This window comes from Cryobacterium luteum, from assembly GCF_900110125.1.
In the GTDB taxonomy this organism is placed as follows: Bacteria; Actinomycetota; Actinomycetes; order Actinomycetales; family Microbacteriaceae; genus Cryobacterium; species Cryobacterium luteum.
The window spans coordinates 1-57671 of the sequence record NZ_FOCN01000018.1 but is presented as its reverse complement, the minus strand read 5'-3'; the positions used below and the strand labels follow the sequence as shown (position 1 = coordinate 57671).

The 57671-nt window shown below is 66.4% G+C and carries 48 protein-coding genes (1 of these 48 running past the window's edge); 23 read left to right on the top strand and 25 right to left on the bottom strand.

The genetic code is table 11. The annotated features are described in order from the left end of the window. Positions 1–139, bottom strand: the 5' end (the start) of a protein-coding gene (locus BMW72_RS14770) for an OFA family MFS transporter (RefSeq protein ID WP_092111877.1). Its footprint begins 1256 nt before the window's first position; 139 of the gene's 1395 nt are visible here — the first part of the coding sequence; the start codon lies at positions 137–139; its stop codon lies off the left edge, out of view. A gap of 210 nt (positions 140–349) precedes the next feature. On the opposite strand from BMW72_RS14770, the gene BMW72_RS14765 reads away from it, so the two are divergent. Next, complete coding sequence (locus BMW72_RS14765; protein ID WP_092111875.1) at positions 350–2650, top strand: FdhF/YdeP family oxidoreductase; 2301 nt, start codon at positions 350–352, stop codon at positions 2648–2650. Between the two features lie 105 nt (positions 2651–2755). Here the strand turns inward: BMW72_RS14765 and fdhD are convergent, their stop codons facing one another. The 5 genes from fdhD to BMW72_RS14740 all read right to left on the bottom strand — a co-directional run bounded on the left by fdhD (position 2756) and on the right by BMW72_RS14740 (position 9930). Then, positions 2756–3613, bottom strand: coding sequence for a formate dehydrogenase accessory sulfurtransferase FdhD (gene fdhD / locus BMW72_RS14760; RefSeq protein WP_092111873.1), 858 nt, complete (start codon positions 3611–3613; stop codon positions 2756–2758). 130 nt (positions 3614–3743) lie between these two features. Then, the gene (gene moaA, locus BMW72_RS14755; RefSeq protein WP_092111871.1) at positions 3744–4862 is read right to left on the bottom strand and encodes a GTP 3',8-cyclase MoaA; all 1119 of its coding nucleotides are present in this window, start codon (positions 4860–4862) and stop codon (positions 3744–3746) included. 282 nt (positions 4863–5144) lie between these two features. Then, on the bottom strand, positions 5145–6362 hold the full coding sequence (gene fdhA / locus BMW72_RS14750) for a formaldehyde dehydrogenase, glutathione-independent (RefSeq protein ID WP_092111869.1): 1218 nt from the start codon (positions 6360–6362) through the stop codon (positions 5145–5147). A gap of 178 nt (positions 6363–6540) precedes the next feature. Next, positions 6541–8625 carry a PhoX family protein gene (locus BMW72_RS14745; protein WP_092111867.1) on the bottom strand — a complete coding sequence of 695 codons (2085 nt, stop codon included), beginning with the start codon at positions 8623–8625 and terminating at the stop codon, positions 6541–6543. A 123-nt stretch (positions 8626–8748) separates the two neighbouring features. Further along, positions 8749–9930 carry a glycerate kinase gene (locus BMW72_RS14740; RefSeq protein ID WP_092111865.1) on the bottom strand — a complete coding sequence of 394 codons (1182 nt, stop codon included), beginning with the start codon at positions 9928–9930 and terminating at the stop codon, positions 8749–8751. A 201-nt stretch (positions 9931–10131) separates the two neighbouring features. Here BMW72_RS14740 and BMW72_RS14735 point away from each other — a divergent pair, with 201 nt between their 5' ends. Next, a complete protein-coding gene (locus tag BMW72_RS14735; RefSeq protein ID WP_092111863.1) occupies positions 10132–10404 on the top strand; it encodes a hypothetical protein in 273 nt (90 codons plus the stop codon). Next, a complete protein-coding gene (locus BMW72_RS14730) occupies positions 10401–13856 on the top strand; it encodes a DNA polymerase III subunit alpha (RefSeq protein WP_092111861.1) in 3456 nt (1151 codons plus the stop codon). The genes BMW72_RS14735 and BMW72_RS14730 overlap by 4 nt, the downstream gene beginning before the upstream one ends. Positions 13857–13879: 23 nt before the next feature. On the opposite strand, the gene BMW72_RS14725 is transcribed toward BMW72_RS14730, so the two are convergent. Further along, positions 13880–16144: a transglycosylase domain-containing protein gene (locus tag BMW72_RS14725; protein WP_166787689.1), complete on the bottom strand. Its 2265-nt coding sequence runs from the start codon at positions 16142–16144 to the stop codon at positions 13880–13882. A gap of 183 nt (positions 16145–16327) precedes the next feature. Between BMW72_RS14725 and BMW72_RS14720 the strand changes: the two genes are divergently transcribed. Continuing rightward, entirely contained in the window at positions 16328–17422 is a 1095-nt protein-coding gene (locus tag BMW72_RS14720) for a carboxylate-amine ligase (RefSeq protein ID WP_092111857.1), read from the top strand. A 19-nt stretch (positions 17423–17441) separates the two neighbouring features. Here BMW72_RS14720 and BMW72_RS14715 read toward each other — a convergent pair whose 3' ends face one another. Further along, positions 17442–19619 carry a YhgE/Pip domain-containing protein gene (locus tag BMW72_RS14715; protein WP_092111855.1) on the bottom strand — a complete coding sequence of 726 codons (2178 nt, stop codon included), beginning with the start codon at positions 19617–19619 and terminating at the stop codon, positions 17442–17444. Positions 19620–19622: 3 nt separating this feature from the next. Further along, complete coding sequence (locus BMW72_RS14710) at positions 19623–20438, bottom strand: P-loop NTPase family protein (RefSeq protein WP_092111852.1); 816 nt, start codon at positions 20436–20438, stop codon at positions 19623–19625. A gap of 89 nt (positions 20439–20527) precedes the next feature. Between BMW72_RS14710 and BMW72_RS14705 the strand changes: the two genes are divergently transcribed. Beyond that, positions 20528–21196, top strand: coding sequence for a TetR/AcrR family transcriptional regulator (locus BMW72_RS14705; RefSeq protein ID WP_134450333.1), 669 nt, complete (start codon positions 20528–20530; stop codon positions 21194–21196). Positions 21197–21349: 153 nt separating this feature from the next. Here the strand turns inward: BMW72_RS14705 and BMW72_RS14700 are convergent, their stop codons facing one another. Both BMW72_RS14700 and BMW72_RS14695 read right to left on the bottom strand, forming a co-directional pair. Beyond that, positions 21350–23026, bottom strand: a complete 1677-nt coding sequence (locus BMW72_RS14700) for a flotillin family protein (protein WP_092111849.1) — start codon at positions 23024–23026, stop codon at positions 21350–21352. A 164-nt stretch (positions 23027–23190) separates the two neighbouring features. Further along, the gene (locus BMW72_RS14695) at positions 23191–25467 is read right to left on the bottom strand and encodes a caspase family protein (protein ID WP_092111847.1); all 2277 of its coding nucleotides are present in this window, start codon (positions 25465–25467) and stop codon (positions 23191–23193) included. A gap of 205 nt (positions 25468–25672) precedes the next feature. Here BMW72_RS14695 and BMW72_RS14690 point away from each other — a divergent pair, with 205 nt between their 5' ends. After that, positions 25673–27454 (top strand): gluzincin family metallopeptidase, encoded by a 1782-nt coding sequence (locus BMW72_RS14690; RefSeq protein ID WP_092111845.1) that lies wholly within the window; start codon positions 25673–25675, stop codon positions 27452–27454. Positions 27455–27470: 16 nt separating this feature from the next. Here BMW72_RS14690 and BMW72_RS14685 read toward each other — a convergent pair whose 3' ends face one another. After that, on the bottom strand, positions 27471–28328 hold the full coding sequence (locus tag BMW72_RS14685) for a caspase family protein (RefSeq protein WP_092111843.1): 858 nt from the start codon (positions 28326–28328) through the stop codon (positions 27471–27473). Positions 28329–28350: 22 nt separating this feature from the next. On the opposite strand from BMW72_RS14685, the gene BMW72_RS14680 reads away from it, so the two are divergent. Together BMW72_RS14680 and BMW72_RS14675 are read left to right on the top strand one after the other, a co-directional pair. Next, positions 28351–29283 (top strand): AfsR/SARP family transcriptional regulator, encoded by a 933-nt coding sequence (locus BMW72_RS14680; RefSeq protein WP_167361068.1) that lies wholly within the window; start codon positions 28351–28353, stop codon positions 29281–29283. 51 nt (positions 29284–29334) lie between these two features. Continuing rightward, positions 29335–30177, top strand: a complete 843-nt coding sequence (locus tag BMW72_RS14675; protein WP_134450332.1) for a TIGR00645 family protein — start codon at positions 29335–29337, stop codon at positions 30175–30177. A 138-nt stretch (positions 30178–30315) separates the two neighbouring features. On the opposite strand, the gene pflA is transcribed toward BMW72_RS14675, so the two are convergent. The 3 genes from pflA to BMW72_RS14660 form a co-directional block, all read right to left on the bottom strand. Next, a complete protein-coding gene (gene pflA, locus BMW72_RS14670; RefSeq protein WP_092111837.1) occupies positions 30316–31107 on the bottom strand; it encodes a pyruvate formate-lyase-activating protein in 792 nt (263 codons plus the stop codon). Between the two features lie 4 nt (positions 31108–31111). Continuing rightward, the gene (gene pflB, locus BMW72_RS14665; RefSeq protein WP_092111835.1) at positions 31112–33376 is read right to left on the bottom strand and encodes a formate C-acetyltransferase; all 2265 of its coding nucleotides are present in this window, start codon (positions 33374–33376) and stop codon (positions 31112–31114) included. A 79-nt stretch (positions 33377–33455) separates the two neighbouring features. Next, entirely contained in the window at positions 33456–35195 is a 1740-nt protein-coding gene (locus BMW72_RS14660; protein ID WP_092111833.1) for an AMP-binding protein, read from the bottom strand. A gap of 115 nt (positions 35196–35310) precedes the next feature. Here BMW72_RS14660 and BMW72_RS14655 point away from each other — a divergent pair, with 115 nt between their 5' ends. The 3 genes from BMW72_RS14655 (at position 35311) to BMW72_RS18830 (ending at position 36529) form a co-directional block, all read left to right on the top strand. Further along, positions 35311–35667 (top strand): hypothetical protein, encoded by a 357-nt coding sequence (locus tag BMW72_RS14655; protein WP_241983834.1) that lies wholly within the window; start codon positions 35311–35313, stop codon positions 35665–35667. A gap of 21 nt (positions 35668–35688) precedes the next feature. Next, the gene (locus tag BMW72_RS14650; protein WP_092111829.1) at positions 35689–36189 is read left to right on the top strand and encodes a GNAT family N-acetyltransferase; all 501 of its coding nucleotides are present in this window, start codon (positions 35689–35691) and stop codon (positions 36187–36189) included. A 199-nt stretch (positions 36190–36388) separates the two neighbouring features. After that, entirely contained in the window at positions 36389–36529 is a 141-nt protein-coding gene (locus BMW72_RS18830) for a hypothetical protein (RefSeq protein WP_167361067.1), read from the top strand. A 100-nt stretch (positions 36530–36629) separates the two neighbouring features. Here BMW72_RS18830 and BMW72_RS14645 read toward each other — a convergent pair whose 3' ends face one another. After that, on the bottom strand, positions 36630–37301 hold the full coding sequence (locus BMW72_RS14645) for a GntR family transcriptional regulator (protein WP_241983833.1): 672 nt from the start codon (positions 37299–37301) through the stop codon (positions 36630–36632). Between the two features lie 284 nt (positions 37302–37585). Here BMW72_RS14645 and BMW72_RS14640 point away from each other — a divergent pair, with 284 nt between their 5' ends. Then, the gene (locus tag BMW72_RS14640) at positions 37586–39151 is read left to right on the top strand and encodes a maltokinase N-terminal cap-like domain-containing protein (RefSeq protein ID WP_092111825.1); all 1566 of its coding nucleotides are present in this window, start codon (positions 37586–37588) and stop codon (positions 39149–39151) included. Between the two features lie 15 nt (positions 39152–39166). Here the strand turns inward: BMW72_RS14640 and BMW72_RS14635 are convergent, their stop codons facing one another. Then, complete coding sequence (locus tag BMW72_RS14635; protein ID WP_092111823.1) at positions 39167–39643, bottom strand: VOC family protein; 477 nt, start codon at positions 39641–39643, stop codon at positions 39167–39169. 236 nt (positions 39644–39879) lie between these two features. Here BMW72_RS14635 and legP point away from each other — a divergent pair, with 236 nt between their 5' ends. Further along, complete coding sequence (legP, locus tag BMW72_RS14630) at positions 39880–41361, top strand: Dot/Icm T4SS effector Zinc-dependent metalloprotease LegP (RefSeq protein ID WP_092111821.1); 1482 nt, start codon at positions 39880–39882, stop codon at positions 41359–41361. On the opposite strand, the gene BMW72_RS14625 is transcribed toward legP, so the two are convergent. From BMW72_RS14625 to BMW72_RS14600, 6 genes are all read right to left on the bottom strand, one after another. Further along, positions 41332–41838, bottom strand: coding sequence for a YbaY family lipoprotein (locus BMW72_RS14625; protein WP_092111819.1), 507 nt, complete (start codon positions 41836–41838; stop codon positions 41332–41334). The two genes, legP and BMW72_RS14625, sit on opposite strands and share 30 nt — an antisense overlap. 40 nt (positions 41839–41878) lie before the next feature. Further along, positions 41879–42217 (bottom strand): P-II family nitrogen regulator, encoded by a 339-nt coding sequence (locus BMW72_RS14620; protein ID WP_092111883.1) that lies wholly within the window; start codon positions 42215–42217, stop codon positions 41879–41881. A 34-nt stretch (positions 42218–42251) separates the two neighbouring features. Further along, positions 42252–43502: an ammonium transporter gene (locus BMW72_RS14615; RefSeq protein ID WP_092111817.1), complete on the bottom strand. Its 1251-nt coding sequence runs from the start codon at positions 43500–43502 to the stop codon at positions 42252–42254. A 67-nt stretch (positions 43503–43569) separates the two neighbouring features. After that, on the bottom strand, positions 43570–44559 hold the full coding sequence (locus BMW72_RS14610) for a heme-dependent oxidative N-demethylase family protein (protein ID WP_092111815.1): 990 nt from the start codon (positions 44557–44559) through the stop codon (positions 43570–43572). After that, positions 44556–45596, bottom strand: a complete 1041-nt coding sequence (locus BMW72_RS14605; protein ID WP_092111813.1) for a PDR/VanB family oxidoreductase — start codon at positions 45594–45596, stop codon at positions 44556–44558. Before BMW72_RS14605 ends, BMW72_RS14610 begins: the two co-directional genes overlap by 4 nt. Beyond that, positions 45593–46138 carry a dimethylamine monooxygenase subunit DmmA family protein gene (locus BMW72_RS14600; RefSeq protein ID WP_092111811.1) on the bottom strand — a complete coding sequence of 182 codons (546 nt, stop codon included), beginning with the start codon at positions 46136–46138 and terminating at the stop codon, positions 45593–45595. The genes BMW72_RS14605 and BMW72_RS14600 overlap by 4 nt, the downstream gene beginning before the upstream one ends. 235 nt (positions 46139–46373) lie before the next feature. Between BMW72_RS14600 and BMW72_RS14595 the strand changes: the two genes are divergently transcribed. Genes BMW72_RS14595 through BMW72_RS14580 form a run of 4 tightly spaced genes read left to right on the top strand, consistent with a single transcriptional unit; the run spans position 46374 to position 49270 of the window. Then, positions 46374–46754, top strand: a complete 381-nt coding sequence (locus tag BMW72_RS14595; RefSeq protein ID WP_092111807.1) for a cupin domain-containing protein — start codon at positions 46374–46376, stop codon at positions 46752–46754. A 16-nt stretch (positions 46755–46770) separates the two neighbouring features. Continuing rightward, positions 46771–47316: a dimethylamine monooxygenase subunit DmmA family protein gene (locus BMW72_RS14590; RefSeq protein WP_092111805.1), complete on the top strand. Its 546-nt coding sequence runs from the start codon at positions 46771–46773 to the stop codon at positions 47314–47316. Then, positions 47313–48254: a PDR/VanB family oxidoreductase gene (locus BMW72_RS14585; protein ID WP_092111804.1), complete on the top strand. Its 942-nt coding sequence runs from the start codon at positions 47313–47315 to the stop codon at positions 48252–48254. Before BMW72_RS14590 ends, BMW72_RS14585 begins: the two co-directional genes overlap by 4 nt. Continuing rightward, entirely contained in the window at positions 48251–49270 is a 1020-nt protein-coding gene (locus BMW72_RS14580; RefSeq protein WP_092111802.1) for a heme-dependent oxidative N-demethylase family protein, read from the top strand. The genes BMW72_RS14585 and BMW72_RS14580 overlap by 4 nt, the downstream gene beginning before the upstream one ends. A gap of 1 nt (position 49271) precedes the next feature. Here BMW72_RS14580 and BMW72_RS14575 read toward each other — a convergent pair whose 3' ends face one another. Then, entirely contained in the window at positions 49272–49862 is a 591-nt protein-coding gene (locus BMW72_RS14575) for a helix-turn-helix domain-containing protein (protein ID WP_092111800.1), read from the bottom strand. Between the two features lie 119 nt (positions 49863–49981). Between BMW72_RS14575 and BMW72_RS14570 the strand changes: the two genes are divergently transcribed. Next, the gene (locus BMW72_RS14570; protein ID WP_092111798.1) at positions 49982–51442 is read left to right on the top strand and encodes an NAD(P)/FAD-dependent oxidoreductase; all 1461 of its coding nucleotides are present in this window, start codon (positions 49982–49984) and stop codon (positions 51440–51442) included. Between the two features lie 50 nt (positions 51443–51492). After that, on the top strand, positions 51493–51636 hold the full coding sequence (locus BMW72_RS18825) for a hypothetical protein (RefSeq protein ID WP_166787688.1): 144 nt from the start codon (positions 51493–51495) through the stop codon (positions 51634–51636). A 90-nt stretch (positions 51637–51726) separates the two neighbouring features. Here BMW72_RS18825 and BMW72_RS14565 read toward each other — a convergent pair whose 3' ends face one another. After that, entirely contained in the window at positions 51727–52482 is a 756-nt protein-coding gene (locus tag BMW72_RS14565) for a FadR/GntR family transcriptional regulator (RefSeq protein ID WP_092111796.1), read from the bottom strand. Positions 52483–52596: 114 nt separating this feature from the next. Here BMW72_RS14565 and BMW72_RS14560 point away from each other — a divergent pair, with 114 nt between their 5' ends. The 4 genes from BMW72_RS14560 to BMW72_RS14545 all read left to right on the top strand — a co-directional run. After that, positions 52597–53511 carry a carbon-nitrogen hydrolase family protein gene (locus tag BMW72_RS14560; protein WP_092111794.1) on the top strand — a complete coding sequence of 305 codons (915 nt, stop codon included), beginning with the start codon at positions 52597–52599 and terminating at the stop codon, positions 53509–53511. Then, positions 53508–54872: an APC family permease gene (locus tag BMW72_RS14555; protein ID WP_092111793.1), complete on the top strand. Its 1365-nt coding sequence runs from the start codon at positions 53508–53510 to the stop codon at positions 54870–54872. The genes BMW72_RS14560 and BMW72_RS14555 overlap by 4 nt, the downstream gene beginning before the upstream one ends. A 63-nt stretch (positions 54873–54935) precedes the next feature. Further along, a complete protein-coding gene (locus BMW72_RS14550) occupies positions 54936–55754 on the top strand; it encodes a carbon-nitrogen hydrolase family protein (RefSeq protein ID WP_241983832.1) in 819 nt (272 codons plus the stop codon). Positions 55755–56010: 256 nt separating this feature from the next. Then, on the top strand, positions 56011–57671 hold a 1661-nt coding region (locus BMW72_RS14545), incomplete at its 3' end, for an HNH endonuclease signature motif containing protein (RefSeq protein WP_139175919.1).

Genomic DNA, 57671 nt, shown 5'->3' with positions numbered 1-57671 from the left:
GCGCCACGAGCGCCGTTTTGTAGACGCTCGTGGCGTAAGCCTGGCCGATGCAGAGGTGCACGGCGAGGGCGGCCGGCGGAATGAGCCAGCGGTTGAATCCGGGTGGGGCGATGGTGCGGTCTCGATCGAGCCAGCTCATTGAGATGTCCTTGCTGCCGGGAAGGCGTATAGCGACGTTGCTGTGCGGTTCGGCGGTTCACGGTGACCGTGAACGTAGTGCGCAAACGGGGGGTCTGGTGATGCGCGAACTACAGACTATACGCACGACTGGAACGAGTTCTCTTTCGGATTCCTTACCCATTTCGCCATTGAGGGGCATTTTGATCGGGTGACAAGGCAGGATGGTTCTATGACACGCTCAGCTCCGATCGAAGACATCAACGAAAGTAATCTCGTTGTCACCGCGCCCAAAACCCATGCGGCGGGTGTTGAAGCCGTAGTTGTGGCTCTCGATCGGGGCATCGCCCAGGCCGGTATCGGGCGCACGGCCCGTTCGCTGCTGCGACTCAACCAGCGCGACGGCACCGACTGCCCCGGATGCGCGTGGCCGGAGTCCCGTGGACACCGCAAGACCGCAGAATTCTGCGAAAACGGCGCGAAGGCCGTCGCCGAGGAGAGCACACTGCGCACGGTGACGCCGGCATTCTGGGCCGAGCATTCCATCGCCGAGCTCGCCACCAAGACCGAATACTGGCTCGGCAACCAGGGCCGCATCACGCACCCCGTGGTGATTCGCCCGGGCGACACCCACTATTCGCAAATCTCCTGGGACGACGCCTTCGAACTCATCGGCGAGAAGATTCGAGCCACCGTTCCCGACCGCACCGTGTTCTACACCTCCGGTCGCACCGCCAACGAGTCGGCGTTCATGTACCAGCTGTTCGCCCGGTCCATCGGCACCAACAACCTGCCGGATTGCTCCAACATGTGCCACGAATCCTCGGGCTCTGCTCTGAACCCCACGATCGGCATCGGCAAGGGTACGGTCTCTCTCGAGGACATCCACCAGGCCGAACTCATCCTGGTGGTCGGCCAGAACCCGGGCACCAACCATCCGCGCATGCTGTCGGCCCTGGCCGAGTGCAAGGACAACGGTGGCCGGATCGTGGCGGTCAATCCGCTGCCGGAGGCCGGGCTGTTCAACTTCATGGATCCGCAGACCCCCAAGGGCGTCGTCGGCAAGGGCACCAACCTGGCCGATGAGTTTTTGCAGATCAAGGTCGGAGGCGACCTGGCCCTGTTCCAGGCGCTCGGTCACCTGCTGCTTGAAGAAGAGGCGCGCGTTCCCGGGTCGGTCATCGACCACGAGTTCGTCGCCGCGAACACCGACGGGATCGAGGCCTATCGCGCGGCCCGATCGGTAGTCGACTGGGACGAGACGAAGAAAGCCACCGGGCTCGAACGTGCCGCGATTGAGACGGTGGCGCAGCTGCTCGTGGCCAGCAAGGCCACCATCATCTGCTGGGCGCTCGGCCTGACCCAGCAGCCGCACTCGGTGAACACCCTCAAGGAGATCATCAACCTGCTGCTGTTGCAGGGAAACTTCGGCAAGCCCGGCGCCGGCGCGTGCCCGGTGCGCGGCCACTCCAACGTGCAGGGCGACCGCACCATGGGTGTCTGGGAGAAGCCGAAAGAAGACATGCTCGCCGCGCTCGACGCCGAGTTCGGCATCGTGTCGCCGCGGGAGCACGGCCTCGACTCCGTCGACACGGTCGATGCCTTCGTGCACGACCGGGTGGACGTGTTCGTGTCGATGGGCGGCAATTTTGCCCTCGCCTGTTCCGACACGGACATGCTCGAGAAGGCCATGCAGCGCGTCGGCCTCACCGTGCACGTCTCCACCAAACCCAACCGTTCGCACGTGATGCACGGCAAGACCTCGCTCATTCTGCCAACGCTCGGCCGCACGGATACCGATGACAAGCATCCGTCTGGCCGCCAGGTGCTGTCGGTGGAAGACTCGATGTCGGTCGTGCGCACGACCCAGGGTCGACTGGAGCCGGTGTCGGAGCATCTGCTGGCCGAACCGGTGATCATCGCCCGCATGGCGCACGCCACTCTCGGCGACGACCACCCGGTCGACTGGAAGGCGATGGCCGACAACTACGACGTTGTTCGCGACCATATCTCCCGCGTCGTGCCCGGCTTCGACGATTTCAACGCGCGGCTCAAGACCAAGAACGGGTTCGTGCTGCCCAACCCTCCGCGCGACACCCGCAGCTTCGCCACCGAAATCGGTCTCGCCCGGTTCACCGTGAGCCCGATCGAATATCTGTCACCGCCCGAGGGTCACCTGATTCTGCAGACCATTCGCAGCCACGACCAGTACAACACCACGTTCTACGGGCTCGACGACCGGTATCGCGGAATCAAGAACGCCCGCCGGGTTATCCTCATCCACGAAGATGATGTCACCGAACTCGGCTTTGCGGACCGCGACCTGGTCGACGTGATCAGCACCTTCCGGGGCGTGGAGCGACGAGCGGATGCCTTCCGTCTCGTGGTCTATCCCACGCCGCGGGGATGCGCGGCCGCCTACTTTCCCGAGGCGAACGCCCTCATGCACCGCGAACTCGTGGCCCGCGAGTCGAACACCCCCGGATACAAGGCTATGACGGTGCGCTTCGTGCGGGCCGGCACCGCTGCCTGACCCGGTACCACCCGTCGCGCGGGAGCTGCGCCAATGCGCGGGAGTTCTGGCCTGGCCAGAACACCCGCGCGACGAGTGTCGTTGGAGCTGCGCCAGTGCTGGCGGCTACGCCACTGCAGCGGACGCGGCATCCGCTCGGTCGACGATGCGGTCACCGCCGGCATAGATGACCATGGAGTCGCCGCGGAGAAAACCGACCAGGGTCATGCCCACCTCGGCGGCGAACTCCGCGGCGAGTGAGGACGGCGCCGAGACTGCTGCCAGCACCGGGATGCCGGCCATCAGGGCCTTCTGGGTCAGTTCGAAACTGGCCCGGCTCGACACCATGAGCACGGTGCCGGTCAGCGGTAGCCGGTTTTCCTTGACCGCCCAGCCGATCACCTTGTCGACGGCATTGTGCCGGCCCACATCTTCGCGCAGCACGAGCAGGTCTCCGGTGGCAGCGTCAAATAGACCGGCCGCGTGAATGCCGCCGGTCTTCTCAAACACGTTCTGGCCGGCGCGCAGCTGCTCCGGGAACGTGGTGAGCGATTCGGCATCCACTCGCACCGGGTCATCCGCTATAACGAAGGCCGATTTGGTGCGCACGGCGTCGATGCTCTCCTTGCCGCACAGGCCACAGGAGCTGGTGGTCAGCAGCGAGCGTTCGAGGCTCGGTGCGGGCGGCGCGACGCCCGGGCCAAGGGTGACGTCGAGCACATTGTAGGTGTTGACACCGTCGACCGCTCCCGCGCAATACCGGGCGGTGTTGAAGCCGTCGCCCGTGGTGATGACGCCCTCGGAGACCAGGAACCCGGCCGCGAGGTCGATGTCGTTGCCGGGGGTGCGCATCGTGACGGCGAGGCGGCGGCCGTTCACGCGAATCTCCAGGGGTTCTTCGACCGCGAGCAGGTCTTCGCCGGCCAGGGTTCGGGAGCCGACGGTGAGCCGGGTGATTTTGCGTCGCGCGGTGATTCTGCTCATGTTCAAAGTCTGCCACGGGTCGGCCCGGGCCGCAGGTCGGTACGCTATGCCGGTCGATTCACGACACGCCGTGATTTCGTTCGTCCGAGCCCGGCGTGTCGCAAATTTACCGGCGTTGGGTGCCGGCCGCTCACCCGCCGATGTAGCTCATTTCAATCTTCTTGGCACCGGATGCCCGCAGTTCGCTGGTCTTGGCGCTGCGCAGCTGCGAATACCGGTCGGTGCGCTCACGCCAGAGGTGCGCCATGACGGTGGAGAGCTCGGCGTCGGAGCAGCCGCCGCGCATGAGCGCCCGCAGGTCGTGACCCTCGGTGGCGAACAGGCAGGTGAACAGCTTGCCGTCGGTCGACACCCGGGCGCGGGAACAGGTCTGGCAGAAATTCTGGGTGACGCTCGAGATGACGCCGATCTCGCCGCCGCCGTCCTGGTAGCGCCAGCGGCGTGAGGTCTCGCCGCTGTAGTTCGGCGCGATCTCTTCAAGCGGCAGCTCGGCGTGGATGCGCGCGATCACGTCTTTCGACGGCACGACCGCGCCCATCTCCCAGCCGTTGCTCGTGCCGACGTCCATGAACTCGATGAACCGCAGAATATACGGGGTGTCCTTAAAATGACGGGCCATGGCCACGATGTCCTGGTCGTTCTTGCCACGCTGCACGACCATGTTGACCTTGATCGGACCGAGCCCGACCGCTTCGGCAACGTCGATACCGTGCAGCACCTTGGCGACCGGAAATTTCACGTCGTTCATGGTGCGAAACGTGGTGTCGTCGAGCGAGTCGAGCGAGACGGTGACGCGCTTGAGGCCGGCATCCTTGAGCGCCTGCGCCTTCATGGCGAGCGCCGACCCGTTGGTGGTGAGCGCAATGTCAATCTCCCGCCCGTCGGGCGTGCGCAGCTCGGCCAGCAGCGCGATGAGGTCTTCGAGGCCCTTGCGTAAGAGCGGTTCACCGCCGGTCAGGCGAATTTTCTCAACTCCGTGCGCGACGCTGATGCGCGCGAGCCGGGTTAGTTCCTCGAAGCTGAGCAGTTCGTCGTGTTCCATGAACGCGAAGTCCCGGCCGAATATCTCCTTGGGCATGCAATACACGCAGCGAAAGTTGCAGCGGTCGGTGACGCTCAGGCGCAGGTCGTGCAGCGGACGGTTCATGCGGTCGGTCACTAACCCGGTCGGGGTTTCGAGGGTTATCGGTATATCCGCCCGCTCTCGATAGAAGCGCGGAACTGGTACTTCAACGTCGGCGCCGGTCATGTTTCCACCCTAATCGCCGTGCCCCCGTTCGGGCGTGCTCAGAACACCGGTTCTAAGCACACCGACACCTGGCGGATGCCCGCACACCGCCGCACGCCGTGGCCAATTCAGGAAATTCGCCAGTTTGGAAGCGGCTCAGACCTGATTCACGCAGATTCGGGTCGGGTTTCCTGAATAAGCCACGCGACGAGCGGATGCCGATGGTCGCCGAGACAGGGACGGCCTGGCCGGGAGAATTCCCGGCCAGGCCATCCGCTTGATGAGTGCCGTGAGGCAGTGTTGCTAGCCCTTGACGTAGCCGTTGGGGTTCAGCACGTACTTCGTCGCCGCGCCGGCGTCGAATTCGGCGTAGCCACGCGGCGCATCTTCGAGGCTGATGGCCTGGGCGTTGACGGCCTTGGCAATCTGTACCTTGTCGTGCAGAATCGCCATCATCAACTGGCGGTTGTACTTCATCACCGGGCACTGTCCGGTGGTGAAGGACAACGACTTAGCCCAGCCGAGTCCCAAACGAATCGACAGCGAGCCCACCTGGGCGGCCTTTTCCTTGGCTCCCGGGTCACCCGTGACGTAGAGGCCCGGAATGCCGAGGGCACCGCCGGCGGCGGTAACCGTCATAAGCGAGTTGAGCACGGTGGCCGGAGCCTCGTGGTCGGCGTCCTTGCCGTGGCCGCGTGCCTCGAAGCCGACGGCGTCGACACCGGCGTCGACCTCCGGAACGCCGAGAATCTGCTCGATCTGCTCCCCCGGCTCGCCCTGGGTGAGGTCGATCGTTTCGCAGCCGAAGCTGCGAGCCTGCGCGAGACGTTCTGTGTTCATGTCGCCCACGATGACGACGGCCGCACCGAGCAGCTGGGCCGACACGGCGGCAGCGAGACCTACCGGGCCGGCTCCCGCCACGTAGACGGTCGATCCGACGCCGGCCCCGGCCGTGTAGGCCCCGTGGAATCCGGTCGGGAAGATGTCCGACAGCATGGTGAGGTCCATGATCTTCTCGAGAGCCTGGTCCCGGTCGGGAAACTTCAACAGGTTCCAGTCGGCGTAGGGAACGAGCACGTATTCGGCCTGGCCGCCCACCCAACCGCCCATGTCGACGTAGCCGTAGGCGCTGCCCGGACGGTCCGGGTTGACGTTGAGGCAGATACCGGTCTTGCGTTCCTTACAGTTGCGGCAGCGACCGCAGCTGATGTTGAACGGCACCGACACGATGTCGCCGACCTTGATGAATTCAACGTCGGGGCCGGCTTCGACCACTTCGCCGGTGATTTCGTGACCCAGCACCAGGTTGCTCGGTGCTGTGGTGCGGCCACGCACCATGTGCTGGTCCGAGCCGCAGATATTGGTGGTCACGGTCTTCAGAATGACGCCGTGCGGTACCTTGCGGCCGACGTTGGCCGGGTTGACGCCCGGTCCGTCTTTGAGTTCGAACGTGGGGTAGTCGATATCGATGACCTCGACGACTCCGGCGCTCTTGTAGGCAACTGCTCTGTTCCCCGTCATGAACTACCTTTCTCGTTTTCTTCGCGGAGCAGGCCGAATAACCTTCTCCGCAGTGGGTGAGCGCTGCTGATTCTGATAGCAGCCCTCTCACTCCACCACGGTTCCGAGAAATTACAATCAGCCAACTGCCAGTTCCTGGCCCCCGTTCTGGCCTAAGCAGAAACCAGCGGGAAGCGCCTCAGGCCTTCCAAACCTGCACAACGGATGGCCGCGGTCCGGCCCACGCGCCGGCCGGTGCGGTCGCCCCCAGCGCGACATAGTCCGGGAATCGACTGGCCTGCGCGGCCCAGCTTCCGTTCTCCCCCGGGTGCTGCACGGCGACATAGACCATCGACTGTTCGGAGCGGATGACCGGACCACAGGTCTCAGCCTGCCGCGGCACCGCGAGGAACTGCTGCACACGCCCCCGCTCGGGTCCAACGAGCGGAACCTTGAACAGGCCGTCGCAGAAGCCGATCGTGCTTGGCGCGCCGTCTGTGGAGATCCACAGGTTGCCCTGGGTGTCGAAGGCCACGTTGTCCGGGCAGGAGATGGGCGAGACCTTCTCGCTCGGAAAGCCGGCGAAGTAGGTGCTCGTGTTCGTCTTCGGGTCGCCGCAGACGAGCAGCAGGTTCCAGTCGAAGGTCACCGCGGTCGCGTCGGAGCCGGTCTCGGTGATTTCCACGATGTGGCCATCCCGGTTGACCGCCCGCGGGTTGGGCTCGGTCGCGCCCTCTTTGCCCGGCAGGCCACGATCGGTGTTGTTCGTGCAGGCGACGTAGATTTTGCCGGTCACCGGGCTTGGCTCGACGTCTTCGCAGCGGTCCATTTTGGTGGCGCCGACGGCATCCGCTACCAGGCGGGTGTTCACAAGGGCCTCGTCGGTGCTGAAGCCGGGCACCTGGCAGACGCCGTCGATGACGAGCGCCACCCACTGGCCGGTGCCGTCGAAGAGGCCGTCGGCGGGCAGCTGGCCGGTGCCGGTGATCTCAGCGACCGGCGAGTTGCCGGCGAAGCGGGCCACGTACAGGGAACCGCGGGTGAGCAGGGCCTTGTTATGCACGCGGGCCTTGGGGCTCTTCTTCTTGTCAAACCGGTCGTGGGAGACGAACTTGTAGAGGTAGTCGAAGCGTTCGTCATCGCCCATGTAGGCGGCGACATGGCCGGACTTTCCGACGATCACGTTGGCACCCTCGTGCTTGAATCGGCCGAGGGCCGTGTGCTTGACCGGGGGCTCGTTCGGTTCCTCCGGGTCGATCTCCACGATCCAGCCGAACCGGTTGGGCTCGTTCTCGTTGCCGGCGACGGTGGCGTCGAACCGGTCGTCGACGTTCTCCCAGAGCCGACCGGTGGGGCGGTCGGCCAGGCCGTAGCGGGCATCCGCCGAGCTGGTGCCCTTGGTGCGAAAGTACCCGTTGAAGTTCTCCTCGCCGGAAAGCACCGTGCCCCAGGGGGTCGTGCCGCCAGCACAATTGCCGAGAGTGCCGAGCACGGTGCGGCCCGTTGAGTCGGCCCTGGTCTTCAGCAGATCGCTGCCGGCGGCCGGACCGGTGACCGTGAACGGGGTGTTCGCGGTGATGCGTCGGTTGAGGCGGTGGCCAACACGGTAGGTCCAGGGTGAGCCGGCGCGCTTCCGTTCGAGGGCGACCACGGACATGCCGTGGGCCATCATGGCGATGCGACGCTGCTCATCCGCTTCGGCCGGGGTGGCGGCCGGGGCGAACATGATGTTTTCGTTGGTGTACTCGTGGTTGGTGACGAGAATGCCGTTTCGCCCCTTGTGGTCCTCGAGAATGTCGAGATAGTCGTTGTTGTAGCCGAACTGGAGCGCCTGCAACGCGGCGCTCTGGTGCACGGGATCGAACCGATCGGTGGCGGCGAACAGCGGGTCTCCCCAGCGGATGATGGGGTTCCAGGAGTAGCCGACGGGCACCGAGAATGCGTCGACGGCCGCCGGAACCGGCGCTATCGGTGTGAAGGCAAGGCCGCCGGAACCGCCGGCCGGACCGCCCGGTGCGGCCAGCGCGGGAGGGGTCTGGCCCGACCCGAGAACGATCGCCGCAGCACCGACACCAACGCCGACGAGCAGGGAGCGGCGGCTCAGCGCCGCGCCGACGATGTCACGAAAGTAGTCGTTGCCGCTCTCGTTGGGCACCGGGTGGAAGCAGGCATCCGCGCACTTGAGGTGGCAGGTGACTGCGCTGCGCTTGCCGAGGGTGTGCCCCTGCATCGGCAGCAACGGCAGCAACGGGCGACCAGCGGCGGTGGATTCACGGTGCGACATAGTGCTCCTCAGGCAGGTGAGCCCCGAACGGGGGTGGAACCACCCTCCCGCCGTCACCTCTCCGTCATGAAACCACCCGGTGTCTTGTTGGTGAACCGCAGGTGAACGCTCGGGGCGCCGGCTCTACCGGAGATTTCGGGACTGCAGAACGAGCGCCACGGCGTGTGCGGTGGTTTCGCGTACCCGTTCGGCGGCGTGAGCCTGCAGGTCGTCGAGGGTCGCCGGCCCGCCGGCGATCGAGAAGGCGGCGGTGACACCGGATGCTGCGGAGTCGACCGCTGACAGTTCCACCCGGCCGGCGATGACGACGACCGGGCATCCTGCCGGGGCCAGGCGGGCAACGGCCACGGCCACCTTGCCGCCGAGGGATTGGGCGTCAAAACTGCCTTCGCCGGTGAGCACGAGATCGGCGGAGGTCATCTTGCGGGCCAGGTCAACGGCAGCCGCGACCAGGGTGCTGCCGGGAACCAGTTCGGCACGCAGCAACGGCACGAGCGTGGCCGGCATACCGCCGGCCGCTCCGGCGCCGGGCCGGTCGAGCATGTTCTCGCCGGTTTCGGCGAACACGATCGCGGCGAGGCGGGCCAGGCCGGCGTCGAGCTCGGCGACATCTCGTGGCCGCGCACCCTTTTGCGGGCCGAACACGGCGGCAGCGCCGGCGGGGCCGCAGAGCGGATTGTTCACGTCGACCGCGACGCGCCAGCGCACCGCTCGGGCATGCGGGTGCAGTCCGGCCAGGTCGATTGACGCGATCTGGGCCAGTCCGGCACCACCCGGCGCGACCGGCAGCCCGGCGATGTCCAGAAAACGCACGCCGAGGGCGGCGAGCAGGCCCGTTCCGCCGTCGGTGCTGGCGGAACCTCCGACGCAGAGCAGAATTTCGTCGACTCGCTGATCGAGCAGTTCTCGGGCGAGCAAGCCGACCCCGAAGGTGTCGGCGCGCTGGGGCTGGGGCGGGGCATCCGCTACGAGGGGCAGGCCGTTGGACTCGGCCGCTTCGATGAACCCGATGCGCCCGTCGGCGGAGGTGGCGTAGCGAGCCCGGCGGCGGCGACCGAGCGCATCGACGGTAAGCATGGTGCGGGGCAGGGCGCCCCAGGCCGCCGTGATGGCATCGAGGGTGCCCTCGCCGCCGTCGGCCATCGGGCAGAGCGTGAGGCGAATTTCGGGCCGGCCGAGCGCGAGAAAAGCGTCGCGGGTCCCGTCAGCCATGGCCGCGGCGGCTTCGGCCGCGCTGAGGCTGCCCTTGAACGAATCCGGCGCGATGACTATGGTGAGCGGCTTCCCTGCCGGATGATCGTGCATTGGTTCAGGCTAGCCCCGACCGGAACAACACAGACTCCCATGGCGCATGTCGGTGGTGTGGCATACACTTTTCACATAGAAGATTTATTCTATAAAATTCGACCTGAACAATGCTTTGTTCGAACTTTGTAGCATATATTTCTTTCGTTCGTTTTTGTAAACACACCAGCATTTTTGCCTTCTCAAACCAGGGAGCCCGCCTTGCCCCACATCATTGACGCTCCGGTTGACGTTGAGCTCTCCGCCGACGGCGACCCGCGCGCGTTCATCTGGAATCGGTTTGAACACACCGTCATCGGGCAGCCGCAGGCCGTGTTCAAACGCACCCGGTGGTGGGAGAACGAGGGAATCCCCACCCGCATCGACACCGAGCTGTGGCGACTCGACGCGAGTCGTGGCGGCGAAGAACAGCACCGTTACGACCTGCGCCGCGGAACGGACGGGTCCTGGACTCTGGCAATGGACTGGGGATGACCGGCACGCTGGGGTCAGCAACAGCGGGCACGAATTTCGCGCACCTGCACGTTGCGAGCGCCTACTCAACCCACTATGGCGTGACGCTTCCCGAAGCCCTGGCCGAGCAGGCGGCCGCGCAGGGCGCGAGTTTTCTGGCCATCACCGACCGTGACGGCCTCTATGGCGCCGTCAAGCACGTGCGCGCCTGCGTGAGCGCCGGCATCAGCCCCGGGTTGGGTGCCGACCTCGCCGTACACGACGAGGAATACCGCTCACTCGGCCGGGTGGTCGTGCTCGCCCACGGCCACACAGACGGTCGCGGCTACGCCGCGCTCTGCCGCGCGGTCAGCGCCGCCCACAGCGGCAGTACCGGCCAGCGCTCAGCGCTCACGCCGGCACACACCGGGCCGAGCATTTCGCGCGCACGACTGGCCGACCTGGCCGGGCTCGCTTCGCTCACCGTGCTGCTCGGCCCCGACTCCGACGTGGGTCTCGCTGTCGGCAGGCGCGACAACCCGGATGCCGCGGCGCGGCTCGCCCACTGGCAGCGGGCCCTGCCCGAAGGCGCCGTCGTGCTCGAAATCGTCTGCCACCTCGCCGAGAGCGGCACGGTCGGCAGTGTGACCCCGGCCACGCGCCTGCTCGCCCTCGCCGAGAATGCCGGGCTGCCAGCGGTGCTCAGCAATGCCGTGCGGTACGGCACCCCCGACGAGGCGGTCACCGCTGACCTCGCCGACGCTGCGCGCTTTCTGCTGCCGCTCGCCGAAATCGACACCCCGCAGACCAACGGCCAGGCCTGGCTCAAACCCGCCGGAATGATGCGCCAGGTAGCCCGCATGGTCGTCGACGCCGGCCTGCACGAAGGCGGAGCACTCGAACGGCTGCTGGGCGATACTGAGCGGCTCGCCGACCGCTGCGGCCTCGACCCGGTGAGCGACATCGGCCTCGGCCGCCCGCGCATGCCGGAAGCGCGCATCATCGGCGTCACCGGTGACCCGGTCACCGAGCTGTGGCGGCGGGCCAGGAGCGGCATCGCCGACCTGTACTCCGCGAGCGGCTCGCGCGCGGTCGACGCCGCCCACGCCCAGCTCGCCCACGAGATGAAAACGGTCGAGCACTTAGGCTTTGCCAGCTACTTTCTCACCGTGTCGCGGGTGGCCGACATCATTCGCGGCATGGGCATCCGTATTCAGGCTCGCGGTTCGGGGGTCGGCTCGGTGCTCAACTATGCGCTGCGCACGTCTTCGGTCGAACCCATCGCGAACGGACTGCTCTGGGAACGTTTTCTCTCCCCCGAACGCCAGACGCTGCCCGACATCGACATCGACGTGGAGTCGGCCAGGCGGCACGACATCTACCGTGAGGTCTTTCGCGCCTTCGGCAGCGACCGGGTTTCGCTCATGTCGATGACCAACGCCTACCGCGGCCGCGGCGCCGTGCGTGACGCCGGCCTGGCCCTCGGCCTGCCCGACGCGCAGATCAACGTGATCGCCAAGCAGATGTGGCGGTTCAACGCCCGCGACTTTCGCCGCGCCCTGGAAGAGAAGCCCGAGCTCGAGGCCCTCGCCGCCGAAGTGCGCGAGTCGCAGCAGCTCGACCTGCTGGTCGACCTCACGGCGCGGCTCGACCGGCTCCCCCGACACATCTCGGTGCACCCCTGCGGGGTGATCCTCTCCGACGCGAGCCTGCTCGACCGCACTCCGGTGCAGGCGAGCGGCATGGGCCTGCCCATGTCGCAGTACGACAAACACGACATGGACCCGATGGGGCTCATCAAACTCGACGTTCTCGGCGTGCGCATGCAATCGGCCATGGCGCACGCCGTTGAAGAGCACCACCGGCTCACCGGCGAGAGCATCGACCTCGACCGGGTTCCGCTCGACGATGCGAAAACGTTCGAACTGATTCGTTCCACCCGCACGCTCGGCATCTTCCAGATCGAGTCCCCCGGTCAGATGGAGCTCGTCGGCAAGCTGCAGCCCGAGGTGTTCAACGACCTCACGGTGGAGATCTCGCTGTTTCGGCCCGGACCGATGAAGAACAACATGCCCCTCAAATATCTGCAGGCCCGGCACGGCGAGGTCTCGCCCGACTACATCCACCCCCGGTTCGAGCCGATTCTGCGCGAGACCAACGGCGTCGTCATCTTTCACGAACAGGTCATGCGACTGTTCGACGAACTCACCGGCTGCGGGCTCGGCAAAGCGGATGTCTTTCGCCGCCACCTGGGTAAGCCGGAGCAGCTCCCGCAGATCGAGGAGTACCTGCGGGAGAAAGCCCTCGCCCGCGGCTTCAGCGACAAGGTCATCGACCAGATCTGGACGGTGCTGGCGGGGTTTGGCAGCTTCGGTTTCGCCAAGGCGCACGGCGCAGCCTTCGCCCTGCCCACCTACCAGTCCGCCTGGTTGAAGACCCACCACCCGGCGGCTTTTCTGGCCGGGCTGCTCACCCACGACCCCGGCATGTGGCCCAAAGACCTCATCGTCGCCGAAGCCCGGGTGCTCGGGGTTCCGGTGCTCCCCCTCGACGTGCAGTCGAGCGCGCTGGACTACCGTGTGGAGGATCTCGCCGACGGGAGCCAGGGCATCCGTCTGGCGCTGCCGGAACTGGTCGGCAGCACCGAGGCCGAGCGGGCGCGCATTGCCCGACACCAGCCGTTTGGCTCGCTGCAGGACTTTCGGGATCGGGTGCATCCGCGGCGGCGCACCTTCGAGGCGCTCGCCCGGGTGGGCGCCCTCGACACGTTCATCGGTTATGACCGCACCCGGCGGCACGAACTGCTCGCGCACATTCAGTCGTTGCGCGGCACCGCCGTCGTGATTCGCGCCGACCAGCTCGCATTCGAGGTGGAGCTGCCCGTGCCGCGGTACTCGGGCGACCGGGCCGGCGCCATCACGTCGCTCGAACTGCGCGGCCGCACCCAGACCGATCTGGAGCTGCTGGATCTGAACCTGGCCGTCGGGTCCCACCAGATGAAGCGCTTTCACTCCCTGTTCAAGGAGCTGGGGGTCACCCCGGCGAGCGAGCTCGGCAATCTGCCCGGTGGCACCGAGGTGCTGCTCGCCGGGGTGCGCCGAGCCACGAACACGCCGCCGATGCGTGGTGGCCGCCGGGTGGTGTTCATCAGCCTCGACGACGGCACCGGCCCGGTCTCCAATGTCGTGTTCTTTCACGACGCGCAGGAGCGAGTGGGCGGGCAGGTGTTCCAGACCAATTACATGCTCGTGCGCGGTCGCACCCGCCGCTCAGGGGCGAAGGGAGTGTCGGTAACCGGGGAGAACCTGTGGAACCTGTTCGACGTGGCTCGTCAGGTGCAGGAGCGGCATGCCGTTGAGCGCGCCGCCGCGCAGGAAGCGGCCAGCGCGGCCGCCTACGCGGCCGAACTCAGTGCGCATCCGCTGATCGAGCACTCAGCATCATCGAGTGTCGGTGGCACCCTGCATCAGCTCAATGCGGCGCAGAGCGCTTGACCGTGCCGGTCCAACGGTGCGCGCTACTGGCCGGGCGGGGCGGGAGCCGCGTCGGGCGGCGCGGGCGGCGCTGGTGCGGGTGGCGGCGGCGCTGGTGCCGGAGGGGCAACGACAACGGGCGGCGGAATGTACTTGGGGGCGAGCTCCTCGAAGGCGTCACCGCCGTACTTGGCGTTGACGACGGACATCACGACCGGCCACATGCGGTGCCGTGCCGTCGCGATCTGGTCGCGCCCGAAGTATTGCCGCCGCTGGCTGAGCGTTCCGGTCACGCTCACCACGGCGACCACCGTGGCCACCTTGGTACTCGCGCCGCTCATCCAGGTGTCCTTGGCGCCATCCGTTGTGCCGGTCTTGCCGATCATCGGCACGGACGGTCTCGTGTTCGCATTTGATGTCTGCCCCGTTCCCCCGGTCATCACCCGGCGCATGGCATAGGCCATTCCCGCAGCCACCGTGGAATCAACCGACTGTGTGCAGGTAGACGGCGGCACCGGAATCTCGACCCCGCCCGGGCCGACGATGCGGTCGATCGCGATCGGCGAACAGGTCACCCCCTTATTGGCGATGCCCGCGAAGGCGACGGCCATCGTCAGCGGCGCAACTTCATTGGTGCCGATAACGGATGCCGCGGACTGTAAGAGCGGGTTGCCGTCGGCCCGGTGCACCCCGAAGGCCTCAGCCGTCTGACGAATGCCGCAGAGGTCGAGCCGCTTGGCCATTCCAATGAAACCGGTGTTGATCGAGCCGACGGTGGCCTGCAGCGCACTGTAGTTGGCGCCGGACTCGTTCGCGTCGTTGCGCGGGTTCCAGGGTGGTTTCTCCTTGTCGTAGTTCTGCGGCCCGAGGCAGCTGTCCTGAAAGTTGCCCCAGTTGGCCTTGCGCCGGGAGTCGACCCGCTCATTGAGCGAGTGGCCCTCTTTCACCCACTCGGCCAGGGTGAAGACCTTATAGGTCGACCCGGGCTGGAACCCGCTCGACCCGCCCTCGGCGTAGTCGGTGGCGTAGTTGATGCCCGTGTAGTTGGCGCCGGTCGCCTGCACGGCCGGATCCTGGCTGTAGTCCTTGTTCTGGGTCATGGCGAGCACCCGGCCGGTGCCAACCTGCACGCTCGTGATGACCGCCCCCACGTCACCGCCTGCATAGACCTTGGGCACCTGCTGGTTCATGGTGGTCACGGCAGCGTTCTGCACGTCGAGGTCGAGGGTCGTGTACACGTCGTAGCCGCCGCGCCGAAAGTTAAGCATGCGGGTGGCGGCGTCGGCGCCGAAGGTGGGATCGGTCTGCAGAATCTTGGTCACGTAGTCGCAGAAGAACGCGTTGGCCAGTGCGGTCTGGCAGCCCGTGCTCGGTTCGGTGATGACGGGTTCGACCGGAGCGACAACCGCGGCGTCGTAGTCGGCCTGACTGATCTTCTGGTAACGCAGCATCTCGCGCAGTATGTAGTCGCGGCGCTGCTTGTTGGCGGCGTAGCCGTTGGCGGCCCCGTTGGTCTCGCTCGCGGGCTTGTCGAGCTGAAACTTGACCGGGTTGTTCACGATCGCCACGAGGCTCGCCGCCTGGGGCAGGGTGAGGTTAGCTGCGGTGGTGTTGAAGTAGTAGTTTGCGGCGGCCTCAATGCCGTAGACGGTGCCGCCGAAACCGGTGATGTTGAAGTACTGCTGCAGGATGTCGTGTTTGCTGTACTTCTTCTCGACCCCGATGGCGAGCCGCATTTCTTTGAGTTTGCGGTCGGGCGTGGTCTTGGTCGCCGCGGTGTAGCAGGCATCGTGCGCACGCTGGTCGGTGAGCAGCTCGCACTTCTGCACGAGTACGTTCTTCACGTATTGCTGCGTGATGGATGACCCGCCCTGGGTGTTGCCCCCGGCTACCGTCGTGGCTGTGGCACGCAGGGTGCCCTGCAGGTCGACCCCGCCATGTTCGTAGAATCGGGGGTCTTCTCCCGACACCGCGGCATCCTTCGCGAACTGGCTGATCGCGTCCCAGCCCACTTCGATGCGGTTCTGATCGTAGAACGAGGCGAGCAGTTCGACGCTTCCGTCACTGCGGGTGGCGAAGATGTCGCTCTTTTGAGACAGGGTCTCGATATTGACGTAGCCCGGCAGGTTCTCGAACACCGAGATGGTGTTGGTGGCAGCCAGACCCGAGAGCGCCACCACCGGGGTCACCGACACGGCCACGAGAACGCCGGCCGCCGCACTCATGGCCACGAAGCCGAGGAGCCCGCCGAGAGCTCCGTGAAAGGTGCGCCGCCACGACAGGGCCGCGCCGGATGGAACCTCGGTCACCTGCACCACGTTTACCCCCAGATAAGTCCATCCAGTGCGAGAGCCTACGCCTGCACAAAGTTCGTAACTAAATGTCATGTTAGTCATCTGCGGATGCCCATGGGACCCCTGGCCGATCTGAGAATGTATCGGCTTGATACCGGTTTCTCAAGTAGTATCCGGTGAAAGTGCTGGAGGTGATGAATGCGAACATTCGGCATTGAAGAGGAATTCATCTTTCTGAAGCCCTCGACACTGCAGCCGGCCAACGTAGGCGATGATGTGCACGCCGAGCTGCGTGGCCGCTCCCCCGTGTCACGGTTTGTCAGCCACGAGTTTCTGGCCTCACAGATCGAGCGGTCAACGCCGGTCTTTGATCGGTTCGAGCAGGCATCCGCTGATCTGCTCGCTTTTCGGTCGCGGCTGGCCCGTGCCGCCCTCAGGCGCGGAGTGCTCGCTGCCGGCGTCGGCGCGCCCTTCCAGACCGAGGGCTGGCCGGAGGTGACCAATGTGGAGCGCTATCACACCGTTGAGACCGAGTTTCGAGGCTTGGTGCCCGACCACCTCATCAACGGGCTGCACGTGCACGTCGGTATTCCCAGCCGCGAAGCCGGCGTACAGGCGCTTAATCGGGTGCGGGTCTGGCTGCCGACGCTGCTCGCACTGGCCGTGAATTCGCCGTTCTGGCACGGTGCCGACACCGGGTTTTCCAGTTGGCGCAGCGTGCACATGAGACGCTGGTCGACGATCGGCTGCCCGCCGATTTTCGCGGATGCCGCCGATTACGACCGCCGCATCCGCCGCCTGGTCGGCGTGGGCGGTACCTACGACCTGCGCACGATCTGGTGGAATGCCCGCCTCGCCGAGGATCATCCGACCGTGGAGATTCGCGTCTGCGACGCCCAGCTCGATGCGCCGTCAACCTTGCTGCTCGCCGCCCTGACCCGGGCGGCGGTCACGACTGCGCTGCGCGACGGGGAAACGGATGTCGCCCCCATCGACATCGCGCCGGAACTGCTCGACGCGGGGCTGTGGCACGCCGCCCGGGAGGGGATGGAGTCGACGCTGCTGAATCCGGTGTCGGGCGCGCTGGAGAGCGCATCCGCTGTGACGGCGGCGCTGCAGCATTACGCCGGCGATGCCATCGACGAGGTCGGCAACCGCGATCGCATAGAGGCGCTGCTGGCCCGGTCACGGCGACTCGGCACCGGGGCGGAGCGCCAGCGCGCCGCGATACGTGCCGGTGGACAGCCGGCCCTCGCCGCCCTGCTCGCACAGGCGTTGACCGCACACGACTGAGCGCCGCGCATATGGCTCCCTATATTTTCAGCGAGGGGTGCAGCTTGCCGATCGACCAGATCTTCATGGAGCGGCTGGCGAACACCGAGACGGTGAACGCGCCGATTCCGAACGCGAGAAGGGCGAGAACGTCAACCAGAATGGCACTCGTCCACCCCTCGGCGATGAGCCGCCGCACACCGTCGACCGCGTAGGTCATCGGCAGGGCCGGGCTGATCCACTGGAAGAATCCCGGCGAGGTCTGCACCGGATAGGTGCCTCCGGCCGACGCGAGCTGCAGAATGAGCAGCAGCAGGGCCACGAGGCGTCCGCGGCCGCCGAGCAGTGCGATCAGGCTGTGGTGAATGGCGGTGAAGACGAGTGCCACGATCACCGTGAAAGCGGCGAGGGCCGCAAAATTGGCCGCCTCGAGCCCCACCAGAAAGTGCAGCACCGCGAGCAGCAGTCCGGCCTGCAACAGTCCGAACAGCAGCCCGGGAGCGAGGCCGGTCAGGGCCACGCGCACCGGTCGGGCAGTGGATGCGACGGCCTGCGGTGACAGCGGACGAAACAGAAAGTACATGCCGATTCCGCCGACCCAGAGCGCGAGCGGAATGAAGTACGCGGCGAGGCCTTCCCCGTAGAACCCGACGGGGTTCTCCCGTACGTGTTCAGCGGCGACGGGCGCGGAGGTGACCGCCGCGAGAGCGCTCGCCTGGTCGGCGGTGTAGCTCGGTATCTGGTCGACGCCAACCTCGAGCGAGGCGCTCAGTGTGTCGGCGCCGGCCTCGAGCTGCCCGAGCCCGGCGGCGAGGGTGCCCGCACCGGTGCTGGCCGTGGTGGCGCCGGCAGCCAGGCTGCTCGCGCCGGCGGCCGTGCTGTCGGCCCCGGCCTGGAGCGTGGCGGCGCCGGCCTGAAGCGACGCAGCACCCGCCGAGACGGAGTGGGCTCCGGTCGAGACGCTCGCAGCTCCGGCAGCCAGGGTACCGGCGCCGTCGGCGAGGGTGCCGATGCCGGTGACGAGCGGCGTTGCAGTCTGGTCGAGCGCGGCCGCCCCGGCTGCCACGGTGGCGGCGCCGTCGGCGAGGGCCGTGATCGATCCCCCACCGGCGGCGAGAGCAGCGTTCAGCTGCGTCACGGTCCAGTCCGGGTGCGCCGTGGTGAGGGCGGCGATCGTGGCTAGGTTCTCGGCGACGGTGTCGGTTCCCGCCTTGAGCTGGGCGGTCGCCGTCGGCAGCGTTGTCGCGCTCGTGTCCAGGGTGGCCGCTCCCGTGGCGAGGTGTGACGCACCACTGGCGACCTGCGCGGCGGCGCTCGCCACCGACGCCGAACCGGTGGCCAGGGAGCTCGCGCCGGTGGCGAGGGTATGGCTGCCGGCATCCACCTGGGACACCCCGCTGGCGAGGTCGGCGGCGCCGCTGGCAAGGGTACCGAGTCCGATGACGAGTTGCTCCGACCCGTCGCTCGCGCTCGTGGCGCCGTCGCGGAGGGTGACGGCGCCGTCAGCGGCCAGCGCGAGGTTGTCGTGCAGGCTGGTGAAGCCCACATAGACGTGGTCGAGGTAGGTCTCAGAGATGGAACTCGACAGCTCGGACCGGATGGCGGCGGTGACCGTTTGGGTGACCTGGCCGACGATGAAGTTTGAGGCGTCGTCGGTGTACACGTGCAGTCGGGCCTGTTCTGGCGCGAAAGCGGATGCTGCGGTGCCGGCCGTGACCGCGCCCGGCTTGGTAGCGGTTGACGCGAGGGTGCTCGAGAAGTCGGCGGGAACGACGAGCACGGCGAAGTTGGTGGTGTCGGCGAGCGAGCGGCGCGCATCCGCTTCGTCGGTGGCGCTGCTCCAGGTGAATCCGGCGCTGTCGCTGCCCACGAGCGAGTCGACGAGGTCGGCGCCGGCAGTGATGGTCTGCTCGGTGCCGTCGGCGCCGGTGATGCTCGCGGCCAGGTCGTCATTGACGATGACGGCGTGGAGTCTGCCGACATTGCCGCTCGTATTCCAGTTCGCCGAGAGGTAGACGCCGCCGTAGATGGCGGGAACGGCGGCGATCATGACGAGCGCCACAATGGCCAGGAGGGATGATCGAAACCTCGACAGCTCGATGCCCGGCAGTGAAAACAGGCGCGGGGTGAACAGGCGCGGTGCGAACAGGCGCGGTGTGAACAGGCGGGGTGCGAACAGGCGCGGTGTGAACAGGCGGGGTGCGAACGGGCGGGCCACGATTCAGACCTTCCGGGTGAGAGTGGTCAGGGTTGGTTCAGCGCAGTCGAGGTCGAGCAGGCAGACCGGGCGCGTCGGCGCCGGCTGCACATCGTCGTCGACGCGGTCGAGGATCTCCAGTAGCTCCCTGGGATCCTGTCCGCTCGCCGCGATCGTGAGGTCGTGCCAGCCGGCCGTGCGCAGGGTGAGCAGTGCAGCCCAGGCGCGGGTGCGGTCATTTGTGTCTCGCAGGGTGTCGACGTCGTCGACGATCAGCAGGCGGGGCCGGCCGATGAGAGCCACGACTACGCCGAGCACGGCGCGATCGAGCGGTTGCAGGTTGAGGATGCGGTCGGTGCCGGTCAGTCGTGGCAGGCCGGCTGCACTTCGGTCGAGAATGTCACCGGCGCGCGCGTCGACCTGACGCAGCAGCGCATTCACCCGAATGAGGCGGAGTGCCACGGTTTTTCGGCTGACCAGCGGTTTGTACCAGGGCTGGCGCAGCACGAGGGCGGCGGCGATCTGGCGTTCGACCGTGAGGTCGTCGTCGAGCCGGTTTACGATCGGTGTTTCAGCGAGGGCCGACAGGTGCCGCACCTGCCCGCCGCCACCGCGAAGCGGATGCCCGAACACGGTCGCCGTTCCGGCGAACCCGCGCAGGCGGCCGGCCAGAGCGAGCAGGAGGGCGGTCTTGCCCGAGGCGAACCGACCGGAGACCACGAAGAGAGCGCCGACCGGAACGTCGAGGGTGACGGCGTCGATCACGGTCCGGCGGCGATTCCTGATGCTGAAATCGCGCGTTCGGATGGCGAAGTCGCCAGGTTCGAGGTCGAGGGTCATGCGGGTTTCCATCCAGCGTCGGGTTGTGCGGGGCGCGAGGCCGCCTTAGTATTTCAGTACCGAGAGTATCCAATACCCAAAGTATTCAGTTGTCAATTGCAATTCGGAGAAAACTCATGGTCGAGACGGCCGCACCACCCGCCAGCGCTCCCCTGCCACGCAAGCGGCCGCTGCGCACCGACGTGCGGGCCGACATTCTGCGAGCGGCCACCGAGCAATTTTTCGAATCGGGCTACCTCGGCACCAAACTCGACGACGTTGCGACGCGCGCCGGATATACCAAGGGAGCGGTCTACTCCAATTTCGGGTCGAAACAAGCCCTGTTCGGATCGATCCTGAACGAACGGCTGGCCACCCTGCTCGGCGGGCGGTTCGCGACCATTCTCGGCGACGAAGTTCAACTCGACGACGCGGCCCTCGCCCGCATCGCCCGTCGTCTGGCCGAGACGCTGGTCGACGACGGCCCCTGGCACCTGCTGCTCATGGAACTGGCTGTGCACGCCGCGCGTGATCCCCAGGCCGCTGACCTCTATCGCCAGAGCCGGCAGAGCGTGCGGCTCGCTCTCGGCGCGGTCATCCTGGAACGCGCCGACCGATTCGGCATCGACCCGGCCGCCCACCGAGTGGATGTGCTCGCTCCCCTGATCATGTCGGCGACCAACATCATGGCACTCGAAGGAATTCTCGACCCGCACTACTTCACGAGCGAGGTGCAGGCCCGCATGATCGAGGCGCTGCTCGTTGGTACCCTGCGGTAGTCCCTCCCGCAGCATTCACCTCCGTCGCAGCGCGGGAGTCGACGGTGCTCGTGGCTGAAGGCCGTGACGCCGACCCCGGCGGTCCCGGCTGCTGTGAGCCCCGCGAACATGACCGCCGCGGCCTGGCCACTGACCAGGCCGCGGGCCACCTCGTTACGGAAGCAGGCGGTCCCCCGCCATCCTGGGCAACCGGTCCGCGGCGGCACGGGCGATCGCGGATTCGGCTTCGTTGGCGACAGCGTCGAAGTCGACGCCATCGATCGAATCAGCAACGGATGCCCCGGCTGCCGCTCGCGCCGCGGCAGCAGCCGTCGCGGTCGATGATGACACTGATGTGGGTGTAACCGCAGAAACCGTTGACCCGGCGTCCGCGATCGATGCCGGCGCCGAAACCGCAGCATCCGTCACGGTCGAACGCGGCGCGGCACCAGCAGCCGGCGAAGCGGATGCGCCGGCGCGGGCCGGCCCCGAGCTTCGCAGCGCGGCCCCGGCGGTGCCGCCGAGCAGCCCGCCGAGCAGGTCCTTGATGCCGATGCCCATGGTGGAACCGAGTACGGCATCGACCTCGCTGAAGCCCGACGCGACGTTCTTGGAGAGTTGGCTGGCGCCATCCGTTGAAATGACGGTGAGCTGGTCGATGTTACCCATGGGAGCGGCCAGTTCGTGGGCGATCTGCGGCAGCATCTCGACCAGGCGCAACTGAATGAGCGCCTCGGACTGCTGCGCGACGGCCTCGGCAGAGAGGCGTGTGGCCGTGGCTTCGGCGGTACCGCGGGCGAGGATGGCGTCGGCTTCGGCCTGCCCCTCGGCGCGGGTGGCCTCAGAGTTGGCGACACGGCTGTCGCGATCAGCGGTGGCCTTGGCAACGGATGCCTCGGCGGCGGCGATCGCGGTCACCCGGATGCGATAGGCATCCGCGTCGGCGATGGCGTTGACCTCGGACTCGAGCTCGGCCTTGCGCAGGCTCGCGCGACGCTGGGCGGTGAGTTCCTGCTCCTGCACGATGGCCTGCTGCGCCTTCGCCTCGGCCAGCGGCTTTGAGGCCGCAGCCTCGGCGGAGGCCTTGTCGGTGTCGAGCTGCAGCGCGGCCCTGCGCAGGGCGAGCGTGTTCTGCGCTTCTGCGATGGCCTGCTCGGCGGTGATCAGGGCTTCCTGCGACTCGCGGTTGGCGACGTGCTCGGCTACCTCGGCCTGACGACGCACCTTGGCCTGCTCGGCACGACCGATGTCGCGGATGTAGTCGTTCTCGTCGGTGATGCCCTTGATTTCGAACGAGTCGACGTCGAGGCCCTGATTGGCGAGCGATTCGCGCGCGGTGGCGAGCACCGAACTGCCGAGCTCGTCACGCTTCTGGATGACGGTCATGACGTCGGTCGCGCCGATCGAGGAACGCAGCGAACCGCTCAGCACCTCTTGCGCGAAGCCGTCGATGTTTTTGTCCTGCCCGAGAAAGCGCTGGGCCGCAGCCCGAATCGCGGCGGGGTCGTCGCCGACCTTGACGATAGCGACGGCCTCGACAGAAAGCGTGATGCCGTTGCGGTCCTGTGCGACAGCGGTGATCTCGATCGCCCGGCTGCGCAGGCTGATCTTGAACGCCTTCTGAAAGAACGGGGTGATGAACACGCCCTGGCCGTGCACGACCCGCTGCCCGGATTCCTCGAGCGTCGCACCGTCAACGATGGTCTTACGGCTCTTCTTACCGGTGATGATGAGGGCTTCGTCGGGCCCGGCATTCTTGTAGATCGTCTTGGCGTAGATCAGGCCGATGAGCAGAACAACGACGATTGTGAAAATGATCCCGGGGATCGGGCTGAACAGAAAATCGAGCATGGGTTCCTTCCGAGGCGCGAGGCGCGTACATCGTGTCGGCGATCCGGTCGGGTTCCCGTGGCGCCGAGCTGTCTGCCCAGTCTCGCAGGCCACGGCGCCGGATGCGAAAGATGTCGACAATCAGAGCGTCGCCCGTGTGCCCATCCTCTCGGCCATGTGACCGGCTACCCGTCGATGAAGTCGGCGGCAGCGCGCAGAAACGCGGCGGCGGCGAGGGCGCGCGCTGCGGCATCCGCTTCGCGCGAACCGGCGAGAGCGCCGCTGCCCGCGCCAGCCGGGGCCACCGGGCCGCCGCTTCCAACACCACTGGCCGCACCCGAGGCACCACCACCAGAGGCACCGCCCCCACTGGCGGCCGCCGCATCGAGCAGAGCCGTGATCGCGTCGGGGATTCCTGCCGCGGCAACCACGCCAGCCATCTCGGCCGCAGCACCAGCACCACCCAGCGGCGCCAGAAAGACGCGTGACTTCGCCGCCCGCGGGCCGTTAAAGTCGGGGTTCTGCCGCGGCTGGCTCGAGAAGGCCTCCCGCACCTTCGCCAGGAACTCCCCGTTGGTCAGCCGGTTCGCGCTCGGCACCACGAGCAAGCTCGCCGCCACGGTGAAGTCGCCGTGCCCGCCGGTCTCGTAAGCGACCTCGGTGGGCTTGCAGGCGCTGAACAGAACCTCCCGCGCCAATGCACGTTTGCCGGCCCTGGCCGGCGTGCCGCGTTTGGCCCGATAATTCTTGCTCGTCTGCTCATCAGGAATAATGAACCGCGCCCGACGCCCATGGGGAGCGGATGCCGCACTCAGGTCGGCAACCTCGGCCGGTTGCAGCTGCAGCCGGCGCTGGCCGTCGCCGGAGTGGCAAGAATCGAAGAAGGCCGTGAGACTGACACCGTCGGGCAGCTGGTCGAAGATCTCGCCCAGGTCGTCGTCGATGATCAGGTTCCCCTCGCGAAAGTCGACCGGGCAGAGCGCTTCGTCGTACTTCTTCTCCGCATTGCCGGCCTCGGCTTCGTCGCCGTCGAGGTCGTCGACATAGGTGCCATGGCCGGCGTACTGAAAGACCAGCACATCACCCACGACGCTGCTCGCGACCAGATCGAGCAGCCCGAGCAGAATGTTCTGCCGGGTCGCCTCCGCGTCGAGCAGGGTGCGCACCGCAAAGCCGGCGGCGGCAAGCTGCGCGGCCCAGGCCTCGGCATCCGCTACGCAGCCGTAGAGAGCATCGCCGCCCGGGTAGGCGTTGATGCCCACGCAGAGGGCGTGGTGGGTGCCGGCCGGCCGGGGCGCGGTCGGGCCTGGAGCCGGCCACAGTTGATCGCCGAGGTCGCGGGTGATCGGGAACGATTGGATGCGCGAGCTGCCGGTGACCCGGCGGGCGACGCTGTCCATCGTGGGAATATCGTTGTCGAAACCGCCGTGGCTGGTCGACGTGCTGCGGCTGGCCAACGGGCCCGTCGTCGTCTTCGACCAGACGATATCTGCGGCACCACCGACACCGGGCGACCCGCTCGCGCCCGACAGACCGAACAGTTTCGTGAGCACCGGGTTGGCCCGCAGGCACTCCTCGAGGCCGAGTATGGGCGAAAATTCCTCGGGTTCGAACGAAGCCCGCACGAGGTAGAGCAGGGATTTTCCGTAAGCGCCCAGGCAAGTATCGTCGCGCTCGAGCTTTTCGGTCATGGTGAACAGGGCGAGCGATTCCACCCCGTGGCCAACGAGAGGCATGAGCTGTTTTTCGAAGACGTCGGTGCGCACGGCCGGCGCGAGCAGGCTGAGTGTCTCGACGGCCGGCACCCCCGCTCTCAAGGCGGCCGGAAGAAAGAAGGAGTGGAAGATCGACCCGGCGCTGTGCCCGACCGCGTGCACACTGATCGTGCCGGGGTGGGCTATGCAGTACGCGCCCAGCGCCTCGGCCACGTAGCGGGCGCCGCCGTCTCCGGCCGACGCCGCCTCGGCCGAACGCTTCATCTGCCCCCAGATGGCCTGGCCCTGGCCGAATCGGGCGGCCAATTCGAGCACTCGGTCTTTCGCTTCGTCGAGCCAGCCGCGGCGGCCCTGGGCCCAATCACCGACGGCGCTCGTGATAGCACCGGCGAGGCTGGTCTCCCAGACAAAGTGAATCGGGTACACGCCGTTGGACTTCCACCAGTCCACCTGGGTAGCGGCGATGCGCAGCCCGGCTTGCTCGTCGACGAGCCCGCCGTGGGCGTAGAAGACCACGGGAACGACACCGCCCTGCTCGGCCGCGAAGGCCGGGAGGTGGGTGGCGAAAATGGCGTCGACATCTTTCTTCGTTGTTGCGAACGCCCCGCTCGATGAGAATTTGCCGCCGATGAGATTGACCACGTGCGGCCGGAGCTGCTCGAGCTCGCTTTTCGGTAACGATGGTTGCCGTTTCGTGGCCAGCTGGTGAGTGGAACTGGTCGACTGGGCGGGGCTCGATTCGTTCATAGCGTCGTTCCTTTCACGGTCGAACACGGGTGCCGCCGCACAGATCACCGCGATGACGATACCGGCGCGACGATACTGACGGCACGGTGATTATGGCCCGGAAGCGTTACTGCGGCGTTACTGCACGCCCGCTGCACCGCGTCGCCTTGACAGACCGGGTGTTCGGTTGCATATTGCAGGCACTAACGGATGCTGCGGGGCCACTATGACCAATGGTGCGGAGACAAATGGTGCGGAGCCGAATTGTTCTGAGCTGCCTGCCGCGGAGCCGCCGGGTACCGACCCCGGATCGGGCATTCCGGCGCACAGCGGCCAGCAGGTGGGCCTGACCGTGCTCGCCGAGGGGCCCTTCACCCGGGGCCCCGACGGTCCGCTCACGACAACCCTGCGGGTCCCGGTCGAACGCATCGGTCCGGGTCCGCGCAGTGCCCGGTTCGACGTGATCGTGCGCCGCCCCGGCGAGAAACCCTTCACCCTCGAACTGGGCTCCCCCACCCCGCCCTGGATGGTCGTCGACGAAAGACCTCCCGACAGTCTCGCGGCGCTGTTACAGGACAGCCGCTTTCTGGCGCAGCAGGTGTACGCGGTGGCGGCATCCACTTTGGCGTTGTTCGAGTCGACGCTGGGGCGGCGCATGGGCTGGGTCGGCGGCGGCCGGCTCACCATCAGCGCTTACGATCGGGTCTCTTACCGGGAGTCTGGCTACTATCGCGATGACGGCCTGATTCGCTTCGGGCACAAGCGCGACGGCCGCGCGCAGAAAGCCGTGCCGCTCGCCCTGTTTCGGGACCTCGTGGCGCACGAAGTCACCCACGCCATCGTCGACGGCTACCGGCCGAAGTGGGCCGATTCTCATGCAGAAACCGACCAGCTCGCCCTGCACGAAGCCATCGCCGATCTCGTGGCACTGCTGTCGGTGTTCTCCACGCAGACCCTGGTCGAACAATTGCTGACCCAGAACGGCGAGGCCAGCCTCGACCTCGACACCCTCGACGAAAATCTGCTGCGCAGCGACCTGTTCCGCTTGGGTGACGGGATGTTCACCCGTGGCTCGGCCCGGCCGTCACTGGCCGAGGACCCGCACCCGAACTGGCGCACGCTCAGTGACCCGCACCTGCGCGGCGGGGCAATCGTGCAGGTGCTCCTGCGCGTGGTCGCCCGGCTGTGGATCACGCGTCTCGACGCGCCCGGTGGCCGCTCGAGCCTGTTCCAGGTGGCCCGAGCCGGGGCATCCGTCGGACGGCAGGTGTTGAGCATGCTCATTCGCAGCCTCGGTTACATGCCGCCGGTGGATGTGACCTGGGAAGACCTGCTGCGCGGCATCCTCGCCGCCGACCGGACGGTCGTGCCCGATGACGACCTCGACTACCGCGGCGTCGTAGTGACGGCCTTCGCCGAGGCCGGAATCGTGCTGCCAACACCCACCGACCTTTACGGCGTGTCGACCTTCACCGGTCTGCGGTATCCGGTGCGACTCGCCGCCCTGGGTTCGGATCCGGAGGAAATCGTGCGATTCCTCTGGGAGAACCCCACCCTGCTCGCGGCGGCGAAAATCGATCCGACCCGGCCGATCGTGGTCGAACGGGTGCGCCCCACCCTGCGGGTCGGCCCCGACGGGTTCGTGGTCTCGGAGATCGGCTCCACCTTCACGCAGGGGTTTCAGTTGAGCACCGCCGAAGCGCGCCGCTTCGGTCTGACCACCCGGGCACCGGTGTTCATTCGCGGCGGCGGGCAGCTGCGCTTCGACGAGGGCGGGCGCCTCAGCTTCGCCGCCCTCAAACCGATTCTCGACCCGGAACGTCAGCAGGCCAAGCTCGACGCCGCAATCCAGGCGCCTCACCCGGTGGATGCCGCACCCCCGGCTGCCCCGCCCGTCGCCCCGCGTGCTGCCCCACCCCCCGTACCTGTGCTGCCGGGCGCGACCCGACGGATTGCCGCTGCGCCGCCCGAAGTATCAGCGCATCGGCGGCCCACATTTCACCCCTGACCGGTTCACCCGGTGACTAGAAGGCGGTGCCCCACGCGGTCGCTTTTCCGGGAGCGGATGCCTCCAGTTGCGCCCGCTGGGCGAACTTGCGCCCGCGTAACTTCACATTGACCTGCTTGATGACCGCGGCGCGACTCGGAGCGACGCCGGGCTGCAGAGCATCGAGCAGGAAATGCGTGAACGCCCCGCTATACCGGCCGTCGAAGTTCGCATCGGCCGCGGTCTGGTCGGCCCGGCAGGCGGCGAACAGAACCGGCTTGGCCGCCGCCTTCGAGGTGCGCACCAGGTCGCGCAGCGTTCGGGTATCCGCGCCTTCGGCTTCGGCTCCGTCGCGGCCGAGTGGCGTCGGGGGTGGAACGAACCGGGGGCGGCGGTCGTCCAGCGTCGGCACCAGATCCATGGCACGCAGCCCGCTGCCACTGTGGCAGGTGTCGAGGATCACATCGAGCAGCACTCCCTTCGGCAACCGGGTGAACAGCTGGTGCAACTCGTCGTCGAGGATCAGGGAACTCGCGTCCCAGGCGGCACCGTTCTGCCGCAGGTCGTAGGTGGCAAAAGCTTCGTCGACCTGGTCGGCCTCATCGCCGCTCGTGTCGGGCACCTGGGTGCCGTGACTCGACATGGTGAACACGATGTGGTCGAGGTGTTCCCCCGGCAGGTTCGCCCGGTCGAGGGCCTCGGTCAGCGCGCCCAAAACGGCGTCCTTGGTCGCGGCCTGGTCGGTGAGCACGGTGATGCTCGAGTCGGCGAAAGCGAAATCCCTGCTCAGCAGGGCGCTCACGTCGGCGGCGTCGTTGACGCCGCCGTTCAGCCAGCTGCTCATCGGCAGGTTCTCGAACCGGTTGATGCCCACGCAGAGGGCGAAGTGACTCATGGCCGTCCAATCTCGAAAGCCCGTGCCCGGTGAGGCTAGCCCCGTCGGCGTTACCGGTGAGTTACTGGAGGGCGGCGCGGTGACGCGCGCCCACGCATCCGTTGTGGGGGTGACGGCATTGACAATCCCGCCCGGGCTGGCCATTCTGGGCGGTAGCACCCGCCTCTTCGGTGCGGGGCAGCTGTGTATTCTTCGCGGATCGAGCACCATGGGATTTTCGGCGACACCGGGTTGGGATCTTCGCGTGCTGGGCTACTGGCAGTTGCGCTTCAACGGCGTGCCGGTTGAGGTCGGTGCCCGCCAGCAGCGGCTGCTCGCCGCCCTCGCCCTGCTGCACGCCCAGCCGCGGCACGTGCTCGCCGCCCTGCTCTGGCCGGACAGCCCGGAGCATCAATCTGCGGGCAACTTGCGGGCGAGCGTCTTTCGCATCTCCCATGAGCTGCCCGGGTTGCTCAGCGCCACCGATCCCCTGCAGATGGACACTGTGGTGCGCGTCGATCTGCGCGAGGTGCGCGCGTTGATCACCGAGATCACCCTGAACGCCACACGATCGGTATCACCGGATTCCATCGATCTGCTGCAGGAAGCGAACCTGCTGCCGGGCTGGTACGAGGAATGGGTGATCAATCAGCAGGATCACCTGCTGAATCAACGCTTGGACGCCCTGGAGACCGTGGCTCGCTCCTACCTCGCGGCCGGCAGCTTCGGTCGAGCCCTGAGCGCGGCGCGTGCCGCCGCGGTCGTCGATCCGCTGCGGGAGAGCGCGCAGCATCTTCTGGTGCGCTGCCACCTCGCCGAAGACAACTATGCGTCGGCGGTGCTGGTCTACCGCAGCTATCGCACCCACCTGCGCCGTGAGCTCGGCATTGCGCCGTCTGCCCGTTTTGCGCAGTTGCTCGGGCTGGAGACCGCCACGAGTGATTCCCGCCTGCTGGTGCGGTCGCTGAAAAACTAGAGCGCCAGGCGTACAGGAGGTTCCCACCCGACCCTCACTTATGATCGACCGGTGACTGAAACAGCCTTCCCCCGCCCGTTCCGCCCCCAGTCCCGCTGGGTACGCAGCGTCGGCCTGATGATTTTCTTCAGCCGCTGGCTGCAGGCGCCCCTCTATATTGGCCTAATCATCGCGCAGATCATCTATGTGATCGTATTCATGGTCGAGCTCATCAACCTCGGTGGCGACGTCTGGACCTCTCTGACCGTGCCCGGCGACGACGGTGGCATCCACGTTGAAGAAGCCGCGATCATGCTCTCGGTGCTTGGCCTGATCGACGTCGTGATGATCGCGAACCTGCTGATCATGGTCATCATCGGCGGCTACGAAACGTTTGTGTCCCGCATCCGTTTGGAGGGCCACCCCGACCAGCCGGAATGGCTCTCGCACGTCAATGCCAACGTGCTCAAGGTCAAGCTGGCCATGGCCATCGTCGGAATCTCATCGATCCACCTGCTGAAGACCTTTATCGAGGTCGGCGACCTGGCCGCGCGCGGCACGCCGGTCAGCTCGGACCCGACCGAGACCATCACCGGCAATGTCTACACCTGGGACGGCGTACTGTGGCAGGTCATCATCCACATGGTGTTCATTCTCTCGGCGATCGCCCTGGCGTGGATCGACCGCATGTCGCAGTCCGGTCACGCGGCACCGCCGGCGACCGTGCCGGCACCGGCCATCGCCCCGCAGCCGGTCGCAGCGCTCGCCGCCGGGCCCATCCGTCGCGAACTCGCACCCGCCGCATCCACCGGCATAGCTCTGCACCTCACTCAGCTGGGCCAGCTGCGCGATGCCGGCGTGGTGACGGATGCCGAATTCCTCGCCAAGAAGACGGAGTTGCTCGCCCGCTACTAGCAAGTCAGATCGTTTTCCTGTCGTCCAAGTACGTAACGCCGGTAAATTTTGCGACACGCCGTGATCCGAGCACGGAAAGCCCGGCGTGTCGCATTTCTACCGGCGTAACGCACCGGGCGAGCCGCACACTCGTGCTGACTAGAAGGTCGTCAGGCCGCGCACACGAAACTGGGCCCGCACCCGCTCGAGCAGTGCGGCATCCGGCGGTTGCACTCCGTGTAGCGGATACGAAATGGCCAGGCGGTTCCATTTATCCTCGCCCATCTGGTGAAACGGAAGCACCTCGACCCGGGTGACGTTGGGCCAGCGAGCCACAATCTCGGCGACCGCGTCGACGTTGTCGACGGCGTCGGTGAGCCCCGGAACCAGCACGAACCGTGCCCACACGTTGGTGCCGCGGGCGCAGAGCCGGTCGCCGAACGCGATCGTCGGTGCCAGTTCGCGACCGGTCACCGCTCGGTAGGTGTCGGGCAGGCCCGACTTCACGTCGAGCAGCACCAAATCGGTATTTTCTAGCAGCTCGTCCGACGCACTCGCGCCGAGATACCCCGAGGTGTCGAGCGTCGTGTGCACGCCCAGCGCACGGCATTCGGCGAACACGCGGGCCACGAATGCGGGTTGCATAAGCGGCTCCCCGCCGGAGAGCGTGACGCCGCCGCCGGTCGCCGTGAACACACCCCGATACCGGCGGATGCGCGTCAGCACCTCGTCAATCGGCGTGAGCGCACCGTCCCGCATCTTCCAGGTGTCGGGGTTGTGACAGTACTGGCAGCGCAGCAGGCAGCCGGACAGAAAATAGGTCAGCCGGGTGCCAGGACCGTCGACCGCTGTCACCAGTTCCCACGAGTGCACGCTCGCCACCGTGCCCGTGCGATGTCCCTCAACCTGCTCGTGGTGAAATTCAGGTCGGCCCAGCTGTACCGCGACCACGGTGTCAGACGCTCGTGTGGAAGGTGCGGCTGATCACGTCGAGCTGCTGCTCCCGGGTGAGGCGCACGAAATTCACGGCGTAGCCCGACACCCGGATGGTGAGCTGCGGGTAGTTCTCCGGGTGCTCCATCGCGTCTTCGAGGGTTTCCCGATTGAGCACGTTGATGTTGAGGTGGTAGCCGCTCGAGAGCGTGTAGGCGTCGATCAGGCCGACCAGGTTGGTCACCTGCTCGTCGGGGGTGTGGCCGAGCCCGGCCGGCACCACGGTGTTGGTCAGCGAGATACCGTCTTGCGCTTCGGAGTAAGGCAGTTTCGCCACGCTGAGCGCCGAGGCCAGCATGCCGTGCGTGTCACGGCCGTTCATCGGGTTGGCGCCGGGTGCGAAGGGCGCGCCGGCCCGACGTCCGTCGGGGGTGTTGCCGGTCTTCTTGCCGTAGACCACATTGGAGGTGATCGTGAGCACCGACTGGGTGTGCACGGCGTTCCGGTAGGTCGGGTGCTTGCGGATCATGGCCATGAAGGTTTCGACAATGGTGACCGCGATCGCATCGACCCGGTCGTCGTCGTTGCCGAACGCCGGGTAGTCGCCGTCGATTACGTAGTCGACGACGAGGCCGGTATCGTCGCGCACCGGCCGCACGGTGGAGTACTTGATGGCGGCGAGGGAGTCGGCGGCGACGCTGAGGCCGGCGATGCCGCAGGCCATCGTGCGCAGGATGGTGCCGTCGTGCAGCGCCATTTCGAGGCGTTCATAGGCGTACTTGTCGTGCATGTAGTGGATGCAGTTGAGCGCGTCGACGTAGGTTTCGGCGAGCCATTCAAGGCTCGCGAGGTAAGCCGTCCACACGGTGTCATAGTCGAGCACGTCGCCCACAAGCGGGGCGGTGACCGGCGCGATCTGCTCGCCGGTCAGTTCGTCGCGGCCGCCATTGATGGCGTAGAGCAGCGCCTTGACGACGTTGACCCTGGCTCCGAAGAACTGCATCTGCTTGCCGACACCCATCGGTGAGACGCAGCAGGCGATGGCGGCATCGTCGCCCCAGGCCTCACGGATGAGGTCGTCGGACTCGTACTGGATGGCCGAGGTGTCGATGGAGACCTGCGCGCAAAAACGCTTGAAACCCTCTGGCAGTTGGTCGCTCCAGAGCACCGTGAGGTTCGGCTCCGGCGCCGGACCCAGGTTATACAGGGTCTGCAGATACCGGAATGCGGTTTTGACGACGAGGGTGCGTCCGTCCAGGCCGATGCCGCCGAGCGATTCGGTGACCCAGGTGGGGTCGCCCGAGAACAGCTGGTCGTACTCGGGGGTGCGCAGAAACCGTACGATGCGCAGTTTGATCACGAGATCGTCGATGAGTTCCTGGGCCTGGCTTTCGGTGAGGATTCCCGCCGCCAGATCACGCTCCAGGTAGGCGTCGAGAAACGCGCTGGTGCGGCCGAACGACATGGCGGCACCGTTTTGCTCCTTGACCGCGCCGAGGTAGGCGAAGTACAGCCACTGCACCGCTTCGGTCGCGGTTCTCGCCGGCCGCGTGATGTCGAAACCGTAGGACGCCGCCATCTGCACGAGTTCCATGAGCGCGCGAACTTGTTCGGCGTTCTCTTCGCGGGAACGAATGACGTCGTCAAAGCTGAATGACTCATCGAGCCGGGCACGTTCGAGCTTTTTGGCCGCGATCAGCGCGGTCACGCCGTAGAGCGCGACGCGGCGGTAGTCGCCGATGATGCGGCCGCGACCGTAGGCATCCGGCAGCCCGGTGATGAGGTGGCTGTGCCTGGCCCGCTTAACGGCCGGCGGATACACGTCGAAGACACCGTCGTTGTGGGTCTTGCGATACTTCGTGAAGATGGTTTCGAGCTCCGGCGACACCGGGTAGCCGTAGGTTTCCAGGCTGGTCGCGACCATGCGCCAGCCGCCGAAGGGCATGATGGCGCGCTTGAGCGGAGCATCCGTTTGCAGACCCACGATGATCTCATTGGCACGGTCGATGTAGCCGGGCGCGTGCGCGGTGATCGATGCCGGGGTGGTCGGGTCGACGTCGTAGACGCCGAGTGCCCGTTCCCGGGGGAACATGGCCGACAGGCGGGCCCAGAGGCCGAGGGTGCGCTCGGTCGCCCCGGTCAGAAAGCTCGCGTCACCGGTGTACGGCGTGTAGTTGCGTTGGATGAAATCGCGCACGTCAACGCCGTGCTGCCACGGCCCGGCGGTGAAGCCGGCCCAGCCTGTGTCGTCGGTGGTCGTGGCACGCGGGGAGTCGAGGAGGGTCATTCTCCCACGCTAACGACCGGGCCGGCTGCTGTCTCGGGCCGTAAGTCCCCTCTTTGCGCGCTACGGCAAGCGGATGCCGCTAGCGCTTCAGCCCCGGAAACTGGTCGTCGCGCCACTCGTCAGGCAGCCGCGTTCCGGCGGCGGCCGCATCGTCCTCGCGCTCGCGCAGCTCGACCCGGCGAATCTTGCCCGAGATGGTCTTGGGCAGGTCGAAGAACTCCACCCGCCGCACCCGCATGTAGGCGGGCAGCCCGGTGCGCGCGTGCCGCAACACGGCCTCAGCGGTCTCAGCGGTCGGCTCCCAGCCCGGGGCGAGGTGGATGTAGGCCTTGGGAATGTTCAGCCGGGTGACGTCGGGCGCGGGAACGACAGCGGCCTCGGCGACCGCGGGGTGTTCGAGCAACACGCTCTCCACTTCGAACGGTGACACCTTGTAGTCGCTCGACTTGAACACGTCGTCGGTGCGACCGATGAAGGTGAGGTAGCCGTCGGCATCCACCGTGGCGACATCGCCGGTGTGAAAGAAGCCGCCGCGAATGGCGTGAGCGGTCAGGTCGGGTTCGCCGTGGTAGCCGCTCATGAGGTTGACCGGGCTCTGGGACAGGTCGAGGCAGATCTCGCCCTCGTCGGCGGGTAACTCCGTGATGGGGTCGAGCAGCTGGATCGAGACGCCGGGCAGGGGCAGGCCCATCGAGCCGGCCTTCAACCGCGATCCGGGGCCGTTTCCGACGATCGCCGTGGTTTCGGTCTGGCCGAATCCGTCGCGGATGGTCAGTTTCCAACCGTTGTCGATCTGGCGGATGACCTCGGGGTTGAGTGGTTCGCCGGCGGAGAGCAACTCGCGCAGGCTGTCGGGGCGGGCGCCGACATCCGCTTGGATGAGCATGCGCCAGACCGTGGGCGGTGCGCAGAACGTGTTGACCTTGGCGCGGTGCAGTTGCGCGATGAGGGCGTTGGGATCGAACTTGGAATAGTTGTAGACAAAGACGGTGGCCTCGGCGATCCACGGAGCGAAGAAGCAGCTCCAGGCGTGCTTGCCCCAGCCGGGCGAGCTGATGGCCAGGTGCACGTCGCCGGGGCGCAGGCCCAGCCAGTACATGGTCGACAAATGGCCGACCGGGTAGGAGGTCTGCGAGTGCAGCACCATCTTCGGCTTGCTCGTTGTGCCGGAGGTGAAGTAGATCAGCGACGGGTCAGCAGATGCGACGACCGTCGTGATCGGCTCCGGTGTCACTCGGTAGGCGTCGGCGAAGTTTGCCCAGCCGGGGCGCGGCTCGCCGACGCCGATGCGGGTGTAGTCGCCGGGAACGTCGTCGAATTTGGCCGCGTCGGCCGAGTTGGCGATCACGTGCCTCACGCCACCGCGACGCACCCGGTCAGTCAGGTCGTGCGAGGCGAGCACTGCGCTCGTGGGCATAATGACAGCGCCGACCTTCATGATTGCGAGCATCGCCTCCCAGATCTCTCGCTGGTTGCCGAGCATGAGCATGACGTGGTCGCCGCGCCCGACGCCCTGCCGGCTGAGCCAGGTGGCGACCCGGTCAGAGCGGTGGGCCATCTCGTCGAACGTGAACTTCTGCTCACTGCCGTCTTCTTCGACGATCCACAAGGCGATTTTGTCGTTGCCGCGCGCAAGCACGTCGAACCAGTCGGTGGCCCAGTTGAAGTGCTCCCCCACGTCGGGCCAGAGAAACTCCTGCGCGGCGCGGGCGTGATCGTCGCGCAGGGCCAGCAGCTGGTCGCGTGCTGCACGATAATTCAGCGTGCTCGTGTTGGTCTTGCTCGTGTTGGTCGTGTTCGTGCTCACCTGGTGAGTCATACGCCGTTGTCTCCTCGAACGAGTCGCCCAGTGCGACGACAGTCCATTCTGTCAGGACCCGCGGGCGGTCGTCGCCGGGCCGATAGTCTGCGAAGGATGACACCTGCAACTCATCGTGTGCGCCACCACCGCCCGCACTCCACTGTTCGACGGAACCCTGGTACCCGCCGACTGCTGCGTGGTCACGGTCGGTTCGCATGAAGCGGATGCCCGAGAGCTCGACTCGGCGCTCCCCGCCCGCTCCCAGCTCGTGGTCGAAGACGCTGCAACGGCCCGGCGTGAGGCCGGCGACGTGATCTTGGCGCTCGCCGAGGGAGCGATCGAACCGGGCAACCTCGTGCCGCTGCGCGACCTGGCCAGGGGCACGGTCGCCGCTGAGACGGCCCGTCCGCGCGTCTTCAAGAGCACCGGCATGTCGTGGGAAGACCTCGTGATTGCGACGACCGTACACCGGGCAGCGCCGGCAGGGTAACGTGCGGCCTATCGTTGGGGAGTGACCTATTCCATTCGTTCCCTCGTTGCGGCCGATCTGCCGCTCCTGCTCGCCCTCAATAATGCTGCGGTTCCCGCGGTCAACGAACTGGATGCCCCCGCGCTGGCGGTACTCGTCGACCACAGCCAGCTCGCGGTTGCCGTCGTCGACGACGACGCGGCCGACGTCGCACTCGGCTTTGCCGTTCTGTTCGTGGCCGGAGCCGACTATGCGAGCGAGAATTACCGCTGGTTCTCGGCCCGGTCGAAGGATTTTCTCTACGTCGACCGCATCGTTGTGGCCGACGGGTATCGCGGGCAGGGCCTCGGCCAGCTCCTGTACGACGCCATCTTCGGCGCTGCCCGCCGCATGAAGCTCGCCGAGGTGCTCTGCGAGGTCAACCTGCAGCCGCGAAACCCGGGCTCACTCGCCTTTCACGACCGGCTCGGGTTCACCGAGGTCGGCCAGCAGTCGACCAAGGGCGACACCGTCGTGGTGAGTCTGCTGGCGGCATCCGTTTAGCGTCTCGCCCGCTCGTCCGTCGTTATGGGGACAGACGCACTGCTCTGTATACACAAACTGGCGAGAAGTTCAAGGGGGTGCGGTGTTGTGTGCTTGCCCCTTAGGGTCATCCTGACGTGAGTTATCGCTTGCGCAGACTCAAGCCAAGGGACCCCCATCGATGCGAATTACCTGCCCCTTCTGCAAATCACAAGCCGACTTGAATCCGAACCCCGCGCAGGCCCTGCGCATCACTCTTCCCCTCTACGTTCTCAAGTGCACCGGTTGCGAGCGCACCAGCATTCGTGTCGAACCCGTGCGCCTTCCCCGAGTGGCTCGCCCGGCGCTCGCGACGGTCTGATTTCCCCGCCGCGCACCCCGGGGTGAACGGGCCGCGACGCGTTCTCGGGTCGCGACGCGTGGGCATCCGCTGTTTGGCGAGTACAGGCGTATGGGAGCTCTCAGGCGATCGAAACGGATGCCGGTTCGCTCGGCGAGTTCGTCAATCGCGCCAGGGCGTCGTCTTCGTGTTCGCCCAACCGGAGCTCGGCGAGGGGCCCGTTACCGTCGAGAATGGCCTCGGCGATACCGCGGTGCTCGGCGATCCATTCCTCGGTGCCCCGGTACGACGCCTGCAGCACGGTCAGGCACATGCGGGTCTCTGTCATGAGGGTGCTGTGGATGCGCGCCAGGCTGCGACTGCCGCTCAGCGCCACGAGGTCTTCGTGAAAGGCCAGGTCGGCGTCGCTCATGGCGGCGCGATCGCCGGCGTTTGACGCGTTTTCCATCTTCGCAACCTTGGCCAGCAGATCGTTACCGGCGGCGACGTGGTCGGCGCGTACGAGCAGTTTGCAGGCGGCCGATTCAATGGCGGTGCGCAACACGTACATATCGCGAATCTCGGCGTCCGTCATCTCGATCACAAACAAGCCACGGTTGCGAATGCTGACCAGCAGGCCCTCCTGGGTCAGCCGCTGCATGGCTTCGCGCAGCGGGCCCCGGCTGACTCCGAGTTCCCGGGCCAGCTCGGCCTCGCCCAATTGCGATCCGGGGGCAACCTCGCCGTGGGCGATTGCGTAGCGCAGCTTGCGGGCGATGATCGACGGGGTGGATTCTTGGACGACGGGTTCCAATGAATATCCCTGGGGCATACCTTTCACAGTTCTTTCTCGAGTCAGTACCTAAACACGCGGGTGAAAATTCCATCGACAGTGTGACCCGATTCCAGCCATCTGTCAATTGTTTACAATTCTATCGCTGGCCTTTCGCACTATCGCTTGATTGGCGTAATCCTACTTGGGGGCTCGACGATCAGGTGCCGCTTTACCGTCTGGCCCTCAGTTCAGCTTTTCTCCATCCAACCGAGGGAGACCCGCGCTATCGCACGGCGCACGGGTGGGGAGGCTACGCTGGCGGCATGATCGATGGAGACCGCGCCCATAATGCACGCCGCCCCGCCAATCCCGACCTCGCCCCCGCACACCGCGGTATCCCTCTGCCCGACTACGTCAACGCCTGGGTGTCAACCCAGCGGTGGTTCGGCAACAAGGGACACGTACCCGCCCTGCGCAGCATCGGCTACTTCTCCCTGGCCTCGTCCGAAGCCGGCGTGACCATTCGCGTCGACCTCGTGCTGGACACCGCCAGTCTCGGCCTGACGCTGTACCAACTGCCGACCACGGAACGCGCCTCGGAGCTGCCCGGTGCTGCCGATGCCCTGATCACGGTGCGGAGGCCCGGCTCCGACCACGCGCGTTTCATCTACGACGCCCCCTACGATCCGGCCTTCGCGGCTGCGGTGCTCACCTTTATGGAAGGGCAGGGCGTGTCCACGTCGACCCGCCCACGGCAGACCGACCGCTGGTCCGCCAGCGCGCGTGGCGAGGATCTGAGACCGGGGACACAAATCCCGTCGGCGGCGCTCGTCGTCTCGAGTCGCGTGCTCAGCGGCGAACAATCCAATACGTCCATCATCGTGCAGCGTGCCGATGCGGCCGGGGCACCGACGCCGCCGATCATCTGCAAGATTTTTCGCATCATCCATGCCGGGGAGAATCCCGATGTGACGGTGCAGGCCGCGCTCGCCCGCGCCGCATCGCGTCGGATACCGCTGCCATTCGGTGCCATAGCCGGCCAGTGGGACGACCCCGCCGAACCCGGCAACCGTGCTGTCGGCCATCTGGCCTTCGCCCAAGAGTTTCTGCCGGACGCACCGGATGCCTGGCGGACTGCCCTGGTCGCTGCGGCCTCCGGGAGCGACTTCACCGGCCCCGCTTTTCGACTGGGGCAAGCCACCGCGGAAGTTCACCACGATCTGGCCGGCACACTGCCCACCCTCGAGGCGACTCCCGCGGTGATCGCCGAGGAGATGGCGCAGATGCGGCTGCGCTCTAGTCAGGCTCTGCAGGAAGTACCCGCTCTGGCCGGGCATCGCGATGTTATCGAGGCGGTTTTCGCCCGGGCGGAGACCGCGGCCTGGCCGAGGCTTCAGCGCATTCACGGTGACTTCCACCTCGGCCAGGTTCTCGACGTGCGGGGCCGCGGCTGGGTGCTGCTCGACTTCGAGGGGGAACCGTTGCGCACCCTGCGGGAGCGCACCCGACCCGACCTTACCCTGCGGGATGTCGCCGGCATGCTGCGGTCCTTCTCCTATGTGGCGGGGGCGATGACGGCAACAAGCGCCGCGACAGTGCAGTCCGCCGGTGCCGGTGCCGGTGCCGGTGCCGGTGCCGAGAAGATTGGCAAAACCTTCACGACCGCGCTCACGATTTTTCAGTGGGCAAGGGCCTGCCGCGGTGCCTTCCTCAACGGATATGCCGAACAATCCGGGATCGACCTGGCCGAGCAGAGCGACCTCCTCGACGCCTTCGAGCTCGACAAAGCGCTCTACGAAGCGGTCTACGAGATACGCAATCGCCCGAATTGGCTGCCGATCCCGCTCGCCGCAATCGAACGGCTGGTCGGCCGCGGTGAGTTGGGCTGAGCTGATCTGACGGATCTATTCGGCGGCGGCCGAGGCTCGCAGATCGGCGATGATGATCTTGGTCTGGCCCATCATCGTTGCCATTACCCGACCGGCCCGCGCCGGATCGGGGTCGTTGAGGAGCTGGCCGAGCGTGGTGGGCACCACCTGCCACGACAAACCGAATTGGTCTTTCAACCAGCCGCATTGCCCCGGCTGCCCGCCGTTGCTGGTGAGCTGGTCCCACAATTGGTCGACCTCCTTCTGCGTGTTGACCTGCACGAAGAACGAGATGGCCTCGGTGAACGGAAACTGCGGTCCGGCGTTGAGCCCTTGAATCTCCAGCCCGTCGAGCACGAATGACACCGACATGGCGCTGCCGGCCGGCGCCGGCCCGCCCTCGGGGTAGCGCGCCACATTGAGCATGCGCGAATTGGGAAAGATCGAGACGTAGAACTCGGCGGCCTGCTCGGCCTGGCCGTTGAACCAGAGAAAGGGGCTGATACTCGTCATTGGCTACTCCTTCGGGGCCTGGGCGACCACCCCAGGGGTGGACGATTTCAGCCATGATACCCAGAGCGATCGGCACTGGTATTGCTCCATAGAACCCGACCACGAATAACGCTCCGATAACGCCCGTCGGCGTAGCCTGACCGCCAGTGGGCGAAGTGCCAGTCCTGGTGCCGCCCAGTTGCGGCACCGCCCAATCGGCCAGTGCCAGGGGAACAGAACATACAAGGAGCAGTTCCATGGCAGATAACAGTTTTGGCCCCGGAGGCGACCAGAAATTCGTCAGCGAGGGTGAGTTTCAGGCGGGCGAGGCGGCCTCCGGCATCATCGCCGGCGTCACCTTCGGGCCCACCGAGGTGGTCTACTACAAGGTCAACAACCTGGCCGTGTTCGAAGGCGACATCGTGCTGGGAACCGTTGCCGAGTTGGAGCAGACCAAAGACGCAGCAAACCGGGACGATGCCCGAGCACGGGGCGTCATCATCACCGGCGCTCGCTTTCGATGGCCGAACGCCCAGGTTCCATTTCAGATCGATTCCGCCCTGCCCAACCAGCAGCGCGTGCGGGACGCGATCACACACTGGGAGGCGCGCACGCCCATCCGCTTTCCGGAACGCACCCCGGCCAATGCGGCGCAGTTTCCCAACTTTGTCGAGTTCAGTGATGCCGGCGGATGCTGGTCGATGCTGGGCATGCAGGGGAACGGCATGCAGACCATCAGTCTGGGTACCGGTTGCAGCACCGGCAACGCCATCCATGAGATCGGCCACGCCGTCGGTCTCTGGCATGAGCAGAGCCGCGAGGACCGCAATACCTTCGTGACCATTAACGTGGCCAACATCGAAACCGGTATGGAGAGTCAGTTCGACCAGCACATCGTGGACGGCGATGACGTCGGCGGCTATGACTACGGCTCGATCATGCACTACCCCCGCACCGCGTTTTCGAAGAACGGGCTCGAGACGATCACTCCGGTGCAGGCCGGTGCCCAGATCGGCCAGCGCACCGCGCTGTCGGCCGGTGACATCGCCGCGGTCAACTTCATGTATCCGCAGACGGCCAGAGCAAGCTCCAGCCCCGTTGTGTCGTGGGGCCCGAACCGGCTCGACGCCTTCGTTCTCGGCACCAACCGCGCCGTGTTCCACAAATGGTTCAGCGGAGCCTGGGGACCGTCGGTCACCGGGTACGAGAACATGGGCGGAATCGCCGAGTGCGCTCCGCAGGCCGTGGCGTGGGGTCCGAATCGGCTGGACCTGTTCGTCACCGGAACCGACAGCGCGCTGTACCACAAGTGGTGGAACGGCAGCGCCTGGGGCCCGCCGGTGAACGACTTCGAACGGCTCGGCGGCATCGTCGTCGGCGAACCCGAGGCCGTCTCCTGGGGGCCGAACCGGCTGGACCTGTTTGTGATCGGCACTGACAGTGCGCTGTACCACAAGTGGTTCGACGGCAATGCCTGGGGCCCGTCGGTGCTCGGGTACGAGAACATGGGCGGCATCGCTACCTCGCAGCCGCGCGTGGTGTCGTGGTCGTCCGGCCGGCTCGATGTGTTCCTGACCGGAACCAACAGTGCGCTGTTCCACAAGTGGTTCAACGGCGCCGCCTGGGGTCCGTCGCTCACGGGCTACGAAAGCCTCGGCGGCGTGATCACCTCGTTTGACGAGGCCGAGGTACGCGCAGCCACTGCCAGCTCAGACTCGCAGCACCGGGATACGAACTGAAGCACGGCCCTGGCCTGGCAGCACCGAGTGGGACTGAGTCGAGACGAAGTCCCCCTCGGTGATGTCGGGCCGTTCAAACTCCAACTCATGCGTGGCTCGGGAAGGCTCTCGGGCCTCGGGGTGCGCCATCGGCTCGCGCGAATCTGGCTCGCGGCGCACGTTCTCGGTGTCGGCGGTGTGTGCCGTGACGCCCGATCGCACATGCACGCGTACATTCAATCGACGCGGCGCAGCGATCAGGCTGGTCGGTACGGCCACGTGGAAGGGCACTCCGGTGTCGGGCCGCGCGGCACACGCCGAGTCGACGGGTGCCGACGCGGGAATCTCAAAACGGGACCGGCCGACGATGGTGCTCGGGGCATCCGCTTTCGACACGTCTTCGACCAGGACCGTGACCGTGAACGGTGTCGGTGGCCGCTGGCCGGGTGCGAAGTCGATCATGCCGCGCACGGTCGTGGTGGAAAGCGAATCGATCATGCCGCACAGGATACTCCGGCGTTCCGCGCTGCCCCCTGCCCTACACGGCGGCGGGACCGCGCTCCCCCGTGCGCACCCGCACGACGTCGGACACGTCGGTGGCCCAGACCTTACCGTCGCCGATCTTGCCGGTGCAGGCCGCGTCGACGATGGTCTGAATCGTGGAGTCGAGGTCTTCGTCGGTGACGATCACGTCGATGCGCACCTTGGGCCGAAAGGAGACGGTGTACTCGGCGCCGCGGTAGATCTCGGAGTGGCCCTTTTGCGAGCCGTACCCGCTCACCTCGGTGACGGTAAGGCCGTTCACGTGTACGCCGATGAGGGCATCGTGCACGGCGTCCAGGCGGTGCGGCTGAATGATCGCGGTGATGAGTTTCATGGTGAGTCCTTTGGTGGCGGGTGCGGAGGGGGTGTTAGACGCGGCCGGAATCATAGGCTGTCTCGGCGTGGTAGCTCACGTCGAGGCCCACATATTCTTCTTCTTCGGACACGCGCAGCCCGATGGTCTTGTTCAGGGTCCAGGCGATGGCGTAGGTCATGGTGAAGGAATAGACGCAGGTCACCGTGATGGCCACCAGCTCACGCCAGACGATATCCCAGCTGCCCCCGAAGAGGATGCCGGTAATGCCGGCCGGTGCGTCGCTCGCGGCGAACAGCACGACACAGATCACACCGACCACTCCGCCGACGCCGTGCACCGCGAACGCGTCGAGGGTGTCGTCGATACCCAGTTTGGTCTTCCATTTTAGGGTCAGGCAAACGACGGCACCGCTGAACAGGCCCACGAGCAGCGCCCCGACCGGGTTGACGGCGTCGGCTGACGGGGTGATGCCCACGAGTCCCGCGATGGCGCCGGAGGCCATGCCGAGGGTGGTCGCACGTCCGGTGCGAATCTTCTCGACGAGCGCGAACCCGATCATGCCGGCCGAACCGGCCAGCAGCGAGGTGAGCACGACGTACTGGGCGAGAAAGTTCGCGCCGGCGGCGGATCCGCCGTTGAAGCCGTACCAACCGAACCAGAGAATACCGGCGCCGAGTACGACGAGCGGCAGGTTGTGCGGGCGGTGGCCGCCCTTGCTCTTGCCGAGCACGAGCGCGAGCGCGAGCGCGAGCGCGGCGACGCCGGCGTTCATGTGCACGGCGGTGCCGCCGGCGAAGTCGTGCAGTTCGATGACGTTGCGCAGCCAGCCGCCGACATAGCCGCTCTCCTCGTCGGTGAAGGTGAAGACCTGGTGGGCGAGGGGAAAATAGACCAGGGTGAGCCAGAGTCCGGAGAACAAAATCCAGGCGCCGAATTTCATGCGTCCGGCCGCGCCGCTGGCCACGATGGCGATGGTGATTGCGGCGAACAGTATGAAGAATGCCGCCCAATACAGGCCCTCGGCACCATTGCTGCCGGCATCCGCTACGAAACTCTGCAGCCCGAAGAATTCCAGCGGATCCCCGATGATGCCGAGGCCGCCGAGGGAGTTTCCGGAGACCATGCTGTAGCCGTAGAGCACGTAGAGCACGCTCGTGACGGCGAGGGAGCTCATGACCATCATGATCATGTTGAGCACGTTCTTGCTGCCGAGCATGCCTCCGTAAAACATGGCGAGACCGGGAAACATGAGCGAGACGAGGGCGAAGGCGGCGAGAAGCCAGGCGAGGTCTGCGGCGGGCATAGGGGTTCTCCTGTTGCTGGTGGTGTGTGGCTGGTGCTCTGGGGAGTGGATGCTGCGGGTGGCGCGGTTAGGCAAGCAGCCAGGCGACGGCCTCGGTGCGGTGACCGATGAACCCCTTGTAGGTGGCGAGGTCGTCGGGAAGTTCGGTGAGCACCTGGGCGAGCTGGTCTCGCCAGGCGGGAATGGCCTTGATCTCGGCGAATGACGCCATGAAGGTGCGGATGCAGAAGGTGATCGCCCCCGACATCGGGAGGCGCATGAAATGCTCCAGTTCGATGCGCAGCTGCACGTTGCCGAAGTCACGGTCGCTCACCAGTCGGGGCATGTCGCCGCCCCATTCCGGGAGTTCTTCGAGACTGACGTCGAGTTTGCGCGATCCGGAGGCCGACAGGGTCCAGTTGACCCGCCGGTAGACCGAATCGGTGGGCAGGTGCATGAGAAACAACTCGGCGCGGCTCGTGAGTCCCTCGCCGGTGAAACGGGGAACCGGACCGTGGATCTCCCGAAAATTCATGCCGACGTCGAAGCTGACCGACCAGGCCGCGGCGAAGGTCACGAGCCCGGCGTCGAAGAAGAGTTGTCCGTCGCGCTCCTTCACCAGGAGCAGATCGTCGGGAATCTCCCGGCCGAGAAAGCTCAGCGGGTCATACGGCAGGGTGCTGAGGTCGCCCAGCACGAAGGTCTGGTCGGTGCCGAGCAGGTTGTTGCGCCAGTGGAACCGGTCACCGTTCTCGGCGAGGTGACAGCTGAGCGGATAGGAGAGGGCCAGGTCTCGCAGGTAGTAGACCAGGATGTCCCAGCAGGCCGGCATCATGCCGTCCAGAATCTGGGTGCGCCCGGGATCAGCGTCGAGGATGCGGCGGCGCTCCGCCATCACCTGCGGGTAGTCGGGGTTGGTGAGATCGACGATGTGGGCGCCCCAGGAGCCTCCGGCGGTTGCGCGCAGCACCCGGGCCGGCTCCACGTTGACCGAGTATCGAAAGGCCGTGAGGTCGTCGGGAAACGGCCAGGGCAGGTTGGTCGTGTGGGTGATCTCGGCCGTACTGGTGTTCGTCACAGGTCTACCTCGATTTCAGCGCCGCGTGAAACGCAGCAGAGCATGGTGGTGTTGTCGGCTTTCTCCCGCTCGGAGAGTACGTAATCTCGGTGTTCGATCTGTCCGGATCGCACCGGGATGCGGCATTCGCCGCACACCCCCTGGCGGCAGAGGTTGGCCACATCGTGGCCGTTGTCGAGCAGCGTCTGCAGCAGGCTGACGCCGGCCGGCACCGCCAGGCGCGCGCCGGTCGAGGCGATGATGGCCGCGAACGGCAGGCCGGCATCCTGCGGCGGCACTTCGAATCGTTCAGAGTGCAGGCGATCGGCCGGCCATCCGGCGGCCTCGCCGAGCTCGAGATAGCGGTCGACGAAGGCGGGTGGGCCGCAGGCGTAGGCGTGGGTACCCATCGGCTGGGCGGCGAGGCGCTCGGAGAGCAGGGCGGCGGCATCCGTTCTGGTGTGCACTTCGTGCAGGGTGATCGCCCCGCTCGCGGCGAGGGCGCGCAGGTCATCCCGGTGGGCGCCGCACCCGGCGCGGTAACTGTAGATCACCTCGGCGGGGCGGCCCCAGCGTGCGGCAGCCCGGGTGTGCGAAAGAATGGGAGTGACCCCGATTCCCCCCGCGATCAGCAGGGCCTTACGCTCGGTGGTGACGGGTGCGAAGAGCGATCGCGGGCCCTCGATCTCAACCCGTCGGCCGACCTGCACGTAGTCGTGCAGCCAGGCCGAACCGCTCGATTCGGCTGACCCGCCCGCTGGAACAGGGGCGCTGCGCCGCAGCACGGAAATCGCGTAGCGGTGCGGGTTGACGCCGTCATCGATCAGGGAATAGGTGTTGCGCACCGGGCCGGCCTGCACGATCAGGTGGCTGCCGGGCTCATACGCGGCGAGCATGCCCCCGGCGGGGTCTTCGAGAACGATCTGCACGATCGCGTCGGTGAGCTCGCGCACCGCGGTCACCACGAGCGATCGCACGCCGGTATCGAAGGACGGATGCTGGTGGCCCGGTTTGCGCGGATCCACCGCGCGCGTCGGCGCCGGGCTGACCACCGTCATGCTGCCTGCGCCAGGGTGTTCGGGACAGCGGCCTGCGAGGCGAGGAAGCTGCCGCGCCGCGACGAGGTGTGTTCGTGGATTTCGAGGGTGCGCGCGCAGCCGGGGCAGGTGACGAGGGAACCGGGTGCGGCTGCGACCCGGCTGGTGGCCCGGCAGTGTGCGCAGAACATCGGGAGGTCTCTGGTGTGGGTGAGGATGCAGCGCAGTTCCGGCGGCAACAGTCCCGCGCCGCGGGCCGCGGCGAGCGCCTGAAACACGTCGAACTGGCCGCCGATGATGAGAACGCGCAGCCCGACGCGGGCGCTGCGGTACACCGCGCTCAGGGTGTCGGCCTCGGCCGGGCCGAGGGCAGCAAAGGCCAGGAGCGTGCTCGGCGCGAGGAGCTGCGCCTGGCGCAGTCGCTGTCGGGCGAGGTCGGTCTCGGCCCGGCCGCCAATCGGCACGATGAGGTGCGAACGCGCGCTGGTGTCGAGGTCGCCGGCAGGCCAGAGCGGCAGGCTGCGAGCCGGTGGGTGGACGTACACGCTATTGAGCGTCGGCACGGCTTCTCCAATCAATCGATGATTACTGTGGTGCAACCATGTTTACCGGCAATCAACACGGTCGGTGTTTCGCGCACGTAAAATCGCCGCGTCGATCGTCGCCACCATCCCGAACGGGGGTGACCGGCCAGACGAAACGTGCATTTAACAATCCGGAAACCCGATCCGGGTTTACTGCGAGTAATCATTGTGTAAGCAGATTCACTGCCCGCACGACAGCGACAAGGAGACCACGATGACCACAACCCTCAACGGCACGCTCACCAAGGCCGGCTCGATCCACAAGGTCGAAGGCGCCTACCTGGGCCTGCCGAGCATGAACGCGCCGGGGTCGGAGGCCTTCATCGGCGACGCGCTGTCCAATCCCGGGGGCGCTGCAATCTCGTGCGGCTTCTTCGAACTCAAGGCCTCGGAGCCGCTCGTCTACGAGTACACCTACGACGAGATGAAGGTGGTCGTCGACGGCGAATTCATCCTGACCGACCAGGCCACCGGCGAGGTCACCCATGCCGTCGCCAAGGACGTGTTGTTCTTTCCCAAGGGCACAACGGTCAAGTTCGAGACGCTCGATTATGCGCTCGGATACTACGTCGGACACCGCTCGTTCGCACCCTAGGCCGGTCGGAGAAATCATGACCGCCGGTACCGCCGTGCTCGCCACGGCCACCACGAGCGTTCCCCGGGCCGCGACGAGCAGTGCTTACACCATCAGCCTGCTCGTCGCGGCCCGGGAGTGCATCGTCTACTGCTTTGGAACGGCCGCTCCCGCTGCGGCCAGTACCACCTGGCCGCGCGCCAGCGCCCCGGCCGCGCTCTGGCGCGAATTCACCGCGCCGCGCGCTGACCGTTCCGCCCTCACCCACATCGGCACGCTTCTGTCCACCGCGCACGTCGGGGTTCGGCTACTCCTGGCCGGGCCCGAAACGGATGTCTACCAGGCCCGCTCCCAGGCACTCGCCTGCGGCGCCCTCGACGAGGAAATCGCGCTCTGCACCACCGACCGCAGTACTCTCCGGGTGCACTGCGCCCACTGCAAGACGGTGACTGAGACCGCGCAGCCGATCGGCGGCGTCGTGAGCTGTGCCGGGTGCGACCGATCCCTGCTGACCTACCACCACTTCTCCCGGCGCAGTACCGCCTACCTGGGGTTCATGGTCGACGCCGAGGAGGCGCAGTGACAGGCGCCTTGCTCGACCTCGTCGTGCGCGGTGTGACCGTGGCGGCCCCGGGCATCCGTTCGCTGGCGTTCGAGGCGACCGACGGTGGCCTTCTTCCCGCGTACGTCGCGGGCAGCCACATCGTGGTGCACCGTGCCGGGCGCACCAACTCCTATTCGCTCACCGGATCGGGCAGCAACCCGAGCGAGTACACCATTTCGGTGTTGCGCCAGCCAGGCGGCGCCGGCGGCTCGCTGGCCCTGCACACCCTTAGGGTCGGCGACGCGGTGAGCGTGTCTCGCCCGCGCAGCGCGTTCGCGCCGATCGCCACGGCCAGATGGCACCTGTTGATCGCCGCCGGAATCGGCATCACCCCGATGATCTCGCACCTCAAGGCCGGCCGGGACTGGCAACGGCCGACGACCCTGCTGTACCGCTACCGCCCCGGCGCGGCCGCTCACCTCGACGAGGCACGGGCCCTGGCCGGTACCGCGCTGGTGGAGAGCACGGGCCGCGAACACTTCACCGTCGTGCTCGCCGAGCACCTGCGCAGCCAACCTCTGGGCACCCACCTCTACGTCTGCGGGCCGGTCGAGTTCAGCGCGAACGTGCTGCAGGCGGCAGCGGATGCCGGCTGGCCCGGTTCAAGGCTGCACTCCGAACCGTTCGCTGCCGCCGATCTCGGCCCGGGTAAACCTTTTCGAGTACACCTGGCTCGAAGCGACGTGGACGTGGACGTACCCGCCGGGGTGTCACTGCTCGACGCGCTGGAGCGGGCCGACCACGTGGTACCGAACATGTGCCGCAGCGGAATCTGCGGCGAGTGCATCGTGCCCGTGCTCCGGGGCCGACCCGACCACCGCGACCTGTATCTCAGCGACGACGAAAAAACTGAGAACGCCAGCATGATGTGTTGCGTCTCGCGCGGCCTCGACCACGAACTGGAGTTGGACCTATGACGCCTGCACCACTGACCGACACTGCACCGCTGCCTGATCCTGCTTCCGGTGCCCCATTCGCCGAGCGTGCCCGGCACCTGCCCTTCCCGTTCACGGCGAACAGCTACCGCTACAGCGCCAACGTGGAACCAGCCCCCGGCCGGGTTGACACCGATGCCGGCCACTGGGGTGAGAACATCATCGACATCGACTGTGACTACCGCTGCGACCTGGCCGAACGGGCCGAGATCCTCGCCCGCGATCCCTCGCGCTGCCAGACCCTCGCGCACATGCGTCCCGCGGTCTGGGACGTGATCGAGACGCTCCTGCCGATCATGGCCGCCGATTATCCCGAGATGATGGCCTTTTACCGCGACGGGCTCAACTGTTCTTGGCGCAACGACCTGCTCGGGCTCGAGCTCGAGTTCGTGATCGGCGATGATTCTTCGCTCGGGATGGACCCGCTGGTGTTCATCGGCGGCCAGATCCAGGATGACATCGCGCTGCTCGACGCCCGAGACGGCGCACTCTGGCTGGATGCCGGGTCGGTCACCTTCGCCGCGGACTGGTGCCTCGGCTTCGATGTGGGCATGCGCTTCACCGAGATTCACGGGCCGGTCCCCCGCGTGCACGAGGAACGCATCGTCAGCCGGGCCGAACAGTTTTTGCTGCGACTGCAGCCGGGCGACAATTTCCGTCGTACCAACTGGACCATGACCGTGGATCGCCGCCTGGACACCTCCACCGACAGCTACCCCGAGTGGGGCGCCGATCGGCGTCTGGTGCTGCTCGACCCTGCGCTGCCGGATCGGCTGCACCTGCGGGTCGAGGTGCAGCACCTCATCCGACTGCCACGCACCGGTACCGTGCTTTTTCTGGTGCGCAGCTACCTGGTCTCGCTCACCGAGATTGCGACGGTTCCGGCCTGGCGGCGGCGACTCGGTCAGGTGCTGGCGGAACTTCCGGCCGACATGGCCGAGTACAAGGGCATCGACCGATATCGAGCTTCGGCCTCCGCCTGGCTGCTGGGGAGCTGAGCTATTTGGCCGTGATCGCCAGAAAGGTGATGGGCAGATCGAGCAGCTGCAACGGGCCGTGCGGGCCCTCGCCGTCAAGCAGCAGCGAGTCGCCGGGCACCATGGTGTACTCGTAGGCGCCGTGCCCGTAGACCATTTTGCCGGTCAGCATGTAGAGAAACTCGGTGCCGGCGTGCTGAAACAGCGGAAAGATGTCCGAGGCGTCGGTGAGCGTCACCAGGGTGGGTTCGATGGCGTCGGTGCGGCCCTTGAGTGAGCCGAGCACCCGGTACTCGTGGCCGTGCTGGGTGCCGCTGCGCACGCTCAGGCTGCCCTCGCCACTCTTGGTGAAGGTGGCGTCCCGATCGGTGTCGGCGCCCCGGAACAAGGCCGTGACCGGCACTTTCAGCCCCTCGGCCAGACGCTGCAGTGTGGTCAGGGAGCAGGATGTGCTCGCGCTCTCGACCTTGGAAATCATGGCTTTGGACAGGCCGGTACGCAGGGCAAGATCGGCCGATGACAGGCCGCTCTCGGTGCGGTACTTGCGCACCTGGATGGCGATGATTCGTTCCAGCGCACCGGGCGTTGCGGGGCTTTCAGCAGAGTGAGGCACCGTGCAATCTTACGGGCCGGTCACCACCAGAAAACGGAACACACCAGCGGTGAATACCCCGTCGGGTATAGGTGTATGGTCAGGTGAACAGCGCAGTTGCTGAGATAGTGAGGTCTGAAATGGCACGTGTCGTCGTACTGGGAGCCGGAGTATCCGGTCACACCGCAGCGCTTTATCTGAAGAAGCGTTTGGGCAATGCCCACGAAGTGATTGTTGTCTCTCCCAACTCGAAGTGGAATTGGATCCCTTCTAACATCTGGATGGGTGTGGGCAAGATGAGCGCCGATAAGGTGGTGTTTCCGCTCGCTCCGATCTATCGCCGCAAGAAGATCGATTTTCGTCAGGCCAAGGCCGTGGCGATTCGTCCCGATGGCGATGAGGCCAGCCCTCAGGGCGCCGTCGATGTCGTCTACACCGACCCGGTGCGGGACGGCCAGACCGAGCGCATCCGCTACGACTATCTAGTGAATGCCACCGGACCGAAACTGAACTTCGAGGCCACCCCGGGTCTTGGCCCGGGCGGGCACACCGTTTCGGTCTGCACGCCGAGCCACGCCGTCGAAGCCGCCAAACACTTCGACTCCGTCATCGACGCACTCAAGGCCGGCCGCGAGCAGACCCTCGTGGTCGGTGTCGGCCACGGCACCTGCACCTGCGAGGGCGCGGCGTTCGAATACGCCTTCAACGTGGAACAGGAACTGCGCACCGCTGGCGTACGCGACAAGGCGGAGGTCATCTACCTCACTAACGAACACGAACTGGGCGACTTCGGTGTGGGCGGCATGACCTTCAGCCAGGGAGGCCAGCGCGTCACGAGTGAAACCTGGATGGACTCGCTCTTTCGCGAACGCAACATGAAGGCCATCACCCAGGCTGCCGTGACCAAAATCGACCCCGGAGTCATTCACTACACGCAGATCGACGGCACCGAGAACACCCAGGCGTTCGACTTCGCCATGCTGCTGCCACCGTTTCGAGGCGTGGGCCTCAAAGCTTTCGACCGTTCGGGTGCCGACATCACCGACGTGGTGTTCGCGCCGAGCGGCTTCATGCGGGTCGACGCCAACTACACTGCGAAGCCGTTCGAGGAATGGACGGCTCAGGACTGGCCGCGCACCTATCAGAACCCGAGTTTTCACAACGTCTTCGGCGTCGGCATCGCGTTCGCCCCGCCGCACGCCATCTCCCGCCCCTACGCCACCCCCGGCGGCGTGGCTGTCGCTCCGGCACCGCCCCGCACCGGCATGCCGTCGGGCGCCATGGGCAAGATGGTCGCCATGACCATCTCCGACATGATCCTTGACGGCGCGACCACCCCCACCCACACCGCGTCGATGGGCGAGATGTCGGCCGCGTGCATCGCCTCGACCGGCACGGGCCTGCTCACCGGCACTGCCGCGGCAATGTCGATGTCCCCGATCGTGCCCGATTTCTCGAAGCATCCCACCACCGCCGGTCGCCACCCGACCGAGACGACGGGTGACATCGGGCTGGCCGCACACTGGGTCAAGCGCGTGCTGCACACGATGTTCCTCTACAAGGCCAAGGCGTATCCGTTCTGGTACCTCATTCCCGAGTGAGTGGCGGCAGGCCGCATCCGCTTTTCGTACGTCGTTAGAAGGAGAACACCATGGACACCGCCCAAAGCCACATCGATGTCGCGCCGCTGCCGAGCGCACGAGAGCTGCGGCGACGCAGCAACGTGCTGGTTCAGCTCGTGCGTTTCATGCAGATCAATGTGAGCATGTATTTGCTCGCCAAGCGCCACCACTAGGCGCCGTCAGTACACACCGCGCCAGTTACGGGTGGGCGCTCCAGCTGTAGCTGGCGCGCCCACCGCCAGCTGGCGCTGCCGCCCGACGCGTCAGGAACGCGGGTCGCCGGCGGCCAGCCCGACGAACATAGAGTCGTGCAGCACCGACACGTGCTGCCGAATAATGGCAACGGCGGCCACCGGGTCGTGCTCGCGCAGGGCGGCGACCAGGCGGGCGTGCTCACGGTTGACGCCGTGCAGGTAATCCACCGGGTAGGGCAGAAAATACCGATACAGGGCGTTGAGCGCGGCAGCGTACTGCGGTAGCGCCCAGTCCAGCCCGCTGGCCGCGGCCACGCCCAAGTGAAATCGTGCATCGGCCGCGTGGTAGTCGGTCCAATTCTCAGCTGTCGCCGCCTGCGCCACCGCCTCATCGAGCACGTCGAGCTGCCCGGCCGAAATATTCAACGCCGCATGGTGCACGAGCGCGCATTCCAGCAGCACCCGCTCATCAATGAGCCGGTGCACGTCGGCGGCATCGGCCAGGTAAGCGGTGATCGACGCGACCGAAGCGGATGCCCCAGGCTCGGCCACAAAAGTTCCCCCCGTGCGTCCGCGCCTGCGGGCCAGCACCCCTTCATCGGCGAGGCTTTTCAAGGCCCGGCGGGCCGTGATCTCGCTGACCCCGAGCGCTGCGGCCACATCGTGGTCGGACGGCAGTTGCTCCCCCACCACCATGAGTCCGAGCTCGATGGCGAGGGCGATGCGTGCGCGTACGGTGTCCGTGGCGCTCAAGCGGGTGATGCCGGATACCGCCGGGTTGGCGAGGGCGGGCACCGCCCCGTGGGTGTCATTTCCGTCAACCATCACGCACCTACAGTAACTGCCCGCGCCGGCGTACCACCATGGACTAGACAAAAGTGATCATTATGATCTAATTTATTTGTTGCAGACACGGTTGTCCAGATCGAAGGAGTCACCATGCCACGAACAGTGCGCATCATCGCCGTCCAGGCCGCGCCACATGCCCTCGGTGCGTCGCTGGACGACTTCGCGAGCGAGCTCCACCACATTCTCGTCGACGACCCGGGCGCACAGTTTGTCGTCTTTCCCGAGCTGCACCTGTTCGGTACCGAAACGGGTGAAGCCCTGAGCCTGGAGCAGCGCAACGACGTGCTGCGGGCATCCGCTGTGCCGCTGGATGGTGAGCTGGTCGGCCGGCTCGGGGCGATCGCCCGGGCGGCGGGCGTCTGGCTGCTGCCGGGAAGCATCTGTGAACGTGGGCCGGGCGGCGAACTGTTCAATACGGCCGTGGTGTTCTCTCCAACGGGTGAGCTCGTGGCGAGCTATCGCAAGATCTTCCCCTGGCGTCCCTACGAGCCCTACGAACCCGGCGACCGTTTCGTCGTGTTCGACGCCCCCGGCATTGGCCGGTTCGGGCTGTCGATCTGCTACGACGCCTGGTTTCCCGAGGTGACGCGGCACCTGGCCTGGATGGGCGCTGAGGTCGTGCTCAACATCGTCAAAACCACGACCCCCGACCGTGCCCAGGAAGTCGTACTGGCCCGGGCCAATTCCATCGTCAACCAGACCTTCACGGTGAGTGTGAACTGTGCCGGCCCGCTCGGCGAGGGCCGCAGTCTCATCGTCGACCCGGAAGGGGCCACCCTGGCCGAATCCACCGGCACCGAAACGGTCGCGCTGGCCGTCACCCTCGATCTCGACCACGTCGCGCGGGTACGTGAACACGGCACGGCTGGAACGAACCGGCTGTGGGCGCAGTTCCTGCCGACCGACGCCCCCCTCGAGCTGCCGCTCTACGCCGGGCGCATCGACCCGACGAGCTGGACGCCACAACTCACCGAAACTTTCCTGGAAACGGAACTCCTGACATGACCGGCACCCCCGCTCTCGCGCGCACCCTCGGCCTGCGCTCTCTCGTCTTGTTCGGCTTGGCCTATATGACACCACTGATCGTGCTCGGCATCTTCGGCGTCGTCGCCGAGACCACCGGGGGTGCGAGCGGCTCCGCCTACCTCGTCGCCCTCGTCGCGATGCTGTTCACCGCCTCGAGCTACGGCCGCATGGCCGCCGCCTACCCGGTGGCCGGCTCCGCGTACACGTATGTGCGGCGCACCGTCGACTCCCGGGTGGGTTTTCTGGTTGGCTGGGCCGTGCTGCTCGACTATCTCTTTCTGCCCATGGTGATCTGGCTCATCGGTGCCGCCTACCTCGAAGCGCAGTTTCCCGGCGTTCCCGCCTGGGTCTGGATCATCGGTTTCGTCGTGATCACGACCCTGCTGAACATTCTCGGCATCAAGGTCGCCGACAAGGCCAACTTCCTGCTCATGGCCTTTCAGGTGCTCGTCATCGGCGCCTTCGTGGCGCTGTCGATCGCGTCGATCGTCGCCAGCCAGGGCGCCGGCGGTCTGATCAACGCCTCGCCGTTCGCCAACCCCACCTCCACCTTCGCGGGAATCACCGCCGGCGCGGCCATCGCCGCTTACTCCTTCCTCGGCTTTGACGCCGTCACCACCTTTACCGAGGAGACCATCAACCCGCGTAAGACCGTACCTCGGGCCATCCTGCTGGTCGCGCTCATCGGCGGCGCCATCTTCGTGTTGGTCTCCTATACCACCCAGCTGGTGCGTCCGGGCGGAGTCTTCACCGACGCGTCCTCGGCCGCGTTCGATATCGCCATGCAGATCGGTGGCAACGTGTTCGGGGCCGTGTTCCTGGCCGGCCTCGTCATCGCCCAGTTCGCCTCCGGCCTCGCCGCCCAGGCTGCGGCCTCCCGGCTGCTGTTCGCCATGGGCCGCGATGGTGTGCTCCCGCGTCGTATCTTCGGCGAGGTCAGCAAGCGCTTTCGCTCACCGGTGTTCAACCTCGTCATCATCGGCGTGGTCGGTTTCATCGCGATCTTCCTCGATGTCGCCACCTCGACCTCGTTCATCAACTTCGGGGCCTTCGTCGCGTTCACCATGGTCAACGTGGCCGTCATCTTCTACTTTGTGCGTCAGCGACGCGAAGGCAACCGCCTCAATCCCGTGTTCTACTTCGTCATCCCGTTGATCGGTGGCCTGATCACGCTCTACCTCCTCACCCGCCTCGATGCGAACGCCATCGTTCTCGGCCTGAGTTGGCTCGCCGTCGGGGTAATCGTGCTCGGCGTACTCACGCGCGGTTTTCGCCGTCAGCCGCCCGAAATGGACTACGTCGAAGCGGATGACGAAGCTCTCGTCACCGAGACCCGCTGACGGAGTTTAGGCTGACGTCGTTTAGGCTGACGGGACGGGCGTGACCGGCACGCGGAGAGCAGGGTGAGCGTGCGAGTCAGCCTCGCCCAGATTGCGTCCGGCGCAGACGTCGACCGCAATTTACTGCTGATTCAGCAGGCCGCCCGGCGTGCAGCCGCTGACGGGGCCGACCTCGTCGTGTTTCCCGAATACGCCATGTACGAGAAGAAAATGGTCGATGCGACTTTCTCTGCGGTAGCCCAGCCGGTGACCGGGCAGTTTGTGGCTGCCCTCGCGGCGACCGTGCGGTCGCTTCGCATCACTCTCGTGGCAGGAATCGTCGAGATCAACGATCACGAGGCGCGACCATACAACACCATTGTGGTGCTGGGTCCCGACGGAGACTTGCTAGCCAAATACCGCAAGATGCACCTGTTTGACTCTTATGGCTTTCGAGAGTCAGAGTGGATCGCCCCGGCGACCGATCTGACCCCGGTGGTGTGTGAGGTGGTGGGGCGTTCGGGCGAGCGGATGCGCATCGGCCTGATGACCTGCTACGACCTGCGATTTCCCGAACTCGGCCGCGAACTGGCCGATGCCGGCGCCGACCTGGTTCTGGTCTGCTCCTCGTGGGTCCCGGGCCCCGACAAGACCGAACAGTGGCGGGTTCTCGCGCAGGCGCGCGCCATCGAGAACTCCTACTTCGTCGGCGCCGTGTCGCAGTGTGCACCCATCTCGATCGGGCACAGCCTGCTCTCCGATCCGGCCGGTCGGGTACTCGCCGAGCTCGGCCGCACACCAGATCTGGTCACCCTCGTCGTCGATCCCGACCTGGTACGTCAGACGCGCGAGCGCAACCCCTCCCGCGATCACCGGCGTCACACCATCCAGCCTCGGGAATAGGAATCGCCGCACATTCAAACGCGCCCGAATAGGTCCCCTCACACAAAGTTGAGGCGAAATTTGTCAGGCTCAAGGCGAAGCTGGAGCGAGTCTGCGAACGGACACACTCCGTCGGTCGAGCCCGCCGAGACCACCCTCGACCAGAGTGAGCGGGTCTGCGAAACGCGGCCGCTCGTGTGAATGCAGCTTCGGGCAAAATTCCCGACAGATCTGAGAAAGCCTCGCTTTCGCGGGGTGGGTTTGGTACACTTGTTCTATGAGCCAGCGCGGCGACACCCCCCAGCCGGGCCGCGCCGATCCGTTCTTCGCCGCGTACGGCCGACCGCCGAGCACTCTCGAGGAGCGTGCCGAGTTCGAGGTGTTCTGGGCGCAGTGCCAGGCAGACTGGCAGGTCGAAATTGCTGAGGGCCTCGGGCAGTTCGCTCCGTACGAGGCCCTGGAAGACGTCGACACTGAACCCTTCACTACCGCGCCGTTCCGGGCTGCCCCGGTCGGCGCGGACCCGGTCGGCACGGCGATCTATCGGCGTGAGATGCCGGACGGCCCGCCCCTTCCGGCCGGCCTCGACCTCACCGAGGTGTTCGCGGCGGTACCGCCCGAGCACCGGTTCGACGACGACCTCCGCGAGGAGTTCCTCTACGCCGAGTACCTGCGCACCACGCACGACACGAACGACGAGCCGCACCACTCCGCCCCGGCCACCGATGACCCATCCGCCGATGACCAGACCTGCACTGACCGGACCTGCACTGATCGGTCCGGCGCTGATCGGTCCGGCACTGATCGGTCCGGCACTGATCGGTCCGGCGCTGACCAGTTGGATCCCCTCGAGGGGTTGAATCCGTTTCAGCGGCGGCAGGCGCAGTTCGTCGACCGGGTGCTCTACTTCGAAAAGCTCATCGGCTGGGCCCAAGCCAGCAAAGCCGAAGTACTCACCGAAGCGTGGGACTACACCACCAACACCGCCGAAACCGGCCGCCCCCAAGCCGGACCGCAGCACGAGCACGACTGGGCCGCCACCTTCGCCGCCCAACAAGGCCTCGTCGCCGAGATCGCCTGCGCGCTCCGCATCCCCGGCGGCACCGCCTCCGGCCTCCTCCAGCAAAGCCGAGTGCTGGTGGCTGAACGGCCCGACACTCTCACAGCCCTCCGAACCGGAGACATCTCGCTGCGCCACGTGCGCCAGGTCCTCGACCAACTCAGCTCCGTCCCCCAGCCCGCCCGCACCGACCTCGAAACGGTGCTGCTGCCCCACGCGAAACGCCTCACCCCTGCCCAGTTCGACGGCAAAGCACGCAAACTGCGGGAACGTTTCCACCCCGACAGCATCACCGTGCGCCGCGCCCGCTGCCTCGCCGACCGCGGGGTGCAGTTCTTCCCCGATAAAGACGGCATGGCCACCCTGTGGCTGCGCGCCGCCGGCGACGACCTCCAGGCCGTCTACACCCGCGTCACCGACGCCGCCATCAGCCTGCAAGGCCCCGACGAACCCCGCACCCTCAGCCAGTTACGCGCTGATGTGGCCGTTGACCTGCTTCAGCAGGGCGTCACCGGCAGCGGCCTCGGCGCCGGGCTCACCGCGAACGTCAACATCACCGTGCCGGTGCTCACCCTGATGGGTAAGAGTGAAGAGCCCGGCGAACTCGAAGGCTACGGGCCGATCGACCCCGAAACCGCCCGCAAGCTGGCCGGCACCGCAACGAGCTTCCTGCGCGTCCTCACCCACCCGCACACCGGCATCGTCCTCGACGTCAGCGCCGAACCCTTCCGAGTACCCGCCGCACTGAAGAAATACCTCCGCCTGCGCGACGGAAGCTGCCGCTTCCCCGGCTGCAACCGCTCCGCCGGGCACAGCGACCTCGACCACACCATCGACAAACAATTCGGCGGCCCCACCACCGCCACCAACCTGCACTT

Coding starts and splice junctions, on each gene's coding strand:
- BMW72_RS14765 (WP_092111875.1), top strand. CDS start 350: ATGACACGCTCAGCTCCGATCGAAGACATCAACGAAAGTAATCTCGTT.
- fdhD (WP_092111873.1), bottom strand. CDS start 3,613: ATGAGCAGAATCACCGCGCGACGCAAAATCACCCGGCTCACCGTCGGC.
- moaA (WP_092111871.1), bottom strand. CDS start 4,862: ATGACCGGCGCCGACGTTGAAGTACCAGTTCCGCGCTTCTATCGAGAG.
- fdhA (WP_092111869.1), bottom strand. CDS start 6,362: ATGACGGGGAACAGAGCAGTTGCCTACAAGAGCGCCGGAGTCGTCGAG.
- BMW72_RS14745 (WP_092111867.1), bottom strand. CDS start 8,625: ATGTCGCACCGTGAATCCACCGCCGCTGGTCGCCCGTTGCTGCCGTTG.
- BMW72_RS14740 (WP_092111865.1), bottom strand. CDS start 9,930: ATGCACGATCATCCGGCAGGGAAGCCGCTCACCATAGTCATCGCGCCG.
- BMW72_RS14730 (WP_092111861.1), top strand. CDS start 10,401: ATGACCGGCACGCTGGGGTCAGCAACAGCGGGCACGAATTTCGCGCAC.
- BMW72_RS14720 (WP_092111857.1), top strand. CDS start 16,328: ATGCGAACATTCGGCATTGAAGAGGAATTCATCTTTCTGAAGCCCTCG.
- BMW72_RS14710 (WP_092111852.1), bottom strand. CDS start 20,438: ATGACCCTCGACCTCGAACCTGGCGACTTCGCCATCCGAACGCGCGAT.
- BMW72_RS14700 (WP_092111849.1), bottom strand. CDS start 23,026: ATGCTCGATTTTCTGTTCAGCCCGATCCCCGGGATCATTTTCACAATC.
- BMW72_RS14695 (WP_092111847.1), bottom strand. CDS start 25,467: ATGAACGAATCGAGCCCCGCCCAGTCGACCAGTTCCACTCACCAGCTG.
- BMW72_RS14690 (WP_092111845.1), top strand. CDS start 25,673: ATGACCAATGGTGCGGAGACAAATGGTGCGGAGCCGAATTGTTCTGAG.
- BMW72_RS14685 (WP_092111843.1), bottom strand. CDS start 28,328: ATGAGTCACTTCGCCCTCTGCGTGGGCATCAACCGGTTCGAGAACCTG.
- pflB (WP_092111835.1), bottom strand. CDS start 33,376: ATGACCCTCCTCGACTCCCCGCGTGCCACGACCACCGACGACACAGGC.
- BMW72_RS14660 (WP_092111833.1), bottom strand. CDS start 35,195: ATGACTCACCAGGTGAGCACGAACACGACCAACACGAGCAAGACCAAC.
- BMW72_RS14640 (WP_092111825.1), top strand. CDS start 37,586: ATGATCGATGGAGACCGCGCCCATAATGCACGCCGCCCCGCCAATCCC.
- BMW72_RS14635 (WP_092111823.1), bottom strand. CDS start 39,643: ATGACGAGTATCAGCCCCTTTCTCTGGTTCAACGGCCAGGCCGAGCAG.
- legP (WP_092111821.1), top strand. CDS start 39,880: ATGGCAGATAACAGTTTTGGCCCCGGAGGCGACCAGAAATTCGTCAGC.
- BMW72_RS14625 (WP_092111819.1), bottom strand. CDS start 41,838: ATGATCGATTCGCTTTCCACCACGACCGTGCGCGGCATGATCGACTTC.
- BMW72_RS14620 (WP_092111883.1), bottom strand. CDS start 42,217: ATGAAACTCATCACCGCGATCATTCAGCCGCACCGCCTGGACGCCGTG.
- BMW72_RS14615 (WP_092111817.1), bottom strand. CDS start 43,502: ATGCCCGCCGCAGACCTCGCCTGGCTTCTCGCCGCCTTCGCCCTCGTC.
- BMW72_RS14605 (WP_092111813.1), bottom strand. CDS start 45,596: ATGACGGTGGTCAGCCCGGCGCCGACGCGCGCGGTGGATCCGCGCAAA.
- BMW72_RS14595 (WP_092111807.1), top strand. CDS start 46,374: ATGACCACAACCCTCAACGGCACGCTCACCAAGGCCGGCTCGATCCAC.
- BMW72_RS14590 (WP_092111805.1), top strand. CDS start 46,771: ATGACCGCCGGTACCGCCGTGCTCGCCACGGCCACCACGAGCGTTCCC.
- BMW72_RS14580 (WP_092111802.1), top strand. CDS start 48,251: ATGACGCCTGCACCACTGACCGACACTGCACCGCTGCCTGATCCTGCT.
- BMW72_RS14570 (WP_092111798.1), top strand. CDS start 49,982: ATGGCACGTGTCGTCGTACTGGGAGCCGGAGTATCCGGTCACACCGCA.
- BMW72_RS18825 (WP_166787688.1), top strand. CDS start 51,493: ATGGACACCGCCCAAAGCCACATCGATGTCGCGCCGCTGCCGAGCGCA.
- BMW72_RS14565 (WP_092111796.1), bottom strand. CDS start 52,482: ATGGTTGACGGAAATGACACCCACGGGGCGGTGCCCGCCCTCGCCAAC.
- BMW72_RS14560 (WP_092111794.1), top strand. CDS start 52,597: ATGCCACGAACAGTGCGCATCATCGCCGTCCAGGCCGCGCCACATGCC.
- BMW72_RS14555 (WP_092111793.1), top strand. CDS start 53,508: ATGACCGGCACCCCCGCTCTCGCGCGCACCCTCGGCCTGCGCTCTCTC.